The 57671-nt window shown below is 43.0% G+C and carries 57 protein-coding genes, 1 other RNA gene and 3 other annotated features (2 of these 61 cut by a window edge); of the genes, 6 read left to right on the forward strand and 52 right to left on the reverse strand.

Annotated elements, in window-relative coordinates; translation table 11 throughout:
• A protein-coding gene (locus C4B60_RS05445; protein ID WP_104056997.1) for a replication-associated recombination protein A crosses the window boundary here: on the forward strand, nucleotides 1-798 show its 3' portion. It extends 462 nt beyond the left edge of the window; 798 of the gene's 1260 nt are visible here — the last part of the coding sequence; its start codon lies beyond the left edge, outside the window; the stop codon is at nucleotides 796-798.
• A 33-nt stretch (nucleotides 799-831) separates the two neighbouring features.
• On the opposite strand, the gene C4B60_RS05450 is transcribed toward C4B60_RS05445, so the two are convergent.
• The 6 genes from C4B60_RS05450 to hisS form a co-directional block, all read right to left on the reverse strand.
• Nucleotides 832-1770 (reverse strand): ABC transporter permease, encoded by a 939-nt coding sequence (locus C4B60_RS05450; protein ID WP_104056998.1) that lies wholly within the window; start codon nucleotides 1768-1770, stop codon nucleotides 832-834.
• Nucleotides 1770-2696, reverse strand: a complete 927-nt coding sequence (locus tag C4B60_RS05455; protein ID WP_104056999.1) for an ABC transporter ATP-binding protein — start codon at nucleotides 2694-2696, stop codon at nucleotides 1770-1772. Before C4B60_RS05455 ends, C4B60_RS05450 begins: the two co-directional genes overlap by 1 nt.
• A 123-nt stretch (nucleotides 2697-2819) precedes the next feature.
• A complete protein-coding gene (locus C4B60_RS05460) occupies nucleotides 2820-3578 on the reverse strand; it encodes a tRNA threonylcarbamoyladenosine dehydratase (protein ID WP_104057000.1) in 759 nt (252 codons plus the stop codon).
• Between the two features lie 150 nt (nucleotides 3579-3728).
• Nucleotides 3729-3915: non-coding RNA, 6S RNA (gene ssrS, locus C4B60_RS05465), on the reverse strand.
• Between the two features lie 60 nt (nucleotides 3916-3975).
• Nucleotides 3976-5748, reverse strand: a complete 1773-nt coding sequence (aspS, locus tag C4B60_RS05470; RefSeq protein ID WP_104057001.1) for an aspartate--tRNA ligase — start codon at nucleotides 5746-5748, stop codon at nucleotides 3976-3978.
• A gap of 13 nt (nucleotides 5749-5761) precedes the next feature.
• Nucleotides 5762-7027 carry a histidine--tRNA ligase gene (hisS, locus tag C4B60_RS05475; protein WP_104057002.1) on the reverse strand — a complete coding sequence of 422 codons (1266 nt, stop codon included), beginning with the start codon at nucleotides 7025-7027 and terminating at the stop codon, nucleotides 5762-5764.
• Nucleotides 7028-7095: 68 nt separating this feature from the next.
• Nucleotides 7096-7328, reverse strand: a binding site (T-box leader).
• A gap of 145 nt (nucleotides 7329-7473) precedes the next feature.
• On the opposite strand from hisS, the gene C4B60_RS05480 reads away from it, so the two are divergent.
• On the forward strand, nucleotides 7474-9288 hold the full coding sequence (locus tag C4B60_RS05480; RefSeq protein ID WP_167578583.1) for an N-acetylmuramoyl-L-alanine amidase family protein: 1815 nt from the start codon (nucleotides 7474-7476) through the stop codon (nucleotides 9286-9288).
• A gap of 40 nt (nucleotides 9289-9328) precedes the next feature.
• Here C4B60_RS05480 and dtd read toward each other — a convergent pair whose 3' ends face one another.
• The 7 genes from dtd to C4B60_RS05515 form a co-directional block, all read right to left on the reverse strand.
• Nucleotides 9329-9769, reverse strand: a complete 441-nt coding sequence (gene dtd, locus C4B60_RS05485) for a D-aminoacyl-tRNA deacylase (RefSeq protein ID WP_104057004.1) — start codon at nucleotides 9767-9769, stop codon at nucleotides 9329-9331.
• Nucleotides 9770-9786: 17 nt separating this feature from the next.
• Entirely contained in the window at nucleotides 9787-11979 is a 2193-nt protein-coding gene (locus C4B60_RS05490; RefSeq protein ID WP_104057005.1) for a RelA/SpoT family protein, read from the reverse strand.
• 178 nt (nucleotides 11980-12157) lie between these two features.
• The gene (locus tag C4B60_RS05495) at nucleotides 12158-12670 is read right to left on the reverse strand and encodes an adenine phosphoribosyltransferase (RefSeq protein ID WP_104057006.1); all 513 of its coding nucleotides are present in this window, start codon (nucleotides 12668-12670) and stop codon (nucleotides 12158-12160) included.
• The gene (recJ, locus tag C4B60_RS05500) at nucleotides 12661-15024 is read right to left on the reverse strand and encodes a single-stranded-DNA-specific exonuclease RecJ (protein WP_104057007.1); all 2364 of its coding nucleotides are present in this window, start codon (nucleotides 15022-15024) and stop codon (nucleotides 12661-12663) included. The genes C4B60_RS05495 and recJ overlap by 10 nt, the downstream gene beginning before the upstream one ends.
• A gap of 159 nt (nucleotides 15025-15183) precedes the next feature.
• On the reverse strand, nucleotides 15184-15534 hold the full coding sequence (locus C4B60_RS05505; RefSeq protein ID WP_104057008.1) for a LapA family protein: 351 nt from the start codon (nucleotides 15532-15534) through the stop codon (nucleotides 15184-15186).
• A gap of 146 nt (nucleotides 15535-15680) precedes the next feature.
• Nucleotides 15681-17945: a protein translocase subunit SecDF gene (secDF, locus tag C4B60_RS05510; RefSeq protein WP_104057009.1), complete on the reverse strand. Its 2265-nt coding sequence runs from the start codon at nucleotides 17943-17945 to the stop codon at nucleotides 15681-15683.
• 169 nt (nucleotides 17946-18114) lie between these two features.
• Nucleotides 18115-18447 (reverse strand): post-transcriptional regulator, encoded by a 333-nt coding sequence (locus C4B60_RS05515; protein ID WP_167578584.1) that lies wholly within the window; start codon nucleotides 18445-18447, stop codon nucleotides 18115-18117.
• 112 nt (nucleotides 18448-18559) lie between these two features.
• Here C4B60_RS05515 and spoVB point away from each other — a divergent pair, with 112 nt between their 5' ends.
• Nucleotides 18560-20098 (forward strand): stage V sporulation protein B, encoded by a 1539-nt coding sequence (gene spoVB / locus C4B60_RS05520; protein ID WP_104057268.1) that lies wholly within the window; start codon nucleotides 18560-18562, stop codon nucleotides 20096-20098.
• A 6-nt stretch (nucleotides 20099-20104) separates the two neighbouring features.
• Here the strand turns inward: spoVB and C4B60_RS05525 are convergent, their stop codons facing one another.
• Entirely contained in the window at nucleotides 20105-20740 is a 636-nt protein-coding gene (locus C4B60_RS05525; protein WP_104057269.1) for a DUF421 domain-containing protein, read from the reverse strand.
• 87 nt (nucleotides 20741-20827) lie between these two features.
• On the opposite strand from C4B60_RS05525, the gene C4B60_RS05530 reads away from it, so the two are divergent.
• Complete coding sequence (locus C4B60_RS05530) at nucleotides 20828-21202, forward strand: TIGR04086 family membrane protein (RefSeq protein ID WP_104057011.1); 375 nt, start codon at nucleotides 20828-20830, stop codon at nucleotides 21200-21202.
• Between the two features lie 52 nt (nucleotides 21203-21254).
• Here C4B60_RS05530 and yajC read toward each other — a convergent pair whose 3' ends face one another.
• The 9 genes from yajC to safA all read right to left on the reverse strand — a co-directional run bounded on the left by yajC (nucleotide 21255) and on the right by safA (nucleotide 28018).
• Nucleotides 21255-21524, reverse strand: a complete 270-nt coding sequence (gene yajC, locus C4B60_RS05535) for a preprotein translocase subunit YajC (RefSeq protein ID WP_104057012.1) — start codon at nucleotides 21522-21524, stop codon at nucleotides 21255-21257.
• Nucleotides 21525-21559: 35 nt separating this feature from the next.
• Nucleotides 21560-22699 (reverse strand): tRNA guanosine(34) transglycosylase Tgt, encoded by a 1140-nt coding sequence (gene tgt / locus C4B60_RS05540; protein ID WP_104057013.1) that lies wholly within the window; start codon nucleotides 22697-22699, stop codon nucleotides 21560-21562.
• Between the two features lie 16 nt (nucleotides 22700-22715).
• A complete protein-coding gene (gene queA / locus C4B60_RS05545; RefSeq protein ID WP_104057014.1) occupies nucleotides 22716-23741 on the reverse strand; it encodes a tRNA preQ1(34) S-adenosylmethionine ribosyltransferase-isomerase QueA in 1026 nt (341 codons plus the stop codon).
• 17 nt (nucleotides 23742-23758) lie between these two features.
• Nucleotides 23759-23962, reverse strand: coding sequence for a DUF2905 domain-containing protein (locus tag C4B60_RS05550; protein WP_104057015.1), 204 nt, complete (start codon nucleotides 23960-23962; stop codon nucleotides 23759-23761).
• Entirely contained in the window at nucleotides 23959-24960 is a 1002-nt protein-coding gene (gene ruvB, locus C4B60_RS05555) for a Holliday junction branch migration DNA helicase RuvB (protein WP_104057016.1), read from the reverse strand. Before ruvB ends, C4B60_RS05550 begins: the two co-directional genes overlap by 4 nt.
• A 24-nt stretch (nucleotides 24961-24984) precedes the next feature.
• Nucleotides 24985-25596, reverse strand: a complete 612-nt coding sequence (ruvA, locus tag C4B60_RS05560; protein WP_104057017.1) for a Holliday junction branch migration protein RuvA — start codon at nucleotides 25594-25596, stop codon at nucleotides 24985-24987.
• A 159-nt stretch (nucleotides 25597-25755) separates the two neighbouring features.
• Nucleotides 25756-26058, reverse strand: coding sequence for a BofC N-terminal domain-containing protein (locus tag C4B60_RS05565; protein WP_167578585.1), 303 nt, complete (start codon nucleotides 26056-26058; stop codon nucleotides 25756-25758).
• A gap of 57 nt (nucleotides 26059-26115) precedes the next feature.
• Nucleotides 26116-26625 carry a YhcN/YlaJ family sporulation lipoprotein gene (locus tag C4B60_RS05570; RefSeq protein ID WP_104057019.1) on the reverse strand — a complete coding sequence of 170 codons (510 nt, stop codon included), beginning with the start codon at nucleotides 26623-26625 and terminating at the stop codon, nucleotides 26116-26118.
• A 199-nt stretch (nucleotides 26626-26824) separates the two neighbouring features.
• Nucleotides 26825-28018 carry a SafA/ExsA family spore coat assembly protein gene (gene safA, locus C4B60_RS21245; RefSeq protein WP_135122097.1) on the reverse strand — a complete coding sequence of 398 codons (1194 nt, stop codon included), beginning with the start codon at nucleotides 28016-28018 and terminating at the stop codon, nucleotides 26825-26827.
• Between the two features lie 141 nt (nucleotides 28019-28159).
• On the opposite strand from safA, the gene C4B60_RS05580 reads away from it, so the two are divergent.
• Nucleotides 28160-28696, forward strand: coding sequence for a transcription repressor NadR (locus tag C4B60_RS05580; protein WP_104057020.1), 537 nt, complete (start codon nucleotides 28160-28162; stop codon nucleotides 28694-28696).
• A 74-nt stretch (nucleotides 28697-28770) separates the two neighbouring features.
• On the opposite strand, the gene pheA is transcribed toward C4B60_RS05580, so the two are convergent.
• From pheA to C4B60_RS05690, 22 genes are all read right to left on the reverse strand, one after another.
• On the reverse strand, nucleotides 28771-29628 hold the full coding sequence (gene pheA, locus C4B60_RS05585; protein WP_104057021.1) for a prephenate dehydratase: 858 nt from the start codon (nucleotides 29626-29628) through the stop codon (nucleotides 28771-28773).
• A 27-nt stretch (nucleotides 29629-29655) separates the two neighbouring features.
• Nucleotides 29656-30111, reverse strand: coding sequence for an ACT domain-containing protein (locus tag C4B60_RS05590; RefSeq protein WP_104057022.1), 456 nt, complete (start codon nucleotides 30109-30111; stop codon nucleotides 29656-29658).
• Between the two features lie 32 nt (nucleotides 30112-30143).
• Complete coding sequence (gene obgE / locus C4B60_RS05595; protein ID WP_104057023.1) at nucleotides 30144-31433, reverse strand: GTPase ObgE; 1290 nt, start codon at nucleotides 31431-31433, stop codon at nucleotides 30144-30146.
• A gap of 21 nt (nucleotides 31434-31454) precedes the next feature.
• Nucleotides 31455-32012 (reverse strand): Spo0B domain-containing protein, encoded by a 558-nt coding sequence (locus C4B60_RS05600; RefSeq protein WP_167578586.1) that lies wholly within the window; start codon nucleotides 32010-32012, stop codon nucleotides 31455-31457.
• A gap of 275 nt (nucleotides 32013-32287) precedes the next feature.
• Entirely contained in the window at nucleotides 32288-32578 is a 291-nt protein-coding gene (rpmA, locus tag C4B60_RS05605; protein WP_104057025.1) for a 50S ribosomal protein L27, read from the reverse strand.
• A 17-nt stretch (nucleotides 32579-32595) separates the two neighbouring features.
• Nucleotides 32596-32928 carry a ribosomal-processing cysteine protease Prp gene (locus C4B60_RS05610; protein ID WP_104057026.1) on the reverse strand — a complete coding sequence of 111 codons (333 nt, stop codon included), beginning with the start codon at nucleotides 32926-32928 and terminating at the stop codon, nucleotides 32596-32598.
• 11 nt (nucleotides 32929-32939) lie between these two features.
• Nucleotides 32940-33248 (reverse strand): 50S ribosomal protein L21, encoded by a 309-nt coding sequence (rplU, locus tag C4B60_RS05615; protein WP_104057027.1) that lies wholly within the window; start codon nucleotides 33246-33248, stop codon nucleotides 32940-32942.
• Nucleotides 33249-33264: 16 nt separating this feature from the next.
• Nucleotides 33265-33339: a sequence feature (ribosomal protein L21 leader region), on the reverse strand.
• A gap of 68 nt (nucleotides 33340-33407) precedes the next feature.
• Complete coding sequence (locus C4B60_RS05620; protein ID WP_167578587.1) at nucleotides 33408-34838, reverse strand: ribonuclease E/G; 1431 nt, start codon at nucleotides 34836-34838, stop codon at nucleotides 33408-33410.
• Between the two features lie 50 nt (nucleotides 34839-34888).
• Nucleotides 34889-35734 (reverse strand): M50 family metallopeptidase, encoded by an 846-nt coding sequence (locus C4B60_RS05625; RefSeq protein ID WP_104057029.1) that lies wholly within the window; start codon nucleotides 35732-35734, stop codon nucleotides 34889-34891.
• A complete protein-coding gene (locus tag C4B60_RS05630) occupies nucleotides 35724-36422 on the reverse strand; it encodes a M23 family metallopeptidase (protein ID WP_167578588.1) in 699 nt (232 codons plus the stop codon). The genes C4B60_RS05625 and C4B60_RS05630 overlap by 11 nt, the downstream gene beginning before the upstream one ends.
• 110 nt (nucleotides 36423-36532) lie before the next feature.
• Nucleotides 36533-37333 (reverse strand): septum site-determining protein MinD, encoded by an 801-nt coding sequence (gene minD, locus C4B60_RS05635; RefSeq protein ID WP_104057031.1) that lies wholly within the window; start codon nucleotides 37331-37333, stop codon nucleotides 36533-36535.
• Nucleotide 37334: 1 nt separating this feature from the next.
• Nucleotides 37335-38018, reverse strand: a complete 684-nt coding sequence (minC, locus tag C4B60_RS05640) for a septum site-determining protein MinC (protein WP_104057032.1) — start codon at nucleotides 38016-38018, stop codon at nucleotides 37335-37337.
• A gap of 34 nt (nucleotides 38019-38052) precedes the next feature.
• The gene (mreD, locus tag C4B60_RS05645) at nucleotides 38053-38571 is read right to left on the reverse strand and encodes a rod shape-determining protein MreD (protein ID WP_104057033.1); all 519 of its coding nucleotides are present in this window, start codon (nucleotides 38569-38571) and stop codon (nucleotides 38053-38055) included.
• Nucleotides 38571-39440: a rod shape-determining protein MreC gene (gene mreC / locus C4B60_RS05650; RefSeq protein WP_342365028.1), complete on the reverse strand. Its 870-nt coding sequence runs from the start codon at nucleotides 39438-39440 to the stop codon at nucleotides 38571-38573. Before mreC ends, mreD begins: the two co-directional genes overlap by 1 nt.
• A gap of 47 nt (nucleotides 39441-39487) precedes the next feature.
• On the reverse strand, nucleotides 39488-40492 hold the full coding sequence (locus C4B60_RS05655; protein ID WP_104057035.1) for a rod shape-determining protein: 1005 nt from the start codon (nucleotides 40490-40492) through the stop codon (nucleotides 39488-39490).
• 109 nt (nucleotides 40493-40601) lie between these two features.
• Nucleotides 40602-41273 carry a RadC family protein gene (gene radC, locus C4B60_RS05660; protein WP_104057270.1) on the reverse strand — a complete coding sequence of 224 codons (672 nt, stop codon included), beginning with the start codon at nucleotides 41271-41273 and terminating at the stop codon, nucleotides 40602-40604.
• Nucleotides 41274-41337: 64 nt separating this feature from the next.
• Nucleotides 41338-41898 carry a Maf family protein gene (locus tag C4B60_RS05665; RefSeq protein WP_104057036.1) on the reverse strand — a complete coding sequence of 187 codons (561 nt, stop codon included), beginning with the start codon at nucleotides 41896-41898 and terminating at the stop codon, nucleotides 41338-41340.
• A gap of 78 nt (nucleotides 41899-41976) precedes the next feature.
• The gene (locus C4B60_RS05670; protein WP_104057037.1) at nucleotides 41977-42765 is read right to left on the reverse strand and encodes a hypothetical protein; all 789 of its coding nucleotides are present in this window, start codon (nucleotides 42763-42765) and stop codon (nucleotides 41977-41979) included.
• 105 nt (nucleotides 42766-42870) lie between these two features.
• Complete coding sequence (locus tag C4B60_RS05675; RefSeq protein ID WP_104057038.1) at nucleotides 42871-43626, reverse strand: prepilin peptidase; 756 nt, start codon at nucleotides 43624-43626, stop codon at nucleotides 42871-42873.
• A 78-nt stretch (nucleotides 43627-43704) separates the two neighbouring features.
• The gene (locus tag C4B60_RS05680; RefSeq protein ID WP_104057039.1) at nucleotides 43705-45420 is read right to left on the reverse strand and encodes a GGDEF domain-containing protein; all 1716 of its coding nucleotides are present in this window, start codon (nucleotides 45418-45420) and stop codon (nucleotides 43705-43707) included.
• A gap of 51 nt (nucleotides 45421-45471) precedes the next feature.
• On the reverse strand, nucleotides 45472-46803 hold the full coding sequence (locus C4B60_RS05685; RefSeq protein ID WP_104057040.1) for a bifunctional folylpolyglutamate synthase/dihydrofolate synthase: 1332 nt from the start codon (nucleotides 46801-46803) through the stop codon (nucleotides 45472-45474).
• 131 nt (nucleotides 46804-46934) lie between these two features.
• The gene (locus tag C4B60_RS05690; protein ID WP_104057041.1) at nucleotides 46935-49580 is read right to left on the reverse strand and encodes a valine--tRNA ligase; all 2646 of its coding nucleotides are present in this window, start codon (nucleotides 49578-49580) and stop codon (nucleotides 46935-46937) included.
• 78 nt (nucleotides 49581-49658) lie between these two features.
• Nucleotides 49659-49897: a binding site (T-box leader), on the reverse strand.
• A 124-nt stretch (nucleotides 49898-50021) separates the two neighbouring features.
• Between C4B60_RS05690 and C4B60_RS05695 the strand changes: the two genes are divergently transcribed.
• A complete protein-coding gene (locus C4B60_RS05695) occupies nucleotides 50022-50213 on the forward strand; it encodes a hypothetical protein (protein ID WP_104057042.1) in 192 nt (63 codons plus the stop codon).
• A 5-nt stretch (nucleotides 50214-50218) separates the two neighbouring features.
• Here the strand turns inward: C4B60_RS05695 and C4B60_RS05700 are convergent, their stop codons facing one another.
• The 7 genes from C4B60_RS05700 to C4B60_RS05730 all read right to left on the reverse strand — a co-directional run.
• On the reverse strand, nucleotides 50219-51253 hold the full coding sequence (locus C4B60_RS05700; RefSeq protein ID WP_104057043.1) for a hypothetical protein: 1035 nt from the start codon (nucleotides 51251-51253) through the stop codon (nucleotides 50219-50221).
• Nucleotides 51254-51328: 75 nt separating this feature from the next.
• Complete coding sequence (locus C4B60_RS05705) at nucleotides 51329-52390, reverse strand: AbrB family transcriptional regulator (protein WP_104057044.1); 1062 nt, start codon at nucleotides 52388-52390, stop codon at nucleotides 51329-51331.
• Nucleotides 52391-52462: 72 nt separating this feature from the next.
• Nucleotides 52463-53755, reverse strand: coding sequence for a glutamate-1-semialdehyde 2,1-aminomutase (gene hemL / locus C4B60_RS05710; protein ID WP_104057045.1), 1293 nt, complete (start codon nucleotides 53753-53755; stop codon nucleotides 52463-52465).
• A gap of 21 nt (nucleotides 53756-53776) precedes the next feature.
• A complete protein-coding gene (gene hemB / locus C4B60_RS05715; protein WP_104057046.1) occupies nucleotides 53777-54754 on the reverse strand; it encodes a porphobilinogen synthase in 978 nt (325 codons plus the stop codon).
• Complete coding sequence (locus tag C4B60_RS05720; protein WP_104057047.1) at nucleotides 54751-55551, reverse strand: uroporphyrinogen-III synthase; 801 nt, start codon at nucleotides 55549-55551, stop codon at nucleotides 54751-54753. Before C4B60_RS05720 ends, hemB begins: the two co-directional genes overlap by 4 nt.
• Nucleotides 55552-55553: 2 nt before the next feature.
• Nucleotides 55554-56486: a hydroxymethylbilane synthase gene (gene hemC, locus C4B60_RS05725; protein WP_104057048.1), complete on the reverse strand. Its 933-nt coding sequence runs from the start codon at nucleotides 56484-56486 to the stop codon at nucleotides 55554-55556.
• A gap of 531 nt (nucleotides 56487-57017) precedes the next feature.
• A protein-coding gene (locus C4B60_RS05730) for a cytochrome C assembly family protein (protein ID WP_104057049.1) crosses the window boundary here: on the reverse strand, nucleotides 57018-57671 show its 3' portion. Its footprint extends 180 nt past the window's final position; the window shows 654 of its 834 coding nt (coding positions 181-834); the start codon falls outside the window, past its right edge; its stop codon occupies nucleotides 57018-57020.

Below are 57671 nucleotides of genomic sequence, written 5' to 3' on the forward strand. Positions count from 1 at the left end.
GACATGAAAACCGCAATCCTTAGAGCTTTAAATGATGAGGAAAGAGGGCTTGGCAAAGAAAATGTGGAGCTTAATGAGGCTGCGTTAACCCATTTGGCACAGGGAAGCAACGGAGATGTGAGAAGTGCTCTTAACGCACTTGAGCTTGCTGTAAAATCAACGCCAGAAGATGATGGCCTCATTAAAATAACAGCGTCAATTGCAGAGGAATGCCTGCAGAAAAAAAGCTTTTCCCATGATAAAGACGGAGATGCACATTATGATGTCATGAGTGCTTTTCAAAAATCGATCCGGGGAAGTGATGTTGACGCTGCCCTTCATTATTTGGGCCGTTTAATTGAAGCTGGTGATTTACCGACGATTGCGAGGAGATTGCTTGTGATTGCCTATGAAGATGTGGGACTGGCTAGCCCTCAGGCCGGCCCCCGCACACTTTCTGCTATTGAATCTGCTGAAAGGCTCGGATTTCCGGAAGGTCGCATCCCGCTCGCAAATGCGGTGATTGAGCTGTGCCTTTCGCCAAAATCAAATTCAGCCATCAGCGCGATCGATGCAGCCTTAACCGATATCAGAAAAGGAAAAAGCGGTGCTGTTCCGGACCATTTAAAGGATGCACATTATAAGGGAGCAAAAGAGCTTGGCCGCGGGGTTGAGTACCAGTACCCTCATAATTTCCCGAACGGCTGGGTGAAGCAGCAGTACCTCCCTGACTCGATAAAAAATAAACAGTACTATGAACCAAAGACAACCGGTAAATTCGAGCAGGCATTGAAGCAGATTTATGAAAAAATGAAATAAGATGAGCCCTCAGGATCACCTGAGGGCTCTTTTTTATGCAGCAATATCGCGCTTTGTGAAAACGGTAAAAGCCAGCACCATGAACAGGATGAAGTATAAAAGAATCATTACGACTGAGAACGTCAGCGTCATCCCTTCAATTAATATTGGACCCATTTCATACATCGCCAGATTCGTATTAGCAAAAAGGCTATATTTAGCCCAGTCAAAATACATTCCCACAAACCCGGTTACAGTACCGCCTATAAAGTATAGGAACAGGCTTATTCCGATCGCAAGCGAGCTGTTTCTGAAAACCGCTGAAATCATAAAGGCCATCGTTGTAAGCATAATGACATCGATTGAGCTGTAAAAATAAATTTTTGCAAGGTAAGCAATTATACTGCTTTCCTGCACAACCCCATTTTCATATGTCAGGTGAACTGCACTTCCCGCATCAAAGAAGATCGCTCCCATAATCAGAGATAAAACAACTAAAATACCGACTAATGATAAACCAAATGTAGCAACGGTAATAAACTTAGATAATAAAATTTTCCAGCGTGCAATCGGTCTGATCATTAAGAGCTTAATCGTTCCCCATGAGAATTCTCCTGCCACAATTCCTGAAGCGACAACAATAGCAAACAATCCAACAAGGGAGATCATAAAGGCATTTGTCTCTAAATAATTCCACATACTGTTCATTTCATTAGGCGGCAGATCATTTGCAAGCCTGTATTCATTGATGGCAATGACCTCTTCCGGACTTGCCATAAATCCTTGCCCGCCATCTTCCATCATGGATTGCTGTTCATTTTGCATTTCCAGCTGCTGCTGCCACGTCATTTCATCTGATGATTCAAGCGTTGAATTTATAAATAGCATGATAACAGCTGAAGCGATGACAGCAAGTACAAGCAGTCCGGCCATTACGTATGTCCCGGGACGGTTCAAAAGCTTCATCCATTCATTCCGGATTAAGTTAAGCATTAGCGAGTCACTCCTTCCCCTGACGTTACTTCCAGAAAGCGGTCTTCAAGTGTTTTTGCAGCTGGAGAAACGCCATAAACATCAATATTGTGAGCGACGCAGAAGCGAATTAAATCCGGCACCTGGTCTTTCGTCATATCAATCACTAGTGATTGTTCAATTATTTCAACCGTCCATGAAGGATTATGTGAAAGCACCTTTTCCCTTGTCTCATTCGGTTGGTTCACTTCCAGTTTGAATAACTGACCTTTGGTCGAAACAAAATCGTTCATCATTTGAACATCAATCAGTTTTCCGTTTTGAATAATGCCAACACGGTCACACATCATTTCCATTTCAGATAATAAATGGCTCGATACAATGACAGCCATATCTCGTTCCTTAGCCAGCCTTCGTATGTAATCACGAATTTCGCGTATTCCTGCCGGATCCAGTCCGTTTGTCGGTTCATCCAATATCAGTACCCTTGGATCGTGAAGAAGACTTTGTGCAATGCCAAGCCGCTGACGCATACCGAGCGAATATGTTTTAACTTTTTCATGGATTCTCTTTTCCAAGCCAACAAGCCGAACGACTTCGTCAATCTTTTCTTTTGAAATGCCTTTGTACATTCTGGCGTAATGAATAAGGTTTTTATATCCTGTAAGAAACTTATACATTTCAGGGTTTTCAACAATTGCCCCAACATGCTGCACAGCTTCCTCATAGTTGGATTTGATGCTTTTTCCTTCGATAATTACATCGCCTTCTGATAACTCCATTAATCCGACAATCATTCGGATCGTTGTCGTTTTCCCGGCACCGTTTGGCCCAAGAAAGCCAAAAACCTCACCTCCATAAACATCAAAAGAAACCTGGTCAATAATCTTCTTTCCCCTTATGGTCTTTGATACATTTTTTAATTGTACGATTGATTTTTTATCCATGCCTTCCCTCCTGGCTATTAAATATATAAATGACTCTTCGCTTTAAATACGTTAAAACTGGAATAAAGTTTCAAAAAGAATACAAAAAGCCGGTCCATTGTTACAGGCCGGCTTATATCGGGACTACTGCACCCGATTGATCATGATATCTTTTAAGAAGGTGTTTATAACATAGCTCGCTGCAATTAAGCCGGCTACTGAAGGAACAAAAGCATTTGAGGAAGGAGGCATTTTGGCTTTTCGGATAGCCGCCAGGTCATTACCTACTGTTTTTCTTACATCTTCTCTTATAACAATCGGGCTTTCATCAGAGAATATCACATTAATGCCTTTAGGAATGCCTTCTTTTCTTAGTCTTTTTCGTATTATTTTTGCGATTGGATCCGTATGGGTTTTCGATATATCAGCGATCTGAAAGCGGGTTGGATCCATTTTATTCGCAGCACCCATGCTTGAAATTACAGGAATGTCACGCTTTAAGCATTCTTTTATTAAATGAATTTTGTAGGAAATCGTATCAGATGCATCCACCACAAAATCGAGTCCATGATTAAAAAATTCTTCATACGTCTCTTCCGTATAAAACATCTTAAGAGAAACGACTTCACAATCAGGGTTAATGTCTGCAATCCGTGCTTTCATTAAATCAGCCTTAGGCTGCCCAACGGTTGAAAGAAGAGCAATTACCTGTCTATTTACATTTGTTATATCTACATCATCTTTATCAACGAGAATCAGTCTTCCTACTCCGCTTCTTGCCAGAGCCTCCGCTGCAAATGAGCCAACTCCTCCAATTCCAAGAACCGCAACTGTTTTATTTTTCAACAGTTCAATTCCCTCAGATCCAATAGCAAGCTCATTTCGTGAAAATTGGTGAAGCATTTAAATCAACTCCAAATCAGTTAGTTATGACGGATTTAAGAATAGCTTATTTCCACTATTAAATCAATGATTGTCAGAATCGCTTTCGGTATAATAACAAAAAACCGCCAGCCTTATTTAGGCTGGCGGTGAAGAGTATGTATGGCATTGGCAAATCCCAATTATGCCGTCTCTTTTGATATCTATTGTTTTGAACCCGCTCTCAGCAGGTGGGTGCCCTGTTCCCCGATTAATGCGTCCTCGCAAAAGGCATGCACGATTCAAGAAAACGCAGGCTCCCGAAAATAGAAGTGTTCGGTCAAAACGAATGATTAGATAACGTACACATCAGGACTTGCCTTGTTTGTAAATAATACCACACCTTATTCAAAAGATCAATCATAAGGTGGCGAATTAATTAATTATTCTGAAGGTTCAGGGACAATTTTAATTCTTTCAGCTGCGCTTCGCTCACCTCGCCTGGAGCATCAGTTAAAACATCGCTGGCACTTGCTGTTTTTGGAAAGGCAATCGTATCACGAAGGTTTGAACGACCTGCCAAAAGCATGACCAGACGGTCCAGCCCAAGGGCAATTCCTCCATGAGGAGGAGTTCCGTATTCAAATGCTTCCAATAAAAAGCCGAATTGCTCCTGCGCTTCTTCCTGAGAAAATCCTAGCACTTTAAACATTTTCTCCTGAATCTCCCGTTCAAAAATTCGTAATGACCCTCCGCCAAGCTCATAGCCGTTTAAAACGATATCATACGCCTGTGCTCTAACAGCCCCAGGGTCTGTTTCTAAAAGTGGAATATCTTCTCTAACCGGCATAGTAAACGGGTGATGCGCTGCATAGTAACGCCCCTCTTCCTCTGCATACTCAAGAAGCGGCCAATCTGTTACCCAAAGGAAATTAAAGGCAGTCGTGTCAATAAGGCTACGCTCTTTTCCAAGCTTTAACCTGAGTGCACCTAATGAATCAGCTACAACAGATTTTTTATCTGCCACAAATAAAATCAAATCCCCTTCAATTGCCTCTGCAGCCTGAACAAGAGTTATCTGCTCTTCTTCATTGAAAAACTTAGCGATAGGGCCGTTGAATCCTTCCGATGTTTTCTTAAGCCATGCGAGCCCCTTTGCTCCGTATCTTCCGGCAAACTCTCCAAGAGCATCAATATCTTTTCTGGAGTAGTCCTCTGCTCCGCCTTTAACATTGATCAGTTTGACCTGGCCTCCTGATTGGACTGCCCCGCTGAACACTTTAAAGCCTGACCCTTCTACAAGAGATGAAATATCCTTCAGTTCCATTCCAAAGCGGGTATCGGGTTTATCAGAGCCATAGCGCTCCATCGCATCATTGTAGGTTATTCTAGGGATTGGAAGCGAAATTTCAAGCCCTTTAACATCCTTCATCATTTTAGCAAGCATCCGCTCATTCATCGCCATAATATCTTCCTGGCTCATAAAGCTTGTTTCAATATCTACCTGTGTAAATTCAGGCTGACGGTCTGCACGAAGGTCTTCATCTCTAAAGCAGCGGGCAATCTGATAATATTTATCAAAGCCGCCAACCATCAATAGCTGTTTGAAGAGCTGGGGGGACTGAGGCAAAGCGTAAAACTCTCCCGGATGAACTCTGCTTGGTACGAGATAGTCCCTGGCTCCTTCAGGTGTGCTTTTAGTCAGTACAGGCGTTTCAACTTCAATAAATTGCTCGTCATCCAAAAAGCGGCGAATTGACTTTGTAACACTATGGCGCATTTTAAACGTTTCAGCCATAACCGGACGGCGCAGATCAAGATAGCGGTACTTTAACCTGATATCCTCAGCAACATCCGCTTTATCCTCGACGGCAAAAGGCGGAGTTTTTGCTTCACTAATTACTGTAGCCTCAGAAGCATGAACCTCTATCGTGCCAGTAGATAGATTTTTGTTAATAGTGTTTTCATTTCTGGCTTCTACAGTTCCTTCTACACTCAGTACATATTCACTGCGAATAGCCTCAGCCTGTTTAAGAGCTTCTTCTGAAATTGCAGGGTTGAAAACAACCTGTACAATACCGGTTCTGTCACGCAGATCAATAAATATAAGGCCGCCAAGATCACGTCGTTTCTGAACCCACCCTTTTAGCGTTATTTTTTCTCCAATGGCTGCAGCAGGTACTTCACCGCAGTAAAAAGATCTTCCAAACATATGCTTATCCTCCTTAGGATTGCTTTAAATAATCAATCAGTCCGTCGATGTTAATGATTTCCTGAGACCCGCTTTCTAAATGCTTAACGGTTATCGTTCCAGCCTCAAGTTCATTTTCTCCCAAAATTGCTACATGTTTTGCTTTCAGACGGTCCGCACTTTTCATTTGTGCCTTCATCTTTCGTCGCAGAGTATCCATTTCCGCGCTCAAGCCCTGCTGTCTTGCTTTGAAAGCGAGCTCCACTGTTTTATCCTTTGCTTTGTCGCCCATGGAAATAAAATAGCAATCCAGGGTACCGGATACCGGAAGCTCTATCTTTTCCGCATCCAAAGCTGAAAGCAGGCGTTCTATGCTTAAAGCAAAGCCTATCCCCGGCGCGCTCGGTCCACCTAAGTCCTCGATAAGCCCGTTGTACCGTCCGCCGCCGCATAACGTCGTGATGGCTCCAAACCCCTTAGCACTGCTCATAATTTCAAAAGCGGTGTGATTATAGTAATCAAGTCCCCGTACAAGGTTTGGATCAAGCTCAAACTCAATGCCCATGAGGCTCAAATAGTGCTGTACTTTTTCAAAATAGGCTTTGGACTCCTCATTTAAATAGTCAGCAAGTGATGGTGCTGAAGCCATCAGCTCGTGATCACGGTCTTTTTTACAATCCAGTATGCGAAGAGGATTTTTTTCTAAACGGATTTGACAGTCTGAACAAAACTCATTAATTCTCGGTTTAAAGTGAGCGATCAGCGCTTCCTTGTGAGCGACCCGGCTATCGGTATCTCCCAGGCTGTTCAAAACAAGTTTCAATTCATTTAAACCAACCCGCTTATAGAGCTCCATTGCTAGAGAAATAACCTCAGCATCAATGACCGGATCATCACTTCCAATCGCCTCTACCCCGAACTGAACAAACTGTCTGAAGCGTCCTGCCTGGGGACGCTCATACCTGAACATAGGTCCGTTATAAAATAGCTTGACAGGCTGATTTGCCTGACCGAACATCTTATGCTGAACAAATGATCTTACAGTTCCGGCAGTTCCTTCAGGGCGAAGGGTCAAACTCCTTTCACCTCTGTCCTGAAAGGTATACATTTCTTTTTGGACGATATCAGTTGTATCACCGACTCCCCGCTCAAATAATTCAGTGTGCTCAAAAATTGGTGTGCGAATTTCCTTATATTGATACTGATTGCATATTTCTCTGGCTACATTCTCAATATACTGCCATTTTTCGACTGTCCCAGGAAGTATATCCTGGGTGCCGCGCGGAATATTGATCGTCATAATTATTTCCTCCTTATTGTAAACAGCCAATTTTGAGCATAGAAAAAACTCCCGTCCCTTGTCCGAAAACAAGGGACGGGAGTTGTATAGTCCCGTGGTGCCACCCTAATTGAAGCAAACTGCTTCCACTCAAGGCAGTTAACGCCTGCATACGTCAATTCCTAGTAAGATAAAAATCTTTTCAGAATCGAACCTACGGGGTGTTCATTCGATAAGGCGTCATGCAAAACCACTTTCAGCCAAAGGCGGTTTCTCTCTGGTCATGCGTTTCTTATCTACTATTCCCCATCACTGGTTGTTTTTCGATTTTAATAATGTAATCAATCATAATAATCCCTATCATGATTGTCAAGACATAATAAAAAGTCTTTTTAAAATGATTTCATAATGACGTTACAAGGTTTTGGTTATATGATAGAGTTAGCAATAAATGAGAGGTGATGTTAATGAGACCATTTCTTCCCTTTTTGGCTGTTATTTTAATACTTTCTTCCTTTGCACTGCCTGAGGGCACTGTAAATGCGGAAACAAAGTCAGCAACGGTAGCCTCTGACAATGTAAATCTGCGTCAGGGACCCGGGCTGAGCTTTCCTACTGTAGCAACCGGAAGCAGCGGGGAGACTTATGAAGTTTTGGACGAGGAATATGGATGGCTGAAATTAAAGCTGTCTAATGGAGAGGAAGGCTGGATTGCTGAATGGCTGACGATTCGGGATACACCGCCTCAAGCAGAACAGCAAGCCTCAGAAAAACGAACGGTCACCACTGACCAGCTTCGCATCCGATCCGGACCAGGCACCGATGAAGCCGTACTGGGTGTTTTAAGCAGCGGTGACTCTGTAACCGTACATACTGATTCAAGCGGCTGGCTGGAAGTCACAGCAGCTGACGGCACGAAAGGCTGGGTGAACGGAGAATTTATTTCCAGCTCAGGCCAATCTAACCAGGACTCTTCTGACACGAGCAATTCTTCTATTCAATCATCCCAGGGGACTATTTTAGTCGACAGATTAAATGTCCGAAACGATTTTTCTTCAGAAGGCTCTGTGATTGGCTCTCTTAACCAGGGTGATCGCGTAAACATCATTGAGGAACAGTATGGCTGGCTTAATGTTGAAGGCAACGGTTTAAATGGCTGGGTAAGCTCAACCTACGTACAATACCAGGCCCAGGAATCAGCAGATGCTGATCAGAGACCGGTACAAGCAAGTACACTTGAAGATACATCTATCGTTGTGGTGGTGGACTCATTAACTGTACGAAACGGACCAGCGCACTCAGGTGAATCGATTTCAGCTGTAAGCCTTGGGGAATCATTTACCATTCAGGAGGTTTCTGGAGACTGGTATAAAATTGAGCTGGATTCAGGCAGCACCGGCTGGATAGCCAGCTGGTTTACAGAGCCAGGAAGTGGTAATACAGCAGAGGGGTCATCAACAAATGGAACTACCGTAACTGTTCTATACAACGGCTCGAATGTTCGTTCGGCCCCTTCGGTTGATTCTGAGGTAGTATCAAGAATTAATTCGGGGGAACAATACGAAACTGTTTCCCAAACAGGAGATTGGTATGAAATAAAATTGGATAATGGCGCAAGCGGCTTTATTGCCAATTGGATCGTATCTGCCGATGGTGAAGCAGCCCAACCAATCGAAGCAGATGAAGAAGCTGTAGATCAGGAAGAAACGGCAGAAGAACCGGAAGCATCACAGGATATCATGTCTATATCAGATGCTACCATTTTAATTGATGCCGGTCACGGCGGAAGAGATGGCGGAGCAATCGGCGCAAGCGGCTCTCTTGAAAAATCGCTTACTCTTCGAACAGCAGAAATGCTTTACCACAAGCTTTCAAGCACTGGTGCGAACGTTATCATGACAAGGCAGGACGATCGCTACATCGATCTTCATTCCCGTGTCGCACTTTCCCAGCAGCACCAGGCAGATGTTTTTGTTTCGATTCATTATGATTCGATTGATGATCGAAGCGTCAGAGGGTTTACAACCTATTATTATGGCGCAATGGATGAGGCACTTGCAGATTCAGTACATTCCGGTCTGCAAGACCAGATGTCTCTCCGCAGCCGGGGCACTCAATTTGGAAATTACCTCGTTTTGAGAAATAATTCAATTCCCGCAATCCTGCTTGAGCTCGGCTATATCAGCAACCCGGCAGAAGAAGCTGCAATCAATTCCGATCACTTCAGGGACATGGCAGCTACTGGTATTTATAATGGTTTAGTAGATTATTTTGAACAGTAAAAAACTCGGCTTTGGCCGAGTTTTTTTGTTGTCTATTATCTTAAGGAGTCTCTACAATTAAGGTTACAGGGCCATCATTGATAAGGGAAACATCCATCATTGCCCCAAATACTCCTTTTTCCACCTGGATGCCTTTTTCCTCAAACAATTCATTAAGCCGATTATATAAAGGTTCTGCTTTCTCAGGTCTGGCAGCATTCATAAAGTTTGGTCTTCTGCCCTTTTTTGTTTCCCCGTAGAGTGTAAATTGGGAGATTGAAAGAATTTGTCCATTTTGATCGAGAAGGGAATGGTTCATTTTCCCTTCTCCATCTTCAAAAATCCTCAGGTTGGCAATTTTATCTGCAGCGTAGCGCGCGGCCAGCTCGTCATCTTCATGTGTAATACCAACGAGTAAAACCAACCCTTTATCAATTTTCCCCTTTATTTCACCATCAACCTTTACAAATGCTTCTTTGCTTCGCTGAACCACTACTTTCAAAACGCTTCCTCCAGTCGTTAATTCACTACACGTTGGACGGAGTAAATATCTGATATTTGCTTTATGCGGTCTACAACGCGTTGAAGATGGTTAACGTTTTGAATCATGATTGACATATTGATCGTAGCCATCTTATTCCGGTCGGTTCTTCCGCTGACAGCAGAAATATTCGTTTTAGTTTCATTTACAGCCTGGAGAACTTCATTTAGCAGGCCTCTGCGGTCATAACCGGAAATTTCGATATCAACGTTGTATTCCTTTTTATCCTGAGGCGTGCCCTCCCACTCTACCGGAATGAGACGGGCATTTGAATCGTCCTGTATATTTGGACAGTCGGTACGGTGGACTGATACACCTCTGCCTCTTGTGATGAAGCCGATAATATCATCACCCGGCACCGGACTGCAGCATTTGGACAACCGGACAAGAAGATTGTCAATTCCCTTTACCGTTACGCCGGCTTCCCCTTTTTTCCGCGGGGCAGGAGGCTTAATATCAGCCATTGCTTTTTCCAGTGTATCTTCTTCATCCCGGAGCTTTCTTAGCTTATCGGTTAAACGGTTTGCTATTTGAACACCGGTAATCCCGCCATAGCCGACTGCAGAGTACATGTCCTCCACATTGGTAAAGTTGAATTTTTCAGAAACTCTTTTAATATTTTCATCCGTTAAAACATCCTTAGGATCAAAATCAAGCGAACGGATTTCGCGCTCAACAATCTCCCGTCCTTTTTCCATGTTTTCATCTCGGCGCTGCTTTTTAAAGAAAGCCTTGATTTTATGTTTGGCCTGGGAGGTTTGAGCGAGCTTGAGCCAATCCTGGCTTGGTCCGTAGGAATGCTTGGAGGTCATAATTTCAATAATGTCTCCTGTTTTTAATGTTGAATCGAGCGGAACCATTTTTCCATTTACTTTCGCACCAATTGTTTTATTCCCGATCTCTGAATGCACCCGATAGGCAAAGTCAATTGGAACTGATCCAGCCGGAAGCTCCATTACATCTCCTTTTGGTGTGAAAACATAAACCATATCAGAGAATAGATCAAATTTAAGTGCATCCATAAACTCTTCTGCATCTGAAGAATCCTGCTGGAATTCAAGGATTTCTCTAAACCAGGTTAATTTTTTCTCAACAGATGCTTTATTATCTTCATTGATCAGTGTACCTTCTTTATACGCCCAATGGGCTGCCACACCAAACTCAGCAATCCGGTGCATATCGGAGGTCCGGATTTGTACTTCTAAAGGATCCCCCTTCGGCCCGATTACTGTCGTATGAAGAGACTGATACATATTTGGCTTCGGCATGGCGATATAATCCTTAAAACGGCCAGGCATAGGCTTCCAGCATGTGTGAATGATTCCCAGCACCGCATAGCAGTCTTTAATACTGCCTACGATTACTCTGACAGCTAACAGGTCGTATATTTCATTAAATTGCTTGTTTTGCATGGCCATTTTTTTATAAATTGAATAGATATGCTTTGGACGCCCATAGATATCTGCATCAATTTTCACGTCGGTTACCTGATCTTTAATTTCTTTAATGACCTTCTCAACATACTCTTCCCGTTCATTTCTTTTCTTCTTCATTAAGTTAACGATCCGATAGTACTGCTGAGGGTTTAGGTAACGTAAAGCTGTATCCTCAAGCTCCCACTTAATGGTGGATATCCCTAAGCGATGGGCAAGCGGAGCAAAAATTTCAAGCGTTTCATTTGAAGTTCTGATCTGTTTTTCTACCGGCATATGCTTAAGTGTTCTCATATTGTGCAAACGGTCGGCAAGCTTTATAAGAATCACTCGAATGTCCTGCGCCATGGCAATAAACATTTTCCGATGATTCTCAGCCTGCTGTTCCTCTTTTGACTTATATTTAATTTTCCCAAGCTTTGTAACTCCGTCTACGAGCATTGCAACTTCTTCATTGAACTGCTCGGCTAAATCCTTATAGGAAAAGTCCGTGTCTTCCACCACATCATGCAAGAAGCCAGCAGCGACGGTTGACGGATCCATTTGAAGATTCGCCAAAATACCGGCCACCTGAATAGGATGGATGATATAAGGCTCACCGGATTTACGAAACTGTTCCTTGTGGGCATCAGCTGCAAAAGCATATGCTTTTTTAACTAAATCCACCTGGCTGCTGCTCATGTATGCTGCTGTAATCACGAACACTTCTTCCGCGGTAAGCACTCGATCGTTCGCCATACGTTATATCACCTTTATCGTTTGAATAGATTTTTGTGTATTGTTTCTATTATTAAAAAAAAATGTTCGCATGTAAAGCTATTATGACTATTTTCATATTTTACTGAGAGAAAAGCGCCTAATTTCGACATATCCCGTATATAAAAAGAGCCCCGAGTGTGGGACTCCTGATTATTTATTAGTATTGCATTAATGTAAGCATATCATATCCTTCTAATTTGTCACGCCCATCAAGGTACGTAAGCTCAATCAGGAAGGCAATTCCCGCTACAACCCCGCCAAGTTCTTCAACAAGCTTAATCGTTGCTTCGATTGTACCGCCTGTTGCCAGAAGGTCATCTGTAATGAGTACACGCTGTCCCGGCTTAATCGCATCCCGGTGAATCGTTAATACGTCTTTTCCATACTCAAGCCCGTAATCCACCTTAACGGTTTCTCTCGGAAGCTTTCCTTCTTTTCGGACAGGAGCAAAGCCTATTCCAAGTGCATAGGAAACAGGGCACCCGATAATAAAACCTCTTGCTTCAGGCCCGACGATGATATCAATATCTTTATCTTTTGCATACTCAACAATCTGATCAGTTGCATAACGATAAGCGTCGCCATTATCCATAAGTGTCGTGATATCTTTAAATCGGATTCCTTTTTTAGGCCAATCTTCCACGATCGTTACATACTGCTTTAAATCCATACTTTTTCTTCCTCCTCGAGTCTCTTCGTCAGGTCAATATGCTGCTCAAACCATTGCTTAAGCTGCTGAAATGACGAATATAACAGCTCCTGCTCCAGCTTAACCATTCGTTCCTTTGACTGGTAGGCAGGTGAATGGGACAAATCACGTTTTTGAACAGAATTGTTCACTGTAATTATTCCGTCTTTCATTGTAACAAATTCCAGTTCAAAAAACACCTTTGTCATAAAATTAATCGTGTCTTTTGTCCAGCCCTTATGGTTTGCAAGTGCTTCTCCATTTTTTTGAAGGTCAAACTGCTGGCGCTTTTTCAGGAATGCATAATACCATGCAAAATTATCTCTCGGCGGCATTCCACTGAAGAACTGGGGGTTTTCCTGATAAAAGTGAACATATATTCTGGTAGGCACACCATTTCGAATAAGAGACAATAAAATCTCCTCTTCTTTTGGCAGATCCAAAAGAACAAGATGCTTATAATCAATGGAGCAGGACTCTGCATGCCGGGCATTCCCTATCAGACAAATGGCATCTTCCTCTATAAGCCCTTTAAACACTTCAACGGTACTTTGCTCAAAGGCAATAAATTGAGGTTTGGGCGGAAGAATAGAAAGCCATCTTTTTGGCTGTGAAATTCCTCTGACATCAAATAGCTGCCAATCATTGACCTTTATATCCTTTACAAACAACTGTGCCTTTTTCGTATTATTCCATTCGTTAATGGACAGCTCCCCAATAACATCCACCTTAGCGAGCGGAGAAACGTGATCAGCAATTTCACCAAGACCGAATGCGATTCCATCAAGTGTATGCTGTCCATTTTGAAGAGTCATTTTTAAATGATTTTGGTTGGCTCCAATTTTTCTGATGGATGCGACTGAAGACTGTTCAATTAACACCTTTGGCTTAGGGTTTTTCATTCCAAAAGGAGCCAGCAGCTGAACCTGCGAAATAGCCTCCAGATCCACATCCATAAGCGCAGTAAGGGTATCTACATTTGTAATCGGAACAAAATCCTCTTCTGTCAGTTTTTCTGCCTGTCTATTCAGTCTGCTTCTAAGCTCAGCAACGTCCTCTGAGAGCAGTGTCATTCCGGCTGCCATCGGATGGCCGCCAAAGTGAGGAAGGATATCACGATTTTGTGACAATTCCTCAAACATATTAAAGCCCTGTATACTTCTTGCAGAGCCTTTTGATTTCCCGGTGGCCGGATCCTTGCAAAGCATAATGACGGGCCGGTAGAAGCGGTCTACCAATCTCGAGGCAACAATGCCTACTACACCAGGATTCCACCCTTCTTTTTCAATAACGAGAATGCGGTTATGATCGAGCGGATACTTGGTTTCCACCTGTTCAATGGCTTCTTTTGTAATATCGCTTACGATCGTCTGGCGCTCTTTATTAATCGCATCAATTTCTGCTGCGAGAGCCCGGGCTTCCTCTGAATCCTCTGTCATCAGCAGGTGAACGGCAGGATCTGCATCAGAAAGTCTTCCCACAGCGTTTAACCGCGGGCCGATCACAAAACCAACCGATTCTTCATCAAGCTCAGCAACGTTCGAGCCGGCTTCTTTACAAAGGGCATGGATGCCGGTTCTTTTCGTCTGCCTTAATGCTTTGAGCCCCTTTTTAACGATTAGCCGATTCTCTCCTTTCAAAGGAACTAAATCCGCAATAGTGCCAATTGCAGCCAGATCAAGAAGATGCTCAGGAGGTTTTCCGAGCAGGGCATGTGCTACTTTAAAGGCGACTCCTACCCCTGCGAGCTCCTTAAAAGGATAATCGCCTTTCGGATGGTTCGGGTGAATAATAGCCAGTGCATCAGGAAGCTCAGGTCCTGGTTCATGATGATCAGTAATAATTAAATCAACACTAAGCTCCTTTAATAGAGCAGCCTCATTTATCCCGGATATACCGTTATCTACAGTGATAATTAAGCCAGTTCCCTGCTCTGCAGCAAACCTGAATGCTTCTTCATTTGGACCGTAACCTTCTGTAAAACGATTGGGTATGTAAAATTCAACATTAGCCCCAAGCTCCTGTAAAGCTGTGAGCATAACGGAGGTACTCGTTACGCCGTCTGCGTCATAGTCTCCGTATACCATAATTAATTCCTCAGAAGCGATTGCTTCTTTAATTCGTTCCGTTGCTTTATCCATACCTTTTAGCAGAAAAGGGTCATGAAAAGGCTGGTTTTCTATATACAAAAAAGCTTTTGCATCCTCGACATCGACCATTCCCCGCTGAACAAGCAATCGGGCAACAACCTCAGGGATAGTTAAAGCATCAATTAAGTTTTGAACATAATCCTCATTAATAGGCTGGATCTTCCAGCGTGTTTTTGACTGTAACATACTCTCACCTCTTTAGCGTTTTTCATTATACAGCAGAGGAGGCAGGGATTCAATGAAACTAGGTAACTGTTAATCTCAAAAAGAGGATGAGACAAATGTGTCTCATCCTCTTTTGCCCGGTTTAAATTTATCGTTATGTTCCGGGCTCTTTTAATTTAATTATTCAGGAGAAGAGTCCCCTATTGAGTCCGGTGCTGTTTTCCGGTATTCAGTTCGTGTAGGCAGCGGATCATTTCCTCGGGCTTCTGCCCGTTCAAGCTTTTCCTTTAAACTGGCGTTTTCCTGTTCAGCATGTTTAATTTTTCTTTGAAGAACAAACAGGCGGAAAAAGCCGACTGAACCAATGATCAGGCCGCCCATTAAAACGGATCCTAAAATAACAAGAATCAGCGGCAGTTCTGTCTCTGCAAATGCAAAATTTACAATAACCGGATCAACGTTAATAACCGCAAATATAGCAACAATAAGAGCAAAAATAATTCCTAAGAGCAATGTCCATTGAAATTTCAATCCCGTTCCTCCTCTCCCTGCAGCCAATGTATAAAATCAGCTAACCTATAAAACTAAATTACCCTTATTCTTAAAAAGATAATCCTTACTCGGTGCAGACACAATAAAACCCTGCCAACGAAAGCAGGGTTTTATGTTTAGGAGAGTTACACGACAGGTTCGTCGCTCCACTCCTTTTTCTCTTTATACGTGACAATTGATCCCTTTTTCTTAAGTTCGCGCTTTTTCAATACATACCATAGCTGGGCTGCAATGAAAATAGAGGAATACGTTCCTGCGATTAAGCCAATTAATAGGGCAATGGAGAAATTTAAAATAGATGATGCACCAAAAAGAATCATGGCAACAACAACGAATACCACTGTAAGAACTGTATTTACAGATCTGCCGAGTGTCTGGCGCAGAGATTGATTAACCACTTTTGCCAGCTGCTCTTTTGTTTCAATCAGCTTTTGCTTGCGCAGATTTTCCCTTATACGATCAAATGTAACAATCGTATCATTTATTGAATACCCGATGATGGTCAGCACCGCTGCAATGAAGGTGATGTCAACCTCAAGGCGAAGCAGACTGAACACTGCAATAATAAAGAAGGCATCGTGAACCAGGGCAACTACTGAAGCAAGTGCCATATATAGCTCAAAGCGTATGGAGACATACAGAATAATGCCAAGTGACGCAATCGCTAATGCATACAGTGCATTTTTGGCCAGCTCTTCTCCAATAATCGGATCTACTGTCGATACATTTGGCTCCGACCCATACTTGTCTGTGAAATAGCTGTTGATTTCAGCGATTTTTTCCGGTCCAAGAGGTTCAGTAAATCTTGCTACACCGACCTCCTGATTTTCACCGGAGATGGTAATATTGCTAGCTTCTAAATCAAGTGCAGCCAGGTCCTCTTGAATTACTTCCTCTGTAAGGGAAGTGTCTGTCATAACATCCATTCTCGTACCGGCGGTAAAATCAATCCCTAAATTTAAGCGGAATATGGCAAGAACAGCCATTCCGGCTACGATAAGAGCAGCAGATAAGATGAAGAATTTTCTTCTGTTTGAGACAAAGTCGAACCGGTCAAATTTTGTTGGCAGATCTACCGAATCCACATCATCTTTGTACTCATGAATTTCGGATTTCTTCACGCCAAACCAGCCCTTGCGCTTATCTAGAAATCCGCTTTTGACCCATAGGCTCATAAATAAGCGCGTTCCAAATACAGCCGTTATAAAACTGACAACTATACTGATTAAAAGCATTGTGGCAAACCCTTTTACTGAGCTTGTTCCGAAGTAAAAGAGCACAATGCCGGCCAAAAGAGTTGTGACATTTGCATCAAAGATCGTCCAAAGAGATGACCGGCTTCCCGCTTCATATGCATCTCTTACTGGCTTGCCAATCTTTAATTCCTCTTTAATCCGCTCATAGGTAATTATGTTGGCATCAATCGCCATCCCCACTCCAAGAATTAATGCTGCAATACCTGGAAGTGTCAGCACACCGTTTAACCAGTCAAAAATCAGAAGAATAAGGTAGATGTAAACAGATAGTGTAACAACCCCAATAACTCCCGGGAATCGATAAAAGGCAATGATAAATAGGAAGATTAATGAAATCCCGATAAGTCCGGCAACAATTGTCTGATCCATCGCCATTAATCCAAATGAAGCCCCTACGGAAGTAGAATAGATCTCTTCCAATTCAACAGGAAGTGCGCCTGCATTAAGAAGGTCGGCAAGCGTCTGCGCTTCCTCAATGGTAAAACCGCCTTCAATAATTGGTGTATTCGTGGTTAAAACCTCAGATACAGCTGGAGCCGAGATAAATTTAGGTTCTTCCTTTCCAACTTCTTCAGCGTAAGAATCCCCTTCTTCATAATCCAGCCAAATGACAAGACGATTATTCGGCTGCCCCATTTCAAGTACCTGCCTGGTTACTTCGCCAAATTGCTGACCGCTTCTCAGCTCCAGTTGAACGATTGGGCGATTATTAGAGTCGAAGGTTTGTGAAGACCCCCCTTCCACTAAATCAGCACCACTGAGCAGTTCATTATCATTCACGTCCCGGAATGACAGCTGGGCTTCAGTGGAAAGAATTTCACGAGCCTGATTTTGATCCTCTACACCTGCCAGCTGAACACGAATCCGGTCTCCATTTTCAACCTGGATTACCGGTTCAGATACGCCCAGCACATTAACCCTGCGGTCAAGAGCCTGGGCAGTATCTGATACTACCGCGGGGGTAATTTCCTGGCCTTCCTGTGCAGGTTTCACCTGATAAAGAACCTCAAAGCCGCCCTGCAGGTCCAGTCCAAGCTTAATATTTCCTAAAATAGTTTGGGTTGTCATCCCCATTGCGCCACCGATTAAAATAAGCAGTAATAAAAAGGTGACGATTCGACTGCGCTTTACCATTATGTATAAATCCTCCTTGAGTTCAACTGCACAACGAATGATTTCTTAGAATAATCTTAAAATTAATTTCAACAGGCTAATACTAGTAGAAATATCCGTATATTAGCAATAAATTTATTATGAATCAGTTGAGTAGGAGTGTCAATCACCCGGCAGCTCTATGATCCTTTTACTCAGATTTGTCCTTCTTTTCTCCTTCTTGCCCATGCAGCAGCGATTGAAGCTCATCTTCATTAAATTTCCGGCTCGAAGCAGCTGACTTATACTCCATTCTCGTCGTAAAGTTCATAAAATCTCCAGATTTAAGGGTCAGGATATCGTTAACAACCAAATATAGCGGAAGATCCCCTTCTATCTCTTTCCATTTTTTGTTAACAAGATAATTCCAGATTGATTCAGCATTGACCGAATCATATCCATATAGATGAAGCTCCTGGATTTTACTGTCAAGCGCAGGATCTAGAAGATGCGCTACTTCCTGAAGCGGTGTGCTTTTATCCATAATTCTCCCCCTTAAAATCGTCCATTTCAATATTTCCGTCATAGGCTGTCCCATAACGAGCATATGGTTAATTGTACCGAAAAAAGTTCTCTTTGAGAAGGTGGAGTGCCAATTGTCTACATTTATACGCGGAACACTCATCCTAATTTTTGCAGCTATGCTTACAAAAGTATTAGGTTTCGTCCATCGAATGGTGCTCGCACGAATGGTCGGCGAGGAAGGTGTCGGTCTGTATATGATGACATTTCCTACCCTTATGCTTGTTATTACCATAACACAGCTGGGTCTGCCAATCGCTATTGCTAAGTATGTATCGGAATCAACTGCAAAAAAAGAAGAGCAGGTTGTTCATAGAATATTAACCGTTTCGTTGCTGATAACAGGTACCCTGGCGCTTATTTTCACTCCAGTGATGTTTGTGCTTGCCCCATATCTGACGGAAACGCTTTTTGCAGACAATCGGACATACTGGCCGTTTATCGCCATTTTGCCGATTATTCCTATCGCAGCTTTTTCGGCTGTTCTTAGAGGCTACTTCCAGGGAAAACAGCAAATGGGAGTTACAGCTGCCGGCTCCATCATTGAGCAGATTGTAAGGCTCGCTTTACTGTATGTATTCGTAGGAATGCTCCTTCCGATGGGTATTGAATATGCAGCTGCCGGTGCAATGCTTGCATCAATTGGAGGCGAGCTCCTTTCCCTGGGTTATTTATATTTTCATTTCGTTTATTCAAGAAGGGGCATCAAGAAGGCATTAAAAATACAAAATTCATATCCGGAACGGGGAGTGATTGCAAAACAGCTTTTAAGTATTGCCCTGCCATCAACAGGGAGCCGCATGATTGGTTCAATTGCCTGGTTTTTGGAGCCGATTGTTGTAATGAAGTGTTTAGTTATTGCCGGCTTCACTGCTGCGGTGGCTACACAGGAATATGGCGTGCTGACAGGCTTTGTGCTGCCGCTTTTACTTTTACCATCATTTATTACCGTATCACTCAGCACAGCTCTTGTCCCTGCGATAAGTGAAGCGAAGGCAAGAAACCAAACCATTTCAGTGGAGCACCGTATTCAGCAGGCCTTAAGAATCTCACTCGTTACAGGCGGATTGTTTTCCATTCTTTTGCTCACTCACGGCAGTTATTTGCTTGAAGCCCTTTATCATTCCACCCGCGGTGAGCATATTCTTCACTTTATGGCGGTTTTATTTATTTTTTATTATTACCAGGGACCGCTTCACGCTGTATTGCAGGCATACGAGGCAGCAGGTGCAGCAATGATTAACAGCCTCATCGGGGCGGTGGTAAAACTGATTGTTATGGGCGCTTTAATGCTTCAGCCCGGTATGGGAATAAACGGCGCTGCCATTGGAATTATGGTGGGACTGGTGATGGTAACACTTCTTCATTTTCTGACGATGCTAAAGCTGGTGCCTATTAAGGTGCCTTACAGCCAGTATGGAATTGTTTTACTATTAATGACCGGCATGTATGTACTTGAGACAAAGCTCTTTCCAACCCTGCTCCCCTCTTACCTGCTTCATCCGCTGGTCACTATGCTTATTTTAATTGTGTGCTATATCTTCTTTGGAAGAGCTTTTAATGTCATTAAGCAGGAGGATTGGTCCTTCTTTTCTTTCTGGCGAAAATCGTAATGAGCGTCACTTGCCGCTAATGTACCATTGCCCATTCTCATAGGAACAAAATAATATTTTTTCAAGACTGCTGTACCCTTCTCTCTCCATTTCTGCACGCAGCCAGGGTTCATCTTTGTGAAGCTTTTTTAGGTGATCATACTGGATTTGCCCGTCCATAATAAGTGGAAGCGATAGTTTTCCTTCTTCTCTTCCTTTTTTCAAAACCGTCAGCATGCCTGATGGCTCAAGAATGGCAAATTCAACATCGTTCATATCAAATATATCTTTGTCTCTTAGCTGCTGCATTAAGTCATCAATGTTATAACGGTTTCTCCTCATTTCATTTTTCATAAGCCTTCCGTGCCGTACAAGCACAGAGGGAGTTCCATCTATTAAGTCGCGGAAGGTCTTATTTTTGAGGGAAAACCAAGATAGCATAACCTGAAGCACCATTAACAGAACCATTGGGAAAACGGCCTTCAGCATATCAACATAAGGGTCCTCGATAGCTAAAACAGCGACTTCTCCAATCATCATAAAAACAATTAGATCAAGCAGGCTGAGCTCGCCGACTTCTCTTTTACCCATTAAGCGGAAAATTAAAATGATTAATCCATAAAGTACAATAGTTCTAAATGTGATTAAAATATACTCCTCAATCATGTTTATCTTCCTTTCAATGGGTTGTCCTGCTTAGTATGACCGGCTTACCGTTTGCTACACAAAAAGATTTTAGGGAGGATTTATATGCTTCAAATCGGGAAAGGGATTACGTATGGCGTCGTTGTTATCGCATTGTCAGTGCTTTTCATATCCATTATTGTTGCTGCGCTGCTTGCTCTTACTCCGGTAAAAGAACTTGATATGACGAAATGGCTAAATGGCAGTATGTTCGCTGTTGTACTTACAGGAGCTATAGTTGGAGGAGCGGTTTCAAAGAAAAAAGGACTGCTGGTTGGGGCATTTATTGGATTGATTATGACTGCACTGTCATTCTTATTGACTACTCAGGGAGCAATATGGACTTCATCACTGATCCAAACCTCCCTGACCCTCTTCATCTCGATCGTCGGAGGAATTGCAGGGGTGAATTTATTTGGAGGAGCCAGGGAACAGTCTTAGAGTATGAAAAAAGCTGAAGGGGGAAAATCCCCTCCAGCTTTTTGGCGTATTCTTACATAGTTTGTCTGTCAACCACTTCACGCACTGCGTTGCGGTCATATGTTAGTCGGCTGCCATCTCCGCATTTCAAGATAACCTGACCTTCGTCGATAGCATCAATAATGCCATGAAGGCCACCGATGGTTACAACTTTGTCGCCTTTTGCAAGACTGTTTTGCATTTCAACCACCTTTTTTTGACGCTTTTGCTGCGGACGAATCAAAAATAAGTACATTAACGCAAACATCAAAATTAGGGGTAATAACGTAACTAATGTTTCCATATTGCTTAAACTCCTCCTTCCTGCCGTTCAATCTATTAAAAGTTTTTTGCATTCGGCTGATTAAAGCCATATTGTTCAAAAAACTCTTCCCGGAAATCTCCCAGACGATCTTCTTTGATCGCTTGACGTACCTGTCCCATTAAGTTTATCAGAAAATGCAGGTTATGATAAGTAGTAAGTCGAATTCCGAACGTTTCTTCACATTTAATTAAATGACGGATATACGCACGGCTGTAGTTTTTACAAACATGGCATTCACAATTCGGATCAAGCGGTCCAAAATCACGGGCATATTTAGCATTTTTAACCACCAGACGGCCTTCACTGGTCATCAGTGTTCCATTGCGTGCAATCCGTGTAGGAAGAACACAATCAAACATGTCAATCCCTCGTATTGCTCCGTCAATTAGTGAATCAGGAGAACCAACGCCCATTAAATAGCGCGGCTTGTCAGCCGGAAGCCATGGAGTTGTAAACTCAAGCACTCGATTCATAACATCCTTCGGTTCGCCTACTGATAATCCTCCAACTGCATAACCGGGAAAATCAAGCGATACAAGATCCTTTGCACTCTGTTTTCTAAGAGCTTCATACTCTCCGCCCTGAACAATTCCAAAAAGCCCCTGATCAGAAGGACGCTCATGAGCTGCGATACAGCGCTCTGCCCATCTCGAGGTTCTTTCAACGGAATCCCTCATGTACTTTTCTTCTGCCGGATAAGGCGGGCACTCATCAAAGGCCATCATAATATCTGATCCGAGTGCATTTTGAATTTCCATTGCTTTTTCAGGGCTTAAAAACAACTTATCTCCATTTATATGATTTTTAAAATGTACACCTTCTTCTTTAATATCCCTGAATTTACTGAGGGAAAAAACCTGGAAGCCTCCGGAATCGGTCAAAATAGGCTTATCCCAATTCATAAATTTGTGAAGCCCGCCAGCTTCCTTAATGATGTCATGCCCCGGACGCAGCCATAAGTGGTACGTATTGCTTAAGATAATCCCTGCATTGAGCTCCATAAGATCCTCAGGAGACATGGTTTTAACTGTAGCCATTGTTCCTACCGGCATAAACGCAGGTGTTTCAAACGAGCCATGCGGAGTATGAACAATCCCCAGGCGCGCCCCTGTTTGTTTGCATGTTTTTATATGTTCATAGCGTATAGCGCTCACGTAGTTGTTCTCCCTTCTATTTGATCAGCATTGCGTCGCCAAAGCTGAAGAACCGGTATTTTTCCTTGACCGCTTCTTCGTAGGCAGCAAGAGTGGCTTCCCTTCCGGCCATTGCACTGACGAGCATGATTAATGTTGACTTCGGCAAATGGAAATTCGTTATCAGTGCATCTACTGCGCGGAACGTATAGCCGGGATAGATGAAAATGCTGGTCCATCCGCTGGCTTCCTTAAAAAGACCCTTTTCATCCGCAATGGTTTCCAGCGTTCTTGTTGAGGTAGTGCCTACAGTGATGATTTTTCCACCATTTTGACGAACTTCATTTAACAGATCTGCTGTTTTCGCCGTGAGCTGATAAAATTCACTGTGCATATCATGATCCTCAATGGAATCGACAGAAACCGGTCTGAACGTGCCAAGTCCGACATGCAGGGTTAGAAACGCAATTTTCACTCCCTTTTTACGCAGTTCATTAAGAAGCTCCTCAGTGAAATGCAGCCCTGCAGTAGGCGCAGCTGCTGACCCTCGCTCCCTTGCAAAAACCGTTTGATAGCGGTCGCGATCCTCAAGCTTTTCCTTAATATACGGCGGGAGAGGCATATCGCCAAGCTGGTCAAGCAGCTCATAGAATATCCCATCATAGGAGAACTCCATAATTCTTGAACCCTGGTCACCAGAATCAATGCAGGTTGCTTTTAACGCTCCATTGCCAAATACGAGCACAGTGCCCGGCTTCAGCCTTTTTGCCGGCTTTGCAAGTGTTTCCCATCTGTCTCCCTCCAGCTGCTTTAACAGGAGGAGTTCGACAGCTGCACCGGTGCCCTCTTTTTCCCCAATTAATCTGGCTGGAAGCACCTTTGTATCATTTAATACCAGGCAGTCACCAGGACTTAGATACGAAACAATCTTTTTAAAGCCTTCATGGGTAATGTCGCCGGTTTTTTTATTCATTACCATAAGACGGCTTGACGTACGATCTTCCAGTGGAACCTGTGCAATCAGTTCCTCCGGCAAATGAAAATCAAAATCTTTAATATCCACTTTATTTACTCCTAACTTTAACGAAAACGACCGATGAAAAATAATATCCCTGTTAAGATGAGACTAATCACAATGGATGTGACAATTGGAAAGTAGACGGTCATATTTTCACGTTTTATTACGATGTCGCCAGGCAGCCTGCCAAGCTTTATAAATTGCATGATAAACCCCGCGACCAGAAGAACGGCCCCGATCAGCATGATGGTTTTTGGAAGGCTCATTTTGGCACCTCAAGCTTAAAGTGCCGGTAAACATTTTCTGTTACAATTCTGCCTCTCGGTGTCCGCTGCAAAAAGCCGATCTGCAGTAAATACGGCTCGTATACGTCCTCAATACTGGTTGATTCTTCCCCAATGCTTGCAGCGATCGTATCCAATCCCACAGGGCCGCCTTTAAACCGTTCGATGATTGCCATAAGCAGCTTGTGGTCGATGTGGTCAAGCCCGAGTCTGTCTACCTGTAATAGCTCAAGTGACTGTTGGGCAATGGGATAGGTGATTGCTCCTTGTGCGCGGACCTGCGCGTAATCACGTACCCGTTTTAATAAACGGTTGGCGATTCGCGGAGTTCCGCGCGAGCGTCTTGCGATTTCAAGAGCTCCCTGGTCATCGATTGCTGTATCAAAAATATCTGCAGTACGCCGGACAATAGTAACTAAATCTCGCTCTTCATAGTACTCCAGTCTGCAGAGCACGCCAAAACGGTCTCTTAAAGGTGCTGATATAGCGCCGGCACGTGTTGTGGCGCCCACCAGCGTAAAAGGAGGCAGATCCAGCCGGACGGATCTCGCACTCGGACCTGTTCCAATCACAATATCCAGACAAAAATCTTCCATTGCCGGATATAAAACTTCTTCGATCGCTCTTGGGAGCCGGTGAATTTCATCGATAAACAAAACATCCCCAGGCTCTAGAGCGGATAAAATTGCCGCAAGGTCCCCAGGACGCTCAATCGCCGGTCCTGCTGTCGTGCGCAGATTGACGCCCATTTCATTGGCAATAACAGCTGCAAGTGTCGTTTTGCCAAGACCCGGCGGACCATAGAGAAGAACATGATCAAGGGTTTCCTGTCTGTTTCTAGCAGCTTCAATAAAGATCTCAAGGTTGTTTTTTACCTGATTCTGACCGATATAGGTTTTAAGGAGTCTGGGTCTAAGACTTTGTTCAAAAGACTGCTCCTCTGTATTTTCCGCTTCTCCCGATACAATGCGCTCTTCCATCCGATCCCCTCCTTTTCACCTTCATCAGGAAAGCTTGAGCATAAGCCGCAATCCCTTTTTTATATACTCATCTGTAGTTAACGCTTCCTTACGTAAAGCAGGCTCCACTTTTTTAACTTCCCTCTCGGAATACCCAAGGGCTTTTAAAGCAAGTATTGCCTCCTCTAGCTCTTTTTTATCAGAAGCTAGGCTGCTTTTAGGATCCGTAAATAAGTTTGGAAAATAGTCCGGCACTACATCCTGAAGCTTGCCTTTAAGGTCAAGAATCATTTGTCTTGCGGTTTTTTTCCCAACCCCAGGGAACTTTGTCAGGAAAGTATCATTCTCATTTTCAATCGCTTCAATTACCTGTTCAGGTGCTCCAGAAGCTAAAATCGCCAGTGCACCCTTTGGGCCGATTCCTGACACATTTAAAAGCTTCATAAATAAAAGCTTTTCTTCCATGCTGGGAAAACCAAATAGCGTTAGCTGATCTTCACGGACATGCTGATACGTGTATATCTGTGCGGTTTGCCCCTGTTTTTGAGACATGACAAAAGGATTTGGCATAAAAAGCTGATAGCCAATTCCCTGATGGTCTACTACAATATATTCAGTCGAAATAAGGGCAATTTCCCCTTTTATGTATTCATACATGTGAACTCTTCCTTTCAGGTCCATTCTCCATTGTACCATATATTATCGCTTTATTGCCTTCAATATAGTACAGAATTCAAAACAAAACATTTGTTCTTATTTTACCAGAAAGACAAACATTTAAAAAGACAAAAAAACAACCGGCGCTTTACCCGGTTGTTATGGCGATACCTTGCTATATCCACTTAATACATTTAATGGCGATACTTCCTCTGCCCTCAGACGAAAAACGACTTCCTCCTGAGACATATTAACGAGCTGCCATGCATGGTACTTAGCCCAAAAATCCTCCATTGCCTCTACATGCTCCACAATCTCCTCAACGCTTTTATCTCCATCCTCATAAATAACTTCGAGTGTAACGGTAATTTCTTGAGGACTTCCCGCGTATGCTTGCGGTGAAATAGCCATAGATAACAGCAGACACATCAGTACAGCCAAAGCCTTAACAGTTCTGTCCATCATGCTCACCCTCCTTTAAAGTAGTGTGTGGAGTAATTCAAGCATTATACCTTTGTTTTAAGACATCTTTGTCATAAGCGGTATCAGGCTTGCCATATTATCATGCTCCCATTCCTCATCCAGGCCATCTCGCATACCGGTATCAATACCCTGCGCAACCCAGTAGGCAGCTTTATCCTGAGAAACATAAATCTCATATTGACCACCGGCCTCATTGTTTACCGTGTTGAATACTTCTTCCATTAAATCCTTACCTGCTGAATGGGTAACTGCTGCAGCAATTACATTTTCATGTATAATTACTTTTACATTGTCTACATCATTTATCGCAGCAATTAATTCTGCAAGGTGATCAGCAAATTCCCCCTGGTGCATTTCATCACGCATATTTGAACCGCTGTCCATTAAGCCATCCAGCGAAGCGATATCCTTACCGTTTTGCTGGTCGTAACGATCATTTTCTCTTGATAAAATTGGCGGCTCCTGGTGCGGATCAGCGCCTTTATAAGAATGATTGCACCCGGCTGTTATTGCCGCAAGCAGAACTAATAATAGTGTTTTTTTCATTTAAACCCCTCCGCATCTTAAGACTAGCTTTTGTCAGCAGAAGGTGATTCATTCGAGTTGGTAAGCTTAAATAATTTCCTGCTTTTCCATTACCGACTTTTCAACTGCGGCTGCAGCATTTTGTTATACACTTACTAATATTAAACCGGTTTTTTTCATAAAGAAAAAGAAGACGGTCTCCCGCCTCCTTTTCCTTTTATTACTCCTCAAATTCATTATAAAATCGCGGCATTGGCTGCATCGTTCCAGTATTCATCCCATTCATCATACCCTGCATTTGATCCATTGGCATCATTCCGTTCATCATACCCTGCATCTGATCCGTCGGCATCATTCCATTCATCATGCCCTGCATCTGATCCATCGGCATCATTCCATTCATCATGCCCTGAGGCTGCCCCATATGAGGCCATCCCTGCATTTGGTCCATTGGCATCATTCCTGGCTGCCCCCCTTGTGCATTAGGATTCCAGCCCATTCCTTGATGAAAGCCTCCAGGCATTTGGGCGCCTGCAACCGGCTGACCATATGGCTGCGGCATCATGTGCGGCGGATGATGAGGATGGCCTCCCCCACAACCGCAAGGCTTCTGATGGTGGGTTTCTGCTCCTGCTATATGGTGTGGATGCCAAGGCGCGTATTCTTCATGATGAGGATGCGGCATCATCTGCATTCCCTGTACTTGAGGACCTTGAGGCATTAGCGGACCCCCATGCTGCATGTGGGGATGCTGCATCATTTGAGCTCCTTGTACCTGAGGGTGCATCATTCCGTGGTGATGCTGTATAGGAAAATTAAATCCATCCCCAGGCATAACCGGCGTAACCGGATGACATGGTTCATTCATCATTTCTGGTAAAACTCCTTCCGTTGGACACGGTACAGCAGGCATTGCCGGTGCTGCTTCCATTTTCACTTCTTTTTTAACTTCTTTTTTGACTTCTTTCTTTACCTCTTTTACTTTTTCCTTTACTGGATGAGAGGGCGCCTTTGGCATTTCCGGAACCGCAAAATGCGGCATCTGGATTGGTGCTGGCTGCTGTGGCTGAGATTGAAGCAGCTGCAGATTATACGTTTGATGGATATCAATTTCCGGCTGCATCATGATCGGTTTCTGCTGAGGAATCGGCACCGGCTGATACTGCATTTTCGGTGCCTGTGGCTTGTGATCTTGATATGGATGCTGAATAACAGATTCCTTAACAGAGGTTTCTTTCACGATTACTTCTTTTGCTGCTTTGGTATGGGATGGTACTTTAATCTTCATCCCAGGCATAATCATATCAGGATTAGAAAGCTGAGTATTTGCAGCTTTGAGCTCTTCAAAAGACACATTATACTTTTTAGCGATGTTCCATAATGTATCCCCTTTTTGAACAACGTGGATCTTCACTTTTTTCCCTCCTCCATAAATCGTTCTTTATATCCTATGATTAATGCGGATATTTGCCACTTTTTTAATGCCGTTCCTTAAAGAAAGCTGTTACTGTGTTACAATTATCCCTAAAGATTAATCGAAAGAGGTTGAAAGAAAATGCCAAGGGATCAAAAAGTAAGCGGTGAGACCCGAAGACAAACCATACTTGAGAATCTAAAGGTGTCTGCAAGTCCAATTACGGGCAATGAGCTCGCTGCCAAAATGAAAGTAAGCAGGCAAGTGATTGTCAGCGACATTACTTTACTAAAAGCAAAGCAGGAGCCCATCCTCGCAACGAGCCAGGGGTATTTGTACATGCCTTCCAACCCTCCGGTAAAAGCAGTACGGACGATTGTTTGCCGCCATAAACCTGAACAGTCTGAAGAGGAAATGAGAATAATTGTAGAGGCAGGTGCATCTATTAAAAATGTTTCCATCGAACATCCTGTTTATGGAGATCTGACGGCTTCCATGATGATTTTCACAACTGATGATGTTACTCAGTTCATTAGTAAAATTAAGTCGACAGATGCTTCTTTTCTCTCTGAATTGACGGGCGGTGTTCATCTGCATGAAATAGAAGCAGACTCTGAATCAATCCTTCAGCAGGTAGAAGAAAAGCTTTTTAAGGCACGCATACTCGTCAAGGATTAATTATTTCATTCAAAAAAATAAAAAAAAATGGCCCATCAATCAGCAAGCCGATTGATGGGCCATTTTCAATTCTATTACTTTTGTACAATTGAATATTTTTTATAGCTGCCTAAAACCTTCACCGTGCATCCAAGCGCTTCAAGCTCGTCAATGGCGCCTTTTATCAGAACTCCCTCAAAAGACTGTTCAACGTCTATAATAAAGAAATAATTGCCGAGCCCCGTTTTTAGCGGACGGGATTCAATTTTACTTAAATTCAATTGACGCCATGAAAAGGCTGACAGAACCTGGTGAAGATTTCCCGGACGGTCGTCTGACGGAAGCGTGACCATCAGGGTCGTTTTTTCAGCCTCTGATTCTAACCTTAGCTCATCTAAAATCGGGTTTCTTGATAAAACCACAAAACGGGTATGATTAAAGTGGTAGTCATGTATATTATGTTCTACGATCTTTAAGCCATATGTATGTGCTGCAAGTGAATTGCCGATTGCTGCACTATTTTCTTCCGGATGCTCACTTACATATTTTGCAGCTGCAGCAGTAGAGGTGGACGTTTCAAGCGCTCTACCTCTGAACCGGTAATACAAATATTTATGGCACTGGGCAATCGCGTGGGAATGAGATAAAATCCTGCCGACATCTTCCCATCTCGATTCATTTTCAGGGTGTACCATTAAGTGCTGCTGTATTGGAGAGACTAATTCTGCTGTTATATGCACATCGGCATCATGATAAAGATAATCCACTGTAATAGGCACCGATCCCTCCAGTGCATTTTCAAGCGGCACCACTGCCCGGTCTATTTGGGCTGTGATTAATCCTTCAAGGCAATCAGGAATAGTTGTGTAGGGGACATGTTCCTCATCGCTGAACGCGCCCTTTACCGCATGATGAGTAAATGATGCTTCAGGACCTAAATAACCAATTTTCATATTCTAACCTCACTTTGCAACTGCTTCTTAAGCACCAGATCCGAGTACTTCTACTTTTTCTACAAACTCTAACCGCTTAAGCCTTGAAAGCATCTCATCAAGGCTGACCGCCATGTCAGTGACATTAAGAGAAAGTGTTACATTTGCCCGTCCCTGTAAGGGAATGGTTTGGTGGATCGTTAAAATGTTACAGCGGCAGGAAGCCACAACGCCTAGGAGCTCAGATAAGGTGCCCGAACGATCTTCTAAATGGAAAAACAATGTAATAATCTGTTCTTTTACTACAGTATGAAAAGGAAAAACGGTATCACGGTATTTGTAGAAAGCACTTCGGCTTAAATCAACCTGTCTAACTGCCTCCCACACGGATTCGGCTTTTCCCCGCTCAATTAATTCTTTTGCATCAAGCGTTTTTTTCATCGCTTCCGGAAGAACATCCTCCCTTACTAGATAAAACCTTTCATCAAGAGCTTTTTTTGTCACCTTGTTCACTCCTATGCGCTTGTGTCAATTGATTAATCCACAAAGTCAAACTCAAACTCTACAATCTTCACCGTATCCCCATTCTCTGCACCCCGGTCACGAAGTGCATCATCAATTCCCATCGCACGCAGCTGACGGGCGAAGCGGCGGATTGATTCTTCACGGCTGAAATCTGTCATCTTAAACAGACGTTCAATCGAATCTCCGGTAATAACAAAGCTGCCATCAGGGTCACGGGTGATTTTAAATTCTTCCTGTACCCCTTCATGCTTGTAAAGAACCCGGTTAATCGTTTCATCCGCTTCTGCTTCCTGCAGCGGGAACTCAGGTGTTTGTTCAATAAGATCAGCTACTGTGTATACAAGATCCTTCAGACCTTGTCTAGAGATAGCGGATATTGGAAAAACCTTTACATCCTGACCAATTTTTTCTTTAAATGCCTTCAGGTTTTCTTCTGCATCAGGCATGTCCATTTTATTTGCTACTACAACCTGAGGCCGCTCTGTCAATCTGAGGTTGTATTCCTTCAGCTCATTATTAATTGTTATATAATCCTCGTAAGGGGCGCGTCCTTCAATTGCTGACATATCAACTACGTGTACAATGACCCGCGTACGTTCAATATGGCGTAAAAATTGATGACCAAGACCTACTCCAGCGTGAGCGCCTTCAATAAGTCCGGGAAGGTCAGCCATAACAAAGCTTCTTCCGTCTTCTGACTCTACCATACCAAGGTTAGGAGCAATGGTCGTAAAGTGATACTCAGCGATTTTTGGCTTTGCAGCTGAGACAACAGAAAGCAGCGTAGATTTTCCGACACTTGGAAATCCGACAAGCCCCACGTCTGCCAAGAGCTTAAGCTCCATTACAACGTCCCGCTCCTGCCCTGGCTCACCTTTTTCTGAAAGCTCAGGAGCCGGATTGGCTGGTGTAGCAAAACGGGAATTCCCCCGGCCCCCCCGGCCGCCTTTTGCAATAGTAGCGCGCTGTCCATGCTCAGTCAGGTCTGCAATTACTTCTCCGGTTTTTTCATCCTTAACGACTGTGCCAGGCGGAACTTTAACTACCATATTCTGCGCACCGCGGCCATGCTGGTTTTTTGACATTCCGTTTTCACCCTTAGGGGCTTTAAAATGTCTTTGGTAGCGGAAATCCATTAAGGTACGAAGTCCTTCTTCTACCTCAAATATGACACTCGCTCCCTGACCGCCGTCACCTCCTGCAGGACCTCCCTTAGGAACATACTTCTCGCGGCGGAAAGCAACCATTCCATCGCCTCCGTCTCCGCCTTTCACATAAATCTTAACCTGATCAACAAACATTGGTGATCCTCCTTCTATTCTCTATCCATCTTGCTTTGAAACAGCCCAGTTAAAGGCAGTTTCTACAATAAAAGAGCTATCTGAACATTGTTTCCAGTACAAAACCGGTCCATCGGCATCTACTATTAATTCAGAGGGGGAGCAAGAAAGCGTACCGCCCTCGTATTCAAGGGCAATTCGAAAATTGCAATGCTCTTCTTCTATCCGAAATATTAAATATAACTCATTTTCAGCATTAGCCGGTACCGATTGTTCAATCTTATCCACGGCAGACGTCAGCCACCTAAATAAAGGAAAGTCCAATTCACCGGGAATTCTTCCTTCATTAAGAAATTCAAATTTTAACGCAAGCCGTTTTGAGCTGCCCCAATTGTATGTAAGCAGCCATTCGCTGAGCCGTGGTGTGCCAAGCGAAGAAAGCTGAGCCTCCTGCCGCGCTTCGATGATAATCTCATCAATTATTTCCTTCGCTCGGTCAATATTTGCTAATTCTAGATTTCCTTTAATCACCTGTAGCCGGTTCAGCCAGTCGTGACGGCTATGCTGAAGCAATTCAAGTGATCTGGTCACATCCTTCATCAGCATCCTCCTACTATCACTTTTATCTTGTACTTTAGTATACCAAAACCTGCACTTTACATCTAAAAAAGTTCTCATTTTTCACGATCTGCTTTTCGCCTGCTGTTAGAAGAGGCGATAAGCCCTCTTCTTACAGCTTCTTCTAACAGCAGGATCCAACTAAAGGTTAAAGGCTTAAGCAGCAAGAGGAAAAATGGAAGTAAAGTGGGCGAAAAAGAAGTATCTCTTTAAAAAAAAGAAAACTCCAACCGAAAACGGCCAGAGTTTCTCATACCTTACGCTTCCTGTGCAACAGGATAGACGCTGACTTTTTTCTTATCACGACCAACGCGCTCATAACGAACTACGCCGTCTGCTTTAGCGAATAGAGTATCATCTCCACCGCGGCCAACATTGGTTCCAGGATAAATCTTAGTTCCACGCTGACGATAAAGGATTGATCCGCCTGTTACGAACTGGCCATCCGCACGCTTAGCGCCAAGGCGCTTAGAGATTGAATCACGACCGTTCTTAGTAGAACCTACTCCTTTTTTCGAAGCGAAAAATTGAAGATCTAATCTTAGCATTTTATTCCACCTCCCACTTATTTGAAGGTTATTTTAATGTATTGTCCATACTCTTGTTCAATCGTCTGCAACGAAACAATCATACCCTGAAGCAACAGTTGTACCCGCTGATCATCAGCAGGATCAATGTCTCTGGGCAAATCGACACGTAAAAAACCGCCATTGGATGACTGATCGATTAATGGCTCCACAGCAGTAAGCGCAAAAACAGCATTTACAGCTCCGAAGGAAACAGCCGAAGCTCCGGCGCAAACCAGATCTTTCCCAGCTTCATCATAATCGGCATGTCCATCCATTTGAAAAGCCTTAATACGCTCGTCAGCATCCTGTTCTATGATCACATGTATCATATCATCCAACCTTAAGCGTTGATTTTGCCAATCACAACTTTCGTGTATGGTTGACGGTGACCCAGCTTACGATGTTGGTTTTTCTTTGGCTTGTATTTGAAAACAGTGATCTTTTTAGCGCGACCCTGTTTTTCAACAGTACCAGTAACAGTAGCTCCAGCCACTAATGGGCTTCCTACTTTAACGTCACTTCCACCAACAAATAATACTTTATCAAATGTTACTTCTTCACCAGCCTCGAAGTTTAGCTTTTCGATATAAACCTCTTGACCTTCAACAACTTTGATTTGCTTTCCGCCAGTTTCAATAATTGCGTACATTCCTCTTGCACCTCCTCAAATCACTCAGACTCGCCATCTAACAGGTGACCGTAACGGTGCTTAGACCTGTAATGCGCGGTTGTAGCACGGGTGCTACAAACAGTAACATATGAATGTTATCACAATTGAATCTTCAGTGTCAATGCAATTCTTTTATCCTTACGTTAATTTATTAATTCGATAAACAGGATAAGGAGATTCAATTATATTCCATACTATTTTAAACCCAAACAGTTTGGCGATATCTTTAGAAAAAGAGCCCTCCGCTCCATTAAAAGCTGACATTACATCACTTGAAGCCTCGACTTCGATAAAATTGAGAATTTCCCTTCTCTTTTCATACAGTTCCCTTTCCAATTCAAATGCAAGCGAAGCCGGTGAAAGAACGGTTCCTTTCCCTTCACAAACTTGGCATTGTATGGTTTTTATTTCTTCGTAAGAAGGCCTTGTTTTTTTTCTGGTCAGCTGAAATAGGCATAGTTCCGTAAAACCAATGACTTCAATATGCTTATGGTCCTTGGCTGCTCTGTTTTGAATTGTTTTTGTTAGAGCTCTTTGATCCTCTTCTATCATATTGATAAAGTCGATAATAATAATGCCGCTGATATCTCTTAATTGGAGCTGCCTCATTACTTCCAAAGCTGCCCTTTCATTCACTTTTTTCACCGTCTGCCTGTTGTCTGCTGATTTTGCCATTTTACCTGAATTCACATCAATAACCGTCAAGGCTTCAGTATGCTCAATGACAATCGATATTCCTCCGTCAATCCAAACGATTTTTTTTCGGTTGGACTCCTCAGCCAGCCCCGCACCGTTCGTATCAAAGACATTTTCGTCTCCAGTAACTAGTTCGCTTGACCACGAGAGATCAGGTTTTGACATAAGAAATTGATTCACATAGTCCAGCGTATCGTTATGGTCAATTAACATTGTGCCTGCCTGTTCCTTTAGCAGAACCTGTTCGACTGATACCAGAAAGGACGTGCGAGACAAAATAGGATAAACAGAGGATTCATTTCTTTGAAACATTGTTTTCCAGTTTTCAACCACTGTTCTCAGTCTGCTGAGTTCCTTTTCCAGTTCATCCTTTGTAAGCTGGTATGCCTCTGTACGGATAAGCAGCCCTTCTGTCTCTTCAAGTAGGCTTTTACTCCAGGTAATCAGTTCTTTTCTGCTTGCCGCATCTTCTATTTTCTTTGAAATAGTGACGATTTTACCAAAAGGAAAGTAAACAAGAGCACTTCCAGCACATTCAACTGAGCAGGTGACTACCGCTCCTTTTAGATCAGATTCGTCCTTTGTTACCTGCAACATAATTCGCTGTCCCTGATGAAGGACAGACTGGATCAAATCTGAATTCGTTGCCCACGGGATATTTTTTAATGGAAGATAACCGTTTCTTCCTTTATCAAAGGAAACAAAAGCAGCATTTAATGAAGGCTTAATCGTTTCAACTACTCCGCTATATACGTTACCCACCTTAGAATCCCGGTCAGGCTGATGTACCTCAAAACGCTTAATTTTATTTCCTTCAAGCAGCGCCCATCTTTTTTCCCGTTCTCTTGCATTAATTAAAAGCTTCTTTTCCACAGTGATGTTCTCCTTCTGATTCACGTTCTGATTGATTAAGTATACCATGATTATTTTTGAAGCAGGAAGGAGACCGGCTGAGTGATTAGTCCGTTTTTAAAATAATGCTCTATACAAGAAAGATCGGGTACCATTCCAACCGTATCAGCATAATCCTTTATAATAATTACATCTCTTTGTCCTTTTTTTAGCGAGTGAAGAATATGACTTATGGGCGATTGCTTTTGAACGGTTATCATTCGTGGAACTCCTTTATTAGGAGCATGTTTATTTAGCCTCTCTAGCCAAAATTGCCGCTCAAGCATGTGTCTATGCCTCCATTGAACCAAACATGCTGTAAAGACGTAAAGGAGCACAATCATTAATTGAAGATTAAACAGAAAAAGAAAAATGCTTGCCCAGAGAGACAGTAGTAAGCCTGCCATACTTATAATCAGACTTTGCTTTACAGCTTGTCTGAAAGGAGAAATTTTAGCAAGCAATAAAAACATAAGGCGTCCTCCGTCAAGAGGCCATACCGGAAGTAAATTAAAGCATAGCAGCTGAAAATTCAGCTGCATAAATTCAGTATAGTAGCTCCAGTCCTGTAAAAAGAAAAACCCTGCTGCCCCCAGCCAGACATGCTGAAGCGGTCCTGATAAAACAACGACAACCTCTTCCCCCAAAGGGCGGTCTAAAATTCCCTCTACCTCAAGCTTCCCCCCAAAAGGAAGCAGGGTAATTGATTTCACTTTCCATTTGAACCAAAAAGCTGCAGCCGCGTGACCGCATTCATGAATTATGACAAGTAGTATAAGGATGAAAAAAGAGATAAACTGGCCGGTTAGAAAGGATGCAGCAGCCAGCAGCCAGGTTAGCGGATGCACAGAGACCAGCCAGTTGGAATCAGTTTTCATTTTCAAGAAATAGGGATGATGGATCTAAAAAACCCTCACTATCTTTTACAGAAAATTTAATGCCATCATTGCTTGCTGCCTGTCCGATCATCTGACCTTTTTGCACCGGATCAAATGGCCGCAGAACTGCCGGCGTGATTGATTCATAGATGGTTTGCCGGTCATCGGCATGCTGAATAATTACTGTATCCTCATTTTGCTTTTTGCCTACGAATAGAACAATCCCGCTTTCAGTTGCATAAATACTTTCACCCTTGATGGCTGCTATAACGAGCTGATCCCCTTGTTTGGACATGGCTGAATCTGTAAAAGAAGATACCGGCGCTGCATAAAGAAAATCGGACGTATAAAGAGCCGCCTCCGAGCTTGTCCCTTCATATCCTATATAATGGCCCCATTTTTCCTGCATGGAAGCAAAAGAAAAGGTCTTTCCGGCAAGGGACTTGATTGGGGCACTTATTTCTTTTGGAAAGGATGCGGGATGATCCTGCACCCATAAACAAGCAGCGACAATGATAACCGAAACAATCGCCTTAACCAGAATCTTATTAATAGCCCAGTAGGATTGATCCCCCGATAAAGAAACTGCTTCTTTTACACCCTCCGGCGGGCTTTTCTGCAGTTTCTTCCTAGCTCTGCTTTTTCTTCTTTCGGCTGCCTGATGCTTTAAAAGCGATGGATGCCTCATATATTCTCCGCTCCCTTTTCCATAGGTTGTCCTTCTACCTACCATATGGTCATGAAGTCTAAAATATGAAAAACCGGCTACCTGAAAGATAGCCGGAGAGAGGATAACAATTATTTTTTCGACATAAACCCAAACAACTTTTGAAAGAAGGTTTTCTTTTCTTCTGTTAAAGACATAAGAGGAATTGATTCCCCTAAAATCCGTTTAGCAATATTACGGTAGGCAAGCGCCGCTTTATTATCAGGATTCATCGCAATTGGCTCACCTTTATTAGAAGCTGTAATAACCTGATCATCGTCCACTACAATCCCCAAAAGATCGATGGACAGGTGAGTAGTAATCTCATCGATATCAAGCATATCCCCCGACTCCATTAAATGATTGCGAATCCGGTTAATAACGAGCATAGGAGGATCGATCTCGGCCTGTTCAAGGAGTCCTACAATTCTATCGGCATCTCTCACTGCTGACCGTTCAGGGGTTGTAACAACAATCGCTTTATTCGCTCCTGCTATGGCATTTTTGTATCCCTGCTCAATTCCTGCAGGACAGTCGATTAATATATAGTCATAATCCTGCTTGAGCTGCTCGACAAGCTCTTTCATCTGCTCAGGATCAACTGCGGTTTTATCACTTGTCTGGGCTGCAGGCAGCAGGTAAAGCAAATCGTCAAACCGCTTATCCTTAACCAGTGCCTGATGCACCTTACAGCGCCCCTCTATTACATCAACCAAATCATAGATAATTCTGTTTTCAAGCCCAAGTACCACATCCAGATTTCTCAGGCCGATATCTGTATCAATTAGGCAAACTCTCTTCCCCTGCATGGCAATAGCAGTTCCGAGGTTTGCTGTAGTAGTTGTTTTTCCTACCCCGCCTTTTCCGGAGGTAATAACGATTGCATCGCCCATTTTAAATTCCCCCTCTATAATTCGTGATATCCGGTCTGACATTCCGTAAAACTTGAAGGCGGTCTACCACGATTTGTTCTGTCTCATCTATGTAGGCGCATTCCATTTCATGAGACTCCTGCTCATTTACATCAAGATCCGGCGCACGGTTCAGGAGGCTTGAGATCCGCAGCTGGGACGGAATCATTTGAGAAGCAACAATAACAGCATCTTCATTACCGTAGCAGCCTGCATGAGCTACACCCTTCAATGTACCGAGAATATAAATATTTCCGCCGGCTCTAATCATCCCGCCCGGGTTTACATCCCCGATTAACAGGAAATCTCCCTCCACCTCTATCACCTGACCGGATCTGATAATGCCTGCTATGGAGGACATTTCACGCTGGCGAATTAATTGCTCTGCAAAATCGATGGTAATGACATTACTATGAATTTCACCCACGACAAGACTTTTTTGGCTCTTAACAATTTCTTTTAATTCCTCTTGCTGTTCCTCACTAAGGTAACGGTTACCCGCTTCTATTTTAGCGGAGATCACATGCTGATCATCAGCTGCTTTATACTGAACCGATAATTTTTCAATCAATTCCTCTTTTAGCACCTCATACCCGCATTGGTCGTCCAATTTAAGGATAAAGCCATCTTTGGTTCCTTTTATCATTACATTTTGTCGATTACCCATCTTTTCACCTCAATACTCTCCCATTCACAATTCTTTATTCTTGATAATGCGTCTGTCTTAGATTGATCATCCATACTTTTAAGGGATAGGCAAGGAGTAGCAGAAACAAAGAATTAAAGAGCAGCGTAGAGTATAATCGCTGGGTGAGAAATGTTGAAAAATCCACTCCAGCCACACCAATTAATAGATTAAATTGATAAACTACCCACTCCAAGCCTGCAATTAAAACGATTCCTAGCAGCCCAATCACAATTAGATGCTGATGAATCAGCTTCAATACAGCTAAAGCAATATAAATTAATAACGGAAATAAGAACATATAAATGCCGATAATTCCAGTAAAGAATAAATCATACATAAACCCGAAAACAAACCCGAAAATATAAGCGGTACGTGGTTTATAGTAAATGCTTATAAGCAGGATAAACAAAAAGAGAAATCTGGGAACTAAAAACCGGGTGTCCCCGTATGCTTGAACCGGTGAAAATGTTGCAAAAATACTTTCACTGTAAAAGATGAAGATTCCCAGAAGCGGAAGAATAAAACGTGTCATTATTCAGCCTCCTCATCCTGAGAATCCTGTTCTATCTCACTTTGGCCTACAGCAGTCCGTTCAATTACCATCACATGCTCCAGATCATACAGACTGGAAGCCGGTTTAACATATGCGATTTGAGTAAGCCCATATTCATCTTGTGCAACCTCTGTTACTTCACCTATTAGCAGATCTTTTGGAAAAATCCCGCCAAGACCGGATGTAATTACCCTGGAGCCTTCCTGAACCTCCTGATCAAATGGAATTTTTCTGACCATCAGTTCTTCCCGCTCACGATCGAAGCCTTCAACCAGACCGAAAACATTAGACTCATCAGACTGGATCAGGGCAGAAACCCGGTTATTTGGATTTCTTGCACTTAACAATTCAATAGTGGAAGTGAATTGGCCGGTATCTTTGACCCTGCCGATCATTCCGCTTGCAGTTTGAACAGCCATATTGGTCTCTATACCATTTACCTGCCCTTTATCAATAATGATCGTCTCCTGCCATTGATCAGGATTCCTGGCAATTACCGTAGCATGGACTACATTAAAGTCTCTTAGATTCTCTTCAATACCGATGATTCCCCGTAGCTCTTCATTATCTCGCGTCAAATCTATAACCTCAGTTTCAAGCTGAACGAGTTCTTCTAACCTCGCTTTTAACGTTTGATTTTCTGAATACGTATTAGTCAGATCCTGAACATTTTCAACTAGTCCCTGAACGTAGCCTGCAGGCTTAGAAGCAATGTTCTGTCCAAAACCGACAATATCTTTTACAAACTGTTCAGGCCAGGAAATATTTTCACGCTCACGGAGAGAAAACCCTATTAATGCCACCAGCAGGATAATACTGACCAGCAGCACAATGAGCCTTTTATTCATAAAAAATGGGGGCATGTCTTTTTACACCTCAATCAATTTTAACGCACTTATTTTTGCTTTTTAAAGTAATCAATATTGTCCAGTGCTTTTCCTGTTCCAATCGCTACACAATCGAGAGGTTCTTCCGCAATATGCACAGGCATAGCTGTTTCTCTCGTAATAATCTGATCTAATTCACGCAGGAGAGCTCCTCCTCCGGTAAGTACGATTCCGCGGTCCATAATATCAGCAGAAAGCTCCGGAGGAGTCATCTCCAGGGTGCTTTTCACTGAATTTATAATCGACGTTACCGTGTCTGATAACGCTTTTGTTATCTCAGTCTCAGAAATTTTAATGGTTTTTGGGAGCCCTGTTAAAAGGTCACGGCCCCGGATTTCCATATCTCTCGGTTCCTCTGAGACAATGGCAGATCCGATTTCAATTTTAATCATTTCAGCAGTCCGTTCACCAATCATTAAATTATATTGTTTACGGATGTAGGAGATAATAGCATCATCCATTTCGTCGCCTGCTACCCGGATCGATTCACTTGTCACAATACCGCCAAGTGAAATGACAGCCACTTCGGTAGTTCCGCCTCCGATGTCAACAACCATGCTTCCCGTTGGCTCCCATACCGGCAAATTCGCTCCGATCGCAGCAGCAAATGGCTCTTCTATAGGAAATGCGTCTCTCGCTCCTGCCTGGCGGGCTGCATCAATGACAGCTCTCCGTTCAACTGATGTGATTCCGGATGGTACACATACCATCACATATGGTTTTCTTGAAAAAGACCCGCTATTTTTTAACGCCTGATTCATGTAATACTTCATCATTGTGGAAGTTGTTTCAAAATCTGCAATTACTCCATCCTTCATCGGACGCAGCGCTACAATATTACCCGGTGTTCTCCCAATCATGTTGCGGGCTTCATTTCCAACTGCCACTATATCCTTGTTATCCTGTCTTAATGCTACAACTGAAGGCTCTCTTACAACAATTCCTTTGCCTTTTATGTATACAAGTGTATTTGCTGTTCCTAAGTCAATCCCTATATCTTTTGATCCAAACATGGAGTATCTCCCTTTCTAATTCCGCGGCTAAGAGGTGCTCGTCCTAATCTAGCACTCTTGCAAAAACCATAGCTTTTATTATAGCCTACCAGGTTTTAAAATAACAGAGTTACATGTACCCTTTTTCCTTCAGACTCACATATTTCCTGTCACCTATTATTAAATGATCAAGCACTTCAATCCCGATCATTCTCCCGCATTCTACAAGCCTGCGGGTTACATCTATATCTTCCTTTGATGGAGCCGGATCACCGCTCGGATGATTATGCGCGCATACAATAGAGGCCGCTGAGCGTCTGAACGCTTCTTTAAAAACCTCCCTCGGATGAACAATGGAGGAATTTAAGCTGCCAATAAAAATTGTTTTCTGATGAATAACCTGATTTTTAGTATTTAAATAAAGGCAAACAAAGTGTTCCTGTTGAAGAAAACGCATATCATTCATTAAAAAATTTGCTCCATCTTCAGGAGAGCGGATAGAAAAACGTTCTTCAAAAGTAAGATTTGAAATCCGTCTGCCCAGTTCCACTGCAGCCATCATCAGAACAGCCTTTGCTTCACCAATTCCTCTGATTTCCATAATCTCTTCTAATGAAGCCTCTTTTAATAGACGCAGACCTTCAAATTGATGTAACACTTTATTTGAAAGATTTAATACAGATTCGTGTTTTGAGCCTGTCCGGAGCAGGATAGCAATCAGCTCCTGATTTGACAGGCTCCGTGCACCATGATTTTTTAAGCGTTCACGAGGTCGGTCTTCTTCTACAACATCTCTGATCATTAATACGGATTGCGGCTTAACAACCAACTAAATTCCTCCTTCTTGCGGAGGAAGCGGTAAATGTCTAATCCGGCAGAAAATCTCTAAGCTCCCTGTTAAGGCGTGAAATTGGAAGGCCCATTACAGCATAGTAATCTCCAACGATTTGCTTAACAAATAATGAGCCACCGCTTTGAATTCCGTACCCGCCTGCTTTGTCATACGGGTCAGAAGTTTTTACGTATGCCTGTATCTCTTCTTCTGAAAGCGGCCAAAACGTAACTTCTACTTGTTCAGCAAAGGTTTTTATACGTTCCGGGGAAATTATTGATACAGCAGTCCATACGGAGTGAGTACTGCCAGACAGCTCTTTTAGCATACTGACCGCTTCCTCTTCATTTTTAGGTTTTCCAAGAATTTTGCTGCCTGCAACAATAGTATCTGAGCCAATCACGATCGATTGCGGAAACTGTTTTGCAACTTCGACGGCTTTGCCTTTTGCAAGCTTTGTTACAACGGTGCATGGATCATCCGATGGGGAAAAGGTTTCTTCAAAGGGACTAGGGTAGATGGTAAAAGGGAGATTTAAATAGGAGAGTAGTTCTTTTCTTCTTGGGGATGCTGAAGCTAAAATGATGTCTTTCATTTGGATGGCACCTCTAACTGTAGATTTAGATGGGAGATATACTTATTGTAGCATACCCCCCCATAACTTCCCATGATTCTACATGTTTTTTTGCGGGAGCTCCCACAGCTCTTCCACAACATGCAGGACAGCACGGTCCAGCTCTGTTTTTTTCGTTTCTTTAAGTGCAGCCAATTCTTTTATAGATGTGTAGAAAGGAGTAAGCACTTCGCTGTCAGGCGGTGATGCAACGAGATTCTCCCCTGCTTGCTGATCAATACTTCCGTTAAGCAATATTTCGGTAAAAGCTACTGCAGAGTGCAGCCATTTACTGTCATTGTCACTTAATTCAAGCTCCCCACCCGGCCTAACTACCTGTTTTACATACAACTCCGCATCCTGCTGGTATAGAGAAGCAATCTCCTGGGCCGATTTTTCATCAGACGCTGCCCCTACCCACAAAGCAGTGAATTCTTCATAAGGTGTTTGAATTACAGGCATATTAGCCTCAATTTCTTTTAAGGAGGTTTCAGCGGAAGCCGCTTCTTTAAATACACCGGCCTGCACCACCCACAAAGACTGTTCAGGAACCACTGCGGCTGAGGTGCTGCCAGGTGTGTTTTGCTCAGCAGGCTGCTCTGCCTTTTCTGTTAAAACCGGCTGACCGGCAAGTTCAGGGTCGATTACGGTAAATGCAAGTGATGCAAAAATAGTTGAAACAAACGCAGCAAAAAGAACAGGTCTCAATTTAATGACCCAGCCGCGGATCGAGTGCATACCTTTGTGAACCTTTTTTTTCGTGATAACTGGAAAATGAATAATGGCATTTTGAGCTGGCTGCGCTGTTTGTTTCTCCTCTTTTTCTTGATTGTTTTGTATAGGCCCCACAAATGCTCCCCCTTCAATGCGTTTGTTCAACAGCCTATCATGTGCAGCACAAAAAAGAACAAGACTCCTGTCGTCCTGTTCCGGAAAAAAACTGACATGATTCGATTAGGTAAACAATAAACGAATATACAGGTCTATCAGCTCGTAACCCCAAAAGTATGCAGCAATCGAGCCTGCAGCAATTGATGGTCCAAAAGGAATTTGATCTTTTCGATTTTTCCCTTTTAGCATCAACCCAATTAAACCTGCAGCAGTGCCGATCAAAGTAGCCAGGAAAAAAGACAGCAATGTCAGCTTTACTCCAAGCACCAGTCCAATGACTGCGTAAAGCTTAATATCTCCTCCACCCATTCCGCCTTTTGATAGTATCGCTATAAAAAATAACAGAAAAAAACCTGCAGCAGAACCCGCTGGTGCATCCCACCAGGGGTTTAAAGGTTCGACGGTTCTAATCACAATCAAAAATGCTCCGAATAATAGCAGGATTTTATCCGGAATGATCATATAAACCAGATCTGTAACTGTAATGATAATTAGCAGTGAACTAAAAACTAAAGCGGCTGCCAGCTCTGCTGAAAAGCCAAAATGCCAATAGGAGTATACAAAAAGCAATCCTGCCAAGAGTTCAATACCGGGATAAAGCGGTGAAATCGTTTTTCTACATTTCCTGCACTTGCCTTTGAGAAAAAGATAGGAAAGCACGGGAATCAGTTCAAACCATCCTAATTTATGCCGGCATGCCGGACAGCTGGATCCGGGGGTAAGAAGTGATTTATTTTCAGGAACCCTCAGACCAACTACATTATAAAAAGAGCCAAGGATAGTACCATAAAGAAAGAATAAAATGGAATAAAAATCCATACGTATGCTGCACTCCTTACAGAACAAAGTTTCCATATTGCAAGTAAACCGGGTCTCACTGATCCGTTTATAAAGTCTTTACTGTTTTATGCCTGCAGCCACTCTGTTTCTTCCGGCTCTCTTCGCACCGATATAAAGTGCACGATCAGCACTTCTTATTAAATTCTTAGCATTATCAGTGTCCTCAGGAGCTGTCGATACTCCAATACTGACCGTTAACTTCACTAAAATGCTTTCTCTTTTACTCGTTAAGTCATGACTCGTTCTAAATTCCGTTTCTTCAATGGTTTTTCTAATTTTCTCAGCCAGCTTGACGGAGTCTTCTTTGGTTAAATCCGCCAGGAGAATAACAAACTCTTCCCCTCCGTACCGGGCAACAACCCCTTTATCTTCTACCTTTTCTCTCAGCACGTCTGCTATTGAACAAAGAAGATCATTCCCGCTTTGATGACCATATGTATCATTTACGCGTTTGAAATAATCGATATCAACCAGGATTAAGGAAAGCTGGTCAAGTGCGCCGTTCTTTAGCCTGCTAAACTCCAGATCAAGCTTTTCCTGAAAATACCGGTAATTATAGAGGCCGGTCAAAGCACAGCGTTCACTTTTAACAATGGTATTCTGATAGCTTTTTGCATTCTGAATTGCCACAGCAAAATACGAGCATAGAAGATCAATAATGGGTAAATGGTGAGGCTTATAGGCATATTTTTTTCTCGAAGCAACCAGCAATACTGCAACAATTTCGTTGTTTCGCCGGATCGGAAGGGAAAGAACACTTTCAATATCCCGGGGCATATATCCTTCAGCTGTTTCTAGCCATTCCGATTTTTTGTGATAAAGCCTGGAGGTCCGCTCACCCCATACCGTCCCGCTAATCCCCTCTCCTTTTGAAACAGGGGGGAGGCTACTCAGCTCTATGCGTCCATTTTCAAATCTGCGAAGCAAAATTAGTCTTTCATTTACAACATCCACATCCAGAATATATGCGTAATCAATCGGGAGAAATGCAGTCAGTTTTTTAACAAATAAATCCAGCACTTCGTTTTCTTTAAGCTGTGCCGCGAGCTGATGGCCAATTTCTCCTGCCCGGGCAAGGTCTGCATTCACCTTTTCTGACGTATTATAGAGCCTTAAAACAAGTGCAACAGTAAGAAATGGAGCTCCCAGGTAAAAAATAGCCATTACCCCGATCCTGTCAAGAAGATAAAAAAGTGCAAGACCATAAGGAAGGCTTAGAGTAGTCGATACATAGTCCAAAATAACATCTTTAGATATAAATCGAGACCTGTTTTTCATAAGTGCAGTAAAACCATATAGGAATAAATGATTCAGCACATTGTGAATTAAAATATAGAGAGCTGATCCCAGAAAAATGACCAGAACCGAATCCTCAGTAACTGAAATATTTAATGCGTAGAAGGCTTCAGCTGCAGCAATACTGATGATCATCATCATGGCAGAGTTTACGGCATATCTGTAAAGGGTGTGGCGATTGATCGCCGAACGGATCAATAGCGGGATTAATACGATCTGCATAAGTAAAACCTCAAAAAACATACCATAAGTTAAAAATGCCGTAAGATTAACCCAATATAAAAGAAAAATGGTCGAATCGTTAACTTTAAAGGGAAGGAAGGCACTGATTATTCCAATAATGACCAATGCCAGAGGTACCCACCAGGAAGTAATTTCTATAGGATCTGCCTGATAGGAGTAGTAAAGACCTGCCGGGAAAACCATAATCCATACCAGCCAAAATACCCATCTTACTTTTATAGAAACCCCTTCCATGCACTACCATCTCCGATTTAATGAGTTAAAAGTCTCATTTTAATCATAATATTACCAAATGGATCCCCTAAAGTCACTTCTTTTTTCATATTTTAAAATTTTCTTTATTTTTTCATGAACCGACGACAAATAATAGAGCGACCCTGTAACTACGTAAAGATCGTCATCTGAGTTCTCAATCGCCTTCCGGATCCAGCTTCCTGCATCAATTTCATATTTATTCGGATGACTGCTTAACTCCGCTAACTTTTGAGCTGCTGCTGCCCGCGGCATATCAAATGTATCAAATGCCATTGAATCAGCTCTATTATCCAGCATACCTATCATTTTAGAAAGATCCTTATCTCCGACTGCTGCAAACAAAAAATGCACACTTTTTTTCTGATACTTTTGATCAATGGTTTTTATCAGCGCTTCAATTCCTTCTTTATTATGCGCTCCGTCCATCATCACCAATGGGAGGTCTGATAAAATTTCCGTTCTGCCCGGCCAATACGTTTTCTTTATTCCATTTAGCATCTCTTCCTGCGAAACCGCTATTATTAATTGCCGGGAAAGGAACCTGGTAACAAAAAGAGCCAGAGAAGCATTTTCAATTTGATGCTCGCCGGTCATCCCCATTGATATCTTCAGCATTCCCTCCTGATCACTGTAGTTAAAACGTTCCCCTGATGATCCGGATTCCTCTGCTTTTGACCAAAAATCTTTGCCGTAACTATATAAAGGTGCATTTTTTTGGGCTGCCGTCTCTTCGATCACCGTCCTTGCCTCATCATTTTTAATATTTATCACGACAGGAACTCCCGGTTTAATAATCCCCGCTTTTTCTGCAGCAATCTCACGATAAGTCTCTCCAAGTATGGCCATATGGTCAAGGCCGATTGATGTAATAATGGAGCAGACAGGCGTAATAACGTTGGTCGAGTCAAAGCGTCCTCCTAAACCTACTTCCACAAGGACCACATCAACGGGGCGGACGGATCCAAAATACAAAAACATCATGGCTGTAATGACTTCGAATTCTGTTGGTCCGCCAAGGCTGCTACTTTCCAATTCATCAGCTAGAGGCTCAATCTGTTGTGTTAAATGAAGCCAGTCTTCATTAGAAACCGGTTTTCCATTAACAGCTATCCGTTCATTAAAGGTTTCAAAATAGGGCGATGTAAAGGTTCCTACTACGGCTCCCGAACTTTGAAGGATTGAACGTAAATACGCCACAGTCGATCCTTTTCCATTTGTTCCGCCAATATGAATGGCATTTATTTTGTTCTGAGGATTCTCAAGCTTATCAAGCATCCATTCCATCCTTGTAAGACCAGGCTTAATTCCAAGCCGCAGTCGGCTGTGGATCCAATCAATGGCTTCATTGTATGTGTCGATCAAATTGAAAACGTCCTTTCTTTTAATTATAGATGCAGAAAACAAGTGAATAAGGAAGCTGCAGTCAAATTCACCTGTTTAATAGAAAGAAGCGAGCGGATAGTTGTCCGCCCGCTTACCTGCAAATGAAAAGTTTAAATATTTTTCAGTTCTTCTATTCGGGATAGTACAGCGCCATGTTTTGCTTCATAATCCTGTTTTTTTGTTTTTTCTTCATCAACGACTGATTGAGGCGCTTTGCTGACAAAGCGTTCATTACCCAATTTATTATTTACTCGCTCCACTTCCTTTGTCCATTTTGCGAGTTCTTTTTCTAAACGGGCAATTTCTTCTTTGAGATTAATTAACCCTTCAAGTGGCAGATAAAGCTCAGCCCCGGTTACAACCGCGGACATGGCTTTTTCAGGGGCCTGAACTGCTGTGCCGATCTCCAGTGTTTCAGGGTGACAGAAGCGATCCAGATAAGCTTCATTTTTTTGCAGCTGGTTCAGAACCTTTTCGTTGCCTGCTTTAATGATCAGTTTAACCGGTTTGCTCATTGGAGTATTAACCTCAGCACGGATAATTCGAACTGAACGAATTATTTCAATCAAACGCTTCATCTCTTCTTCTGCATCACGGTCTGTCAGCTCGTGCTTGACCTTAGGCCATGCTGCTGTTGTAATAGACTGCCCCTGATGAGGGAGGTTCTGCCAAATTTCTTCTGTAATAAATGGCATAAAAGGATGCAGCAAACGCATTGTCTGATCAAGTACATATGCAAGAATGGAACGGGTTGTTTTTTTCGCGTCATCGTTGTCCCCGTTCAATGGAAGCTTCGCCATCTCAATATACCAGTTACAGAAATCATCCCAGATAAAGTTATAAAGGGTTCTTCCTACTTCCCCGAATTCATACCGATCAGCCAGGCTAGTTACATTTTCGATCGTATCGTTTAATCTTGTTAAAATCCATTTATCAGCAGTAGATTTTTCTCCGGATAAATCTATTTCATCATACGTAAGTCCATCCATGTTCATTAGGGCAAAACGGGAGGCATTCCATATTTTATTGGCGAAATTCCACACAGACTCAACCTTTTCCATCGAGAATCGAAGATCCTGGCCAGGCGAAGAGCCGGTGGATAGGAAATAACGCAGGGAGTCTGCTCCATATTGTTCAATAACATCCATTGGATCTACACCATTGCCTAAAGACTTGGACATTTTCCTGCCTTCTGCATCCCTAACAAGTCCATGAATTAGAACATCTTTAAACGGGCGGCTGCCAGTGAATTCGATTCCCTGAAAAATCATTCGTGATACCCAGAAAAAGATAATATCATATCCTGTTACAAGTGCAGCAGTAGGATAATAACGCTTAAAATCTTCAGCTTCCGTATCCGGCCAGCCCATGGTTGAAAACGGCCATAAAGCAGATGAAAACCAGGTATCCAGCACGTCATTATCCTGCGTCCAGTTTTCCCTGTCTTCCGGTGCTTCCAAACCTACATAGATTTCTCCTGTGTCCTTATGGTACCAGGCTGGAATGCGGTGTCCCCACCAAAGCTGACGCGAGATGCACCAGTCCCGGATGTTTTCCATCCAGCGCATATAGGTTTGTTCAAAACGGCCAGGAACGAATGAAACCTTGTCGTCACCCTTTTGCAGGTTTACTGCCTGCTCTGCTAACGGCTGCATATTTACGAACCATTGCGTGGAGAGGTAAGGTTCTACTACTGCACCGCTGCGCTCAGAATGTCCCACTGAGTGAGAATGCTCTTCAATATTAAAAAGGACTTCCTGTTCCTGAAGGTCTTTAACAATTTGTTTCCGGCAGTCAAAACGGTCCATCCCTGCATACTTGCCTGCATTTTTGTTCATCGTGCCGTCTTCATTCATGACAAGAACCCGCTCAAGGTTGTGACGGTTGCCGATTTCAAAATCATTTGGATCGTGGGCAGGCGTAATTTTGACTGCACCCGATCCAAATTCCATATCCACATAATCATCTGCTACAATTGTAATTTCACGGCCGATAATCGGCAATGTAACCTTTTTCCCGATTAAATGCTTATATCGCTCATCCTCCGGGTGAACCGCCACAGCTGTATCTCCAAGCATCGTTTCAGGACGGGTCGTAGCAATTTCAATATGCCCGCTGCCATCCGTTAATGGATAGCGCAAATGATAAAAAGCACCCTGAACATCCTTGTGGATTACCTCAATATCAGATAATGCCGTTTTTGTAGCCGGGTCCCAGTTGATAATATACTCACCGCGATAAATTAACCCTTTTTCATATAGGGTGACAAAAACTTTTTGTACCGCTTCTGAAAGTCCTTCATCAAGGGTGAAGCGTTCTCGTGAGTAATCAAGTCCAAGACCGAGCTTCGACCATTGTTCGCGAATATGTGAAGCATACTCTTCTTTCCAATTCCATGTTTCTTCTACAAAAGCCTCGCGTCCAAGGTCATAGCGTGACTTGCCCTGCTCCTTAAGCTTCTGCTCAACCTTAGCCTGTGTAGCAATACCTGCATGATCCATTCCAGGCAGCCAAAGAACATCATATCCCTGCATACGCTTCATACGGGTTAAAATATCCTGAAGAGTCGTATCCCAGGCATGGCCGAGGTGAAGCCTCCCAGTTACGTTTGGCGGCGGGATAACAATTGTATACGGCTCTTTTTCCTTCTCACTTTTTGCTTCAAATACCTTCTCCGCAAGCCACCAGTCATATCTTCCCTTTTCAATGGATTTCGGATCGTATTTTGTTGACATAGAAAGTTCGTTTGTATCCATGTTTTTTTCCTCCTTAAAAGGCTTAAAAATTTCAGTATTGCTTTTATTAAATGAAAATAAAAAAACTCCTCTCGCCTATAAAAGGACGAAAGGAGCGAATTCGCGGTACCACCTTTTTACACAGCTGCGTATAGGCAGTTGTGCTCTCAATTCCACTAACGGTGTTTAGCCGGCTTATAACTACTGAGGAGGGTTCCCGTTCATCAAAGCTGCTCATGGGGGACTTCTGCGGATTCAATTCTGGAAGCTCTCTCAGCTAATAAGCTTCTTCTCTGAAGAACAAGTGACCGCGTACTCTTCCCAATCAATGCATCATATATTTATTCCTATAGTAGCGGATGAGTTGATGGTAGTCAATATTTAATCTTATTTCGTGCTGACGTTTTTACCGTTCGGGCATATACTATAAAACGATTACGTCCTTGGAAGGAAGTGAAACGAATGGCTAAACGAATGTTTCCTAAGCCCATGCCGCCCTGGTGGAAAAAGTGCAGGACTACATGTCAAACACTGATCATTCCTTTTTGCTGCTTTCAAACGGTAAGACTTATATTATTACCGACAACCTTTGATGTGCTTCTGCTTGGAATTCTGATCGGGATTGCTTGTATCCTTTACTTTGAATGGATCTGAATTGTTTATGGAATCCAGACAAGTGTTCCTTTTTCAAATGGGGCCCTGGATTCAAGCTGGTTCGCTTTCATTAACGAAACCATTGAAACGCCATAGCGCTCAGCAACCATTTCAGGGGTTTCATCCTGCTGGGCAATATAAATTTTCAAAGTGGTCATTTCTTCTTCAAGAGACGATACAAAGCTCATTAATGCCTGATCGTCATTTTGATATTCTTCTTCATGTCCTTTTGATTCATGCTCATCATAGCGGGCGGTTTCATTTTGCGGTTCCTCTTGTGGAGTCGCTCTTATCTCATTTTCAGGGACAAGCTCTGATTGTACAGCCGCGATGACCTCATGGGCCGTCTGCTTGAGATCAACATTCTCTTCCTTCACGGCTTCAGCCTGATCACCATCACCATTATCCACTGTCTCCTGATTTGGAACGAACGAAACAAACTTTTCATCCAAGTCAAATTCCAGCGTATCTTCAGCAGGCATAGTTCCATTCCAGCCGTTAAAGGGATTTGGGAGAAGCCGAATTGGAAGCTCATGAATCTCTTCTCTTTCTTCCTCTGCTGACTTGTCCTCTACAGGCTCCGTTTTTTCTTCGACGAACTCAGCAGCAGGAGGCCTTGGCTCTGCTTTTGCTACACCATCCACAACAATATCTGCCTGAATGCTTAATAAACGTTCATCTTTTAATTCGTAATCAATATGTTCAATATAAACATCAAGCTGATGAACATTGGCTACTCTTGAGGAAGAAACATTGACCGTAATAGGAAAATAATGCTCAAATTCCAGCTGCTCGTCCTGCATCTGATTAATAACCTGAATACGGTCATAGCCTGCATACGCATTTTCATCAAATCTTGAGTCACTTGTTGCCGTACCTTCTCCAGCTAAATATAGTGATCCTTCGATTAACACATGATCGGCATGCTCAGTAATGGATACACTAGGTTCAAATGAAAGTGATCTGATTTCCTTTAACCCGATGTTTCCATCCAGTACAATTGATTCGCTTAACGTAAGAGGCATTTGGTTATTTTTCATCGTTTCCTCCCTCATTTCTCCTTTTACAAAACTCCTACTCTTGCTATATATGCAAAACTAAGCAGGAATAGTACATCAGGAAGAGGGAGCAAGCTTCTTTTTAAGAAGATATACGGTAAGGGGGGCTGCTGCAAACAAAATAAAAAAGATACGGAATAGATGAAAGCTGGTCACTGTCGAGACATCTGCTCCAACTGTGTATGCAGTGATGGCCATTTCTGCCACGCCGCCCGGTGCAGCACTTAAAAACATATCGAGTAAGGGAAACGAGAAAAGGGCATTAAGACCAAACGAAATCCCTATGCAAAAAGCGATGAGCGCAAGATTAATACCAATGACGATCAGCAAAGGTTTTGCAGCAAGCAGCGTCTTCAGTCCTTTCATTTGCAATCCCAAATGTGCTCCAAGCATTACCTGAGCTGCAGCCACCGGAATATCAGGCAGTAAAAACGGCTCCGCCGTTATCACGTTAAAGCCTGCTACACATAAAAGGGGCGAGAGCATAAAGGGTATGGGGAACTTAAATTGTCTCATGATCAGTAAAATAAATAGTATGGCAAAAGCGAGTAATAAATAAGATACCGGGTCGTGCATCAGACCGGCACTACGCTGACCAATTCCCTCACCTGTGCCTGCAGAAGGAATAAAATGCGTGACGAGAAAAGGAACTACCGTAATAACCAGTAAGATGCGAATTGTCTGCATCAGAGCTACTGCTGACGGCTCGGCTCCTTTGACCTCTTCACTAAGAAGAACCATCTGGGAAAGTCCTCCCGGAAAGCAGCCAAGCAGGGCGGTTTCATAATGATAATCGGTTAATTTCGAAAGAGCCAACGCTGAGAAACACGTAAATCCCACTACCGCTAAGGTTATCACCAGCATAAGGGGGAGATTAAGAACCATTAACCCTATGGCTTCAGAGGTAAAAGAGGTTCCCATTTGAATACCGATGACCAAAAGCCCTATATTCCGAAGCCACGAAGGCCAGTAAAAGGGTAAAGCTGTAGTATTTTTCAGGACCATCATAATAAACAAGGGTCCTAAAAGCCATGGTAAAAAAATTCCAGCTAAATAAAAAAGCCATCCCGCTGCTCCAGAGACGAAGGCGGTGATGGCAATCCACTTCCATTCATTCATTGACGTCCACCTTCTTCTGTTAAATAGTATAGCAAAAAAATAGCCTCCAGCTTTTAGGAGACTATTTTTATCTTATTTAGATTTAATTGCTTTAAAGGAAGCTTCAACAGCGGTGAGGGTTTTTTCCACATCTTCCTCTGTATGTGCAGAAGATAGGAACCAGCCCTCAAATTGAGACGGCGGTAAAAACACACCATTATCCGCCATGTGAGCATAAAATTCAGCAAACAGCTTTAAATCAGAGGATTTTGCCTGATCAAAATTTGTTACTTTTTCATTAGTGAAGAAAAAGCCAAGCATTGACCCCGCGCGATTAACACTGTGAGGAATGTCATATTGCTTTGCAAGATCCGTAAAGCCCTCTTCTAATCTGTTGCCCAGTTTAACAAAATACTCATAGGATTCAGGTGTCAGCCGGGAAAGAGTCTCATACCCTGCTGTCATAGCCAGAGGATTACCGGATAATGTACCTGCCTGATAGATCGGTCCTGTCGGCGCAATTTGATCCATAATTTCCTTGCGGCCGCCAAAAGCTCCCACCGGCAAACCACCTCCGATTACTTTCCCAAGGCAGGTCAAATCAGGCGTTACGCCAAGATGACCTTGGGCGCAGTTATATCCTACGCGAAACCCTGTCATAACTTCATCAAAAATCAGCAATGAATCATGATCAGCTGTAAGGCTGCGCAGCTTTTCTAAAAATCCTTCCACAGGGGGCACTACACCCATATTCCCAGCAACCGGCTCAACAATAACTGCCGCTATATCACTACCAAATTCATCAAATACATATTGAATGGACTCAAAGTCATTATAAGGAACAGTTATCGTGTTTTTTGCTACACTTTCCGGTACACCAGGGCTGTCCGGAAGCCCAAGTGTTGCTACACCGGAACCTGCTTTGATCAGGAGACTGTCCCCATGACCATGGTAACATCCCTCAAATTTCACGATCTTATCTCTGCCGGTAAAACCTCGAGCCAGACGCAGTGCACTCATCGTCGCTTCTGTACCGGAAGAGACCATTCTGACTTTCTCGATAGATGGCACGCGGTCAATAACGAGATTGGCAAGTTTGTTTTCAAGAGTCGTCGGCGCTCCAAAGCTTGTTCCACCAGCTGCAGCTTCTTGAATAGCTTTTACAACCTCTTCTTGTGCATGACCTAGAATTAATGGCCCCCAGGAAAGAACGTAGTCAATATACTCATTGCCATCAATATCATAAATTTTGGATCCTTTTCCTTTTTCCATAAAAATAGGATCCATATTGACTGATTTAAAGGCGCGAACCGGACTATTTACGCCACCTGGCATCAATTTCTCAGCTTCTGCAAATGCTTCCTTGGATTGTTGATAAGATCGCATAAAATTACCTCCTGAAATCGTTTAGTTTGTCAGCCACTTCGCTGCGTCTTTGGCATGATAAGTGATGATAAGATCTGCTCCGGCACGCTTCATGCTTACCAGCTTTTCCATCACAATTTCCTTTTCATTAACCCAGCCGTTTTGAGCAGCAGCTTTAATCATTGAATATTCACCGCTGACATTATAAGCAACTAACGGAAGAGGAAAACGATCTTTTACATCTCTCATAATATCGAGATAGGAAAGGGCGGGCTTGACGATTAAAAAGTCTGCACCTTCATTCACATCACTTTCAGCTTCTCGAAGAGCCTCCATTCGATTAGCAGGGTCCATCTGATAAGTCTTCCTGTCTCCAAACTGCGGAGAACTGTGAGCTGCATCACGGAATGGGCCGTAAAAGCTTGAAGAATATTTAACGGCATAGCTCATGATGGGAATATCATGATATCCTGCTTCATCAAGACCATAACGGATGGCTGCTACAAATCCATCCATCATATTTGAAGGAGCAATGATATCCGCTCCCGCTTTTGCCTGACTTACTGCTGTTCGTGCTAATAAATCAAGTGTAGGGTCATTTAGCACTTTGCCGTCTTCAATCACTCCGCAATGGCCATGATCCGTATACTGACAAAGACAGGTGTCTGCGATAATGACAAGCTCCGGAACTTCCGCTTTAATCAGTCTTGTAGCTTCCTGCACAATACCATGATCATGGTAGGCCTGTTTGCCGAGAGGATCTTTTTCTTTTGGAACACCAAATAAGATAATCGATTTTATTCCAAGACTTACGATTTCCTTGATTTCTTCAAGTACGCCATCAAGCGAGACGTGAAATACACCCGGCATGGAAGAAACCTCGCTGCGGATATTTTCCCCCTCTACTACAAATAGCGGATAGATTAAATCTTCTTTATGAAGCCGGGTTTCACGTACCAATGCACGCATCGAGTCAGACGAGCGCAGGCGGCGGTGCCGGTCAAACTGTAAATCTTTCATTTAAAGCCCCTCCCGGTATGTTTAATATAGCTTATTATTTCCTTTAGCATCTCTTCCATTGTATAGGTTTGCGGTTCGATATCAACACGAAGACCCACTCGTTTCAGCTCCTCTGTTGTGGTTGGACCTATGCTTGCAAGCGGCCATTTGCCATCAAGCAGATGCTGATAGACTTCAGGGTTTCCCCGTGCGATTTCATTAAAATTCCTTACAGCAGAGGGGCTTGCAAAAACAGCGATGTCAAATTCGTTTCTTTCAAACGCCTGCAGAAGCCTTTCTTTGCTTTGGTCAGGATTAAAGGTCTTATAAATCACCCATTTGTCACACTCTGCACCATGTGCACTAAACGCTTTTACAAGTAAATCCCTTGCTAAATTACCTTGAGGAAAAAGGATACGTTCTCCTCTTATTTTTTTAAAGGGGAACTCCTTTATAAAATCAGCCGCCCTGAAGCTTTCAGGACAAAAGGAAACAGTAAACCCTTCCTCTTCAATCAGGTTGGCTGTTTTCTTTCCAATTACAGCAATTTTCATTTTATGCAGATTCCATAGCAGACCTTTATCTTTTAGAAGCTTAAGTGTGTAGCTGACGCCTCTTCTGCTTGTAAATACGATCCAGTTATACATGGATAAAGAGCTTAGAATGTCTACTTCATTATAGCTTTTGATCGGATGCGTCTCAATCATAGGGATTAACAATGCTTTTCCCTTATAGCTTTCAATCAATTCTTTATCCTTACATGCTGCTTCATAAGGTCTTGTAATTAAAATGCTATGATTGTTCAGGGAATAAGACATTTTTACTGACCTTCTTGTTCAGCTTTAACCTGGTCAATCAGCGCTTTTGCCCCTTGTTCAGTTAATATCGCAGCAGCCTCAACTCCCACTTTAACAGGGTCTTTTCCTGTAACAACTTCTTTGTAAACTGTTTGACCGTCAGGGGAAGCGACAAGTGCAGTTAACGAAACATTCTCTCCGTCAAGCTTAGCAAAGCCGGCAATCGGAATCTGGCAGCCTCCTTCCATTTTATGAAGGAAAGCACGCTCAGCTAATACAGTAACCTCTGTTTCCGGGTCAGTAAATTGATCCAGCAGCAAGCGCAGCTCCGCATCGTTTTCTCGGCATTCAATCGATAGTGCTCCCTGCCCGATTGCTGGAAGACACACGGACGGCTCTAAAAATTCAGAAACAATATCCTCAGACCATCCCATTCTGGATAATCCGGCTGCTGCGAGAATAATGGCATCAAAGTTTTCAGTTTTCAGCTTATTTAAACGTGTATCAATATTGCCTCTAATCCACTGGATTTTAAGGTCTGGCCGGTTCATTAATATCTGGGCGCTTCTTCTGAGGCTGCTCGTGCCAATAATCGCGCCTGCCGGAAGCTCATCAAGTTTTTTTCCGCCTTCAGAAATTAGGGCGTCCCGGGCATCTTCCCTTACAGGGATACTTCCTATTGTTAAGCCCGAAGGAAGTTCAGCCGGCATATCCTTCATGCTGTGAACTGCCATATCAATTTCTCCGTCAAGCATTGCCTGCTCAATTTCTTTTACAAAAAGACCTTTTCCGCCAACCTTTGAAAGCATGACGTTTTGAATTTGATCTCCTTTTGTAACAATCTCTTTTATTTTAAATTCTGTGGAAGGATCAATTGATTTTAGCTGCTCAATTACCCATCTCGTTTGTGTCATTGCTAATTTACTTCTGCGTGAACCCACGATTATTTTTCTCATCGGTTTTCCTCCTATGTATATCGCTTTGATCTTTGTTATTTATGAGCTTTAATTCCCAGATGCAGGCCTTGAGTCATAAGTCACGATGTCCCAGTGAACAAAGGGCGTCCACTTGGCCACCGTGCCTTATGCTAGTCGGGGCTGAACGAGCGCCTTTCGCTTTTACTCTATCCAGCTCCAACGGGCAGCTCCTCGGATCGTAAGCCACTCAGCCATTCAGGCAAAAAGCGCCTGATTGGCTGATTGTCTTACGTCTGTCGGAGCTAAACGCCCGTTTCCGCTTTTACTTTATCCAGCTCCAGCAGGCAGGGGCTCGAGTCATAAGCTACCCTGCCCAGTAGGCAAAAAGCGCCTACTAGTGCAGGGTGGCTTATGCTTGTCGCCCCTTAACGCCTGTTTCCGCTTTACTCTATCCAGCTCCAGCAGGCAGGGGCTCGAGTCATAAGTCATCCCGCCCAATAGGCAAAGAGCGCCTATGTGTGCGGGCTGCCTTATGCTTGTCGCCCCTTAACGCCTGTTTCCGCTTTTACATTACATATACCAAAAGTGGAAGGAGGACCATCTGCTGCCGAGGAGGAAGTTGATTAGGAGACAAAGGAATGCTGCTATATTCAGCATAGCCAAGGATTTCCCGGTCAATCCCTTTCCTGCTTTCATATATAAAAATACTCCGTAAATGGTGAGGATCAGGAATGACCCTACAATTTTCACGTCATACCAGATCATGTAAGGCAATGTGATGACGGCCCATTGAACTCCGAGGATCAAGCTGAGCAGGAGCATTGGAAAGCCTATCACATTTAAAATAAATGAACTTTTTTCAAGACGTGACAGGTCTGTAATTCTTTGAAGTTTCTGCCCCCACTTTTTTTGCTTCAGCAAACGGTATTGCAATACGTACAGCACTGAAAATACGACCGATAAGGAAAAAGCTGCATAGGACAGCAGGGCGATTGTAATATGAATGAGCAATAGTTCAGACATCAGACGCTCGGCTGCTGCATTTGTTGAAACCTGAATAGGTGCAAATGTATGGATGGCCATGAATATAAACCCAATTACATTGACAAAAAAAACGGTGAAGTCCACACGCATTAGACGATTAATCGCTAATGACAGTGTGACCAACACCCATGCATAAAAATAAATTCCCTCAAAAAGTGTTAACACAGGAAATCTGCCAGT

The organism is Jeotgalibacillus proteolyticus (assembly GCF_002926065.1).
GTDB lineage: Bacteria > Bacillota > Bacilli > Bacillales > Jeotgalibacillaceae > Jeotgalibacillus > Jeotgalibacillus proteolyticus.

What these genes read in the sequence shown, in the direction of transcription:
- C4B60_RS05450 (WP_104056998.1), bottom strand. Translation starts at nt 1,770, where the DNA reads ATGCTTAACTTAATCCGGAATGAATGGATGAAGCTTTTGAACCGTCCC.
- C4B60_RS05455 (WP_104056999.1), bottom strand. Translation starts at nt 2,696, where the DNA reads ATGGATAAAAAATCAATCGTACAATTAAAAAATGTATCAAAGACCATA.
- C4B60_RS05460 (WP_104057000.1), bottom strand. Translation starts at nt 3,578, where the DNA reads ATGCTTCACCAATTTTCACGAAATGAGCTTGCTATTGGATCTGAGGGA.
- aspS (WP_104057001.1), bottom strand. Translation starts at nt 5,748, where the DNA reads ATGTTTGGAAGATCTTTTTACTGCGGTGAAGTACCTGCTGCAGCCATT.
- hisS (WP_104057002.1), bottom strand. Translation starts at nt 7,027, where the DNA reads ATGACGATCAATATTCCGCGCGGCACCCAGGATATACTTCCTGGGACA.
- C4B60_RS05480 (WP_167578583.1), top strand. Translation starts at nt 7,474, where the DNA reads ATGAGACCATTTCTTCCCTTTTTGGCTGTTATTTTAATACTTTCTTCC.
- C4B60_RS05490 (WP_104057005.1), bottom strand. Translation starts at nt 11,979, where the DNA reads ATGGCGAACGATCGAGTGCTTACCGCGGAAGAAGTGTTCGTGATTACA.
- C4B60_RS05495 (WP_104057006.1), bottom strand. Translation starts at nt 12,670, where the DNA reads ATGGATTTAAAGCAGTATGTAACGATCGTGGAAGATTGGCCTAAAAAA.
- recJ (WP_104057007.1), bottom strand. Translation starts at nt 15,024, where the DNA reads ATGTTACAGTCAAAAACACGCTGGAAGATCCAGCCTATTAATGAGGAT.
- secDF (WP_104057009.1), bottom strand. Translation starts at nt 17,945, where the DNA reads ATGGTAAAGCGCAGTCGAATCGTCACCTTTTTATTACTGCTTATTTTA.
- C4B60_RS05515 (WP_167578584.1), bottom strand. Translation starts at nt 18,447, where the DNA reads ATGGATAAAAGCACACCGCTTCAGGAAGTAGCGCATCTTCTAGATCCT.
- C4B60_RS05530 (WP_104057011.1), top strand. Translation starts at nt 20,828, where the DNA reads ATGCTTCAAATCGGGAAAGGGATTACGTATGGCGTCGTTGTTATCGCA.
- yajC (WP_104057012.1), bottom strand. Translation starts at nt 21,524, where the DNA reads ATGGAAACATTAGTTACGTTATTACCCCTAATTTTGATGTTTGCGTTA.
- C4B60_RS05550 (WP_104057015.1), bottom strand. Translation starts at nt 23,962, where the DNA reads ATGAGCCTTCCAAAAACCATCATGCTGATCGGGGCCGTTCTTCTGGTC.
- ruvB (WP_104057016.1), bottom strand. Translation starts at nt 24,960, where the DNA reads ATGGAAGAGCGCATTGTATCGGGAGAAGCGGAAAATACAGAGGAGCAG.
- ruvA (WP_104057017.1), bottom strand. Translation starts at nt 25,596, where the DNA reads ATGTATGAATACATAAAAGGGGAAATTGCCCTTATTTCGACTGAATAT.
- C4B60_RS05565 (WP_167578585.1), bottom strand. Translation starts at nt 26,058, where the DNA reads ATGGACAGAACTGTTAAGGCTTTGGCTGTACTGATGTGTCTGCTGTTA.
- C4B60_RS05570 (WP_104057019.1), bottom strand. Translation starts at nt 26,625, where the DNA reads ATGAAAAAAACACTATTATTAGTTCTGCTTGCGGCAATAACAGCCGGG.
- C4B60_RS05580 (WP_104057020.1), top strand. Translation starts at nt 28,160, where the DNA reads ATGCCAAGGGATCAAAAAGTAAGCGGTGAGACCCGAAGACAAACCATA.
- pheA (WP_104057021.1), bottom strand. Translation starts at nt 29,628, where the DNA reads ATGAAAATTGGTTATTTAGGTCCTGAAGCATCATTTACTCATCATGCG.
- obgE (WP_104057023.1), bottom strand. Translation starts at nt 31,433, where the DNA reads ATGTTTGTTGATCAGGTTAAGATTTATGTGAAAGGCGGAGACGGAGGC.
- C4B60_RS05600 (WP_167578586.1), bottom strand. Translation starts at nt 32,012, where the DNA reads ATGAAGGATGTGACCAGATCACTTGAATTGCTTCAGCATAGCCGTCAC.
- rpmA (WP_104057025.1), bottom strand. Translation starts at nt 32,578, where the DNA reads ATGCTAAGATTAGATCTTCAATTTTTCGCTTCGAAAAAAGGAGTAGGT.
- C4B60_RS05610 (WP_104057026.1), bottom strand. Translation starts at nt 32,928, where the DNA reads ATGATACATGTGATCATAGAACAGGATGCTGACGAGCGTATTAAGGCT.
- rplU (WP_104057027.1), bottom strand. Translation starts at nt 33,248, where the DNA reads ATGTACGCAATTATTGAAACTGGCGGAAAGCAAATCAAAGTTGTTGAA.
- C4B60_RS05625 (WP_104057029.1), bottom strand. Translation starts at nt 35,734, where the DNA reads ATGAAAACTGATTCCAACTGGCTGGTCTCTGTGCATCCGCTAACCTGG.
- C4B60_RS05630 (WP_167578588.1), bottom strand. Translation starts at nt 36,422, where the DNA reads ATGAGGCATCCATCGCTTTTAAAGCATCAGGCAGCCGAAAGAAGAAAA.
- minD (WP_104057031.1), bottom strand. Translation starts at nt 37,333, where the DNA reads ATGGGCGATGCAATCGTTATTACCTCCGGAAAAGGCGGGGTAGGAAAA.
- minC (WP_104057032.1), bottom strand. Translation starts at nt 38,018, where the DNA reads ATGGGTAATCGACAAAATGTAATGATAAAAGGAACCAAAGATGGCTTT.
- mreD (WP_104057033.1), bottom strand. Translation starts at nt 38,571, where the DNA reads ATGACACGTTTTATTCTTCCGCTTCTGGGAATCTTCATCTTTTACAGT.
- mreC (WP_342365028.1), bottom strand. Translation starts at nt 39,440, where the DNA reads ATGAATAAAAGGCTCATTGTGCTGCTGGTCAGTATTATCCTGCTGGTG.
- C4B60_RS05655 (WP_104057035.1), bottom strand. Translation starts at nt 40,492, where the DNA reads ATGTTTGGATCAAAAGATATAGGGATTGACTTAGGAACAGCAAATACA.
- radC (WP_104057270.1), bottom strand. Translation starts at nt 41,273, where the DNA reads ATGATCAGAGATGTTGTAGAAGAAGACCGACCTCGTGAACGCTTAAAA.
- C4B60_RS05665 (WP_104057036.1), bottom strand. Translation starts at nt 41,898, where the DNA reads ATGAAAGACATCATTTTAGCTTCAGCATCCCCAAGAAGAAAAGAACTA.
- C4B60_RS05675 (WP_104057038.1), bottom strand. Translation starts at nt 43,626, where the DNA reads ATGGATTTTTATTCCATTTTATTCTTTCTTTATGGTACTATCCTTGGC.
- C4B60_RS05680 (WP_104057039.1), bottom strand. Translation starts at nt 45,420, where the DNA reads ATGGAAGGGGTTTCTATAAAAGTAAGATGGGTATTTTGGCTGGTATGG.
- C4B60_RS05690 (WP_104057041.1), bottom strand. Translation starts at nt 49,580, where the DNA reads ATGGATACAAACGAACTTTCTATGTCAACAAAATACGATCCGAAATCC.
- C4B60_RS05695 (WP_104057042.1), top strand. Translation starts at nt 50,022, where the DNA reads ATGGCTAAACGAATGTTTCCTAAGCCCATGCCGCCCTGGTGGAAAAAG.
- C4B60_RS05700 (WP_104057043.1), bottom strand. Translation starts at nt 51,253, where the DNA reads ATGAAAAATAACCAAATGCCTCTTACGTTAAGCGAATCAATTGTACTG.
- C4B60_RS05705 (WP_104057044.1), bottom strand. Translation starts at nt 52,390, where the DNA reads ATGAATGAATGGAAGTGGATTGCCATCACCGCCTTCGTCTCTGGAGCA.
- hemL (WP_104057045.1), bottom strand. Translation starts at nt 53,755, where the DNA reads ATGCGATCTTATCAACAATCCAAGGAAGCATTTGCAGAAGCTGAGAAA.
- hemB (WP_104057046.1), bottom strand. Translation starts at nt 54,754, where the DNA reads ATGAAAGATTTACAGTTTGACCGGCACCGCCGCCTGCGCTCGTCTGAC.
- C4B60_RS05720 (WP_104057047.1), bottom strand. Translation starts at nt 55,551, where the DNA reads ATGTCTTATTCCCTGAACAATCATAGCATTTTAATTACAAGACCTTAT.
- hemC (WP_104057048.1), bottom strand. Translation starts at nt 56,486, where the DNA reads ATGAGAAAAATAATCGTGGGTTCACGCAGAAGTAAATTAGCAATGACA.